Below are 55,392 nucleotides of genomic sequence, written 5' to 3'. Positions count from 1 at the left end.
CCACCCGCGAGCGACGTCGTCGCCGCCTGGGCGGTGCGCACATTGGCGCGGACCGAGACGTTCATGCCGATGAACCCGGCCGCCCCCGACAGGATCGCGCCGATGGCAAAACCGATCGCGACATAGAGCCCCAGGAAATAGGCAAGCAGCACGAAGATGACGATGCCGACCATTCCGATCGTGGTGTATTGACGCCGCAGGTAGGCCTGTGCGCCTTCGCGCACCGCTGCCGCGATTTCCTGCATGCGCGGAGACCCCGCATCCGCGCTCAACACCGAAGACGTCGCCCAGATCGCGTAGACGACGGAAAGCACTCCGCAGAGCACAATCAACCATAATGCTGTCATGTGATTTTTTGCCTCAGATCCTTGATGAACGTACCCCCAGCGCCTTTTGTTTTCCGTCGTGCGGTGCGGCGCCTTGATTTGAAAAAGGCCGCCCCTTGCCCGAAGGCGCGGCCTTAGTCGGTCACGACCTTGCCAAAATCAAATTGAGGGTGCAACGCCAGATAAGTCCGAAAAGCCGATCTCGGCAGGTATTTAGCCGGTCTTGGCAGCCCGGACGCCGGTTTGGAGCATTTCCTAGAAGTGGCTGTAGGACAGTCGCTTCAAGACCAGCTCCTGGCCCTGCCCGTCCAGGAAGCGCGGCCGCTCATGGCCCGCGACGATCGTGCCGATCGCCGTGACGGCAAGGCCTGCCGCCCGCCCCAAGGCAATCAGTGCGTCACCTTGCGCCGGCGGAACGGTGCACAGCACCTCGTAATCGTCACCCCCGGCCAGCAGCGTCTCGACGCCAACGACCTTGCCCGCGATCAGGGCGGCGGCTGCTGCCGAGAGCGGCACGCTGGTCACGTCGATCGTGGCCGAGACGCCTGACGCCGCACAGAGCTTGGTCAGATCTCCGGCCAGCCCGTCGGAGACATCCATCGCAGCCGTCGCATGCTCACGCACGCCTTGCGCGAGAGCATTGCGGGGCTGCGGCACGCGATAGCGCGAGATCAGAGTCTCGCGCGCGTGCGAATCGGAGGCCAGCGCATTCGCCACCGCGCCGCCCTTGAGCACATCGAGGCCAAGCGCGGCGTCGCCGATCGTTCCCGTCACCAGAATACGGTCGCCCGGTTGGGCGCCGGTGCGGCCGACCATCCGCCCCTGCGGCACGCGGCCAAAGGCGGTGATCGAGATCATCTGCGGCCCCGGCGTCGACACCGTGTCGCCGCCGAGCAGCGGACAGGCGAAGGCTTTCGCATCCTCGCCGAGCGCGTCCACGAACGGCCTGAGCCAGGCGTCTTCCTTGCTGCGCAGCGCCAGTGTCAGCACGAAGCCGGCCGGCGCGGCCCCCTTGGCAGCGAGATCGGACAGGTTCACCCGCAGCGCCTTGCGCGCGATGGTATCGGGCGGATCGGTGGCAAGATAATGCACGCCCTCCACCACCGCGTCGGTGGTGACGACGATATCGCTGCCGAGCGCCTGCAGGATGGCGGCATCGTCCACCAGCCCCAACGCGCCGGGATCAGTCGCCAGCGGCTTGAAATAGCGCGCGATGAGGGAGTCTTCGGCGGAGGGATTGTGCGGGCTGGTCATTAGCGTCCGCCACATACATCGCTGTCATCGCCCGGCTTGACCGGGCGATCCAGTACGCCGAGCCGCCTCTGCTCAAGCACCACCGCCGCGGCGTACTGGAGCACCCGCCTTCGCGGGTGATGACAGCGGAATATGGGGCAGCCACATCGCATCAAATCACCGCCCTGCGCCTCAATCTACCCCCGCCCGAACTCGTCACCGCGAAACTGGCGGCCGATCTGGTCGAGCACCGCGTTGACCATGCCGGTCTCCTCGCGGTCGACGAAGGCATTGGCGACGTCGACATATTCGGAGACGACGACGCGGCCCGGCACGTCCTTGCGGTGTTCCAATTCGTAGGCCCCTGCCCGCAGCACCGCGCGCAGGATCGCTTCGATGCGCTTCAACGGCCAGCCCTTCGACAGCGCCTCGTCGATCAGCGGATCGAGCTTCTTCTGGTCGCGCACGACGCCGGAGACGACGTCGCGGAAGAACGCCGCTTCCGCAGGGAGATATGTGTCGCCCTCGACCTCGTTGCCGAGCCAGTGGCTCTCGAACTCCGCAAAAATGTCGTTGATGCCGGCACCGCCGATATCCATCTGGTACAGCGCCTGGACGGCTGCGAGCCGCGCCGCACCGCGCCGATTCGCCTTCTTCTCCGTGCCAACCGGCGGCTTCTTGTTGTTATCGGCCATGATCAAGCCCGCGCCAGCCGGCGCTTTATGCGCAGCATCGTAATCGCGGCCCGCGCGGCGTCGCCGCCCTTGTTCAGCTCGCTGGCGCGCGCCCGCGCCCAGGCCTGCGCCTCGGTGTTGACGGTGAGGATGCCGTTGCCGAGCGGCAGCTTGCGCGCCACCGCCAGGTCCATCAGCGCGCGCGAGGATTCCTGCGAGACGATCTCGAAATGGATGGTGTCGCCACGGATCACGCAGCCGAGCGCGATCGCGGCGTCATACGGCTTGCCATTGGCGGCCGCGGAATCGATCGCGATGGCGATCGCCGCAGGAATCTCCAGTGCGCCGGGAACCGTGATGACGTCGTGGGTCAGACCGGCCGCCTTCAGCTCGGCCACCGCGCCTTCCAGCATCGCGTCCTGGAGATCGTCGTAGAACCGCGCCTCGACAATCAGCGCGCGCGCGCCGGAGATGTCGGTCTGGTCCTTCAGGGGTGCGCGCCGCGCGTCTGCCATTGCTCAATCCGTCTATTTTGGGTCGGCCGTTTTGTAGTCGCCGCAAGCCGGCAAGCCAAGTTTTAAACTGTCATTCCGGCGCGATGCGAAGCATCGAACCCGGAATCTCGAGATTCCGGGTCTGGTCCTGCGGACCATCCCGGAATGACGGCTACGCAGTCATTTCCGTCAGCCGCGCCGCATAGCGGGCCATCAGATCGACCTCGATATTGACCGCATTCCCCGCCTTCCAGCCGCCGATCGTCGTGACCGTCAGGGTGTGCGGGATGATCAGCACCGAAAAGCTCACGTCCTTCACCGTATTTACCGTCAGCGAGACGCCGTCGAGCGTGATCGAGCCCTTGGTCGCGATGAACCGCGCCAGCTCCCGCGTCGTGGAGAGCTCGAACCGCGCCATGTCGGGCAGGTCCTCGCGGCTCACGAGGGTCGCGATGCCATCGGCGTGGCCGGCGACAATATGCCCGCCAAGCTCGTCGCCGATCTTGAGCGCACGCTCGAGATTAAGCCTGGTGCCGACCCTCCAGTGCTTGGCGGTCGTCAGCGCCAGCGTCTCGGCCGCGGCATCGACGTCGAACCAGGTTCTTTGAGCAGAGTCTTTGCCGCCTTCGACGCCGGACGCAACCACCGTCAGGCAGACGCCGTTGCAGGCGATCGAGGCGCCGTCCGCAATGGTGGTCTGGTCGTAGCGACAGGCGATGCGCAGCCGGTGCAACTGGCCCTGCGCCGTCGGCGTAAAGCCGACGATCTCGCCGATATCGGTGACAATGCCGGTGAACATTACGCGCGCTCGTAGATGGTGAGAGTATCCTTGTCGAAGGTCTCGCTAGCATGAACCTTGTAGGCTTGCGACTGCGTGATTTTCGACAGGGGCAATGCAGCGAGCGCATCCACCCCGTCGACGCCCACCGCCTCCGCACCGCGGAACAGCCAGATCTCGTCAACCAGGTCGGCGGCGATAAAGGACGCCGCGACGCGGCTGCCGCCCTCGACCATCAGCCGCGTGATGCCCATCCCGGCCAATGCATGCAGCACCGCCGCAAGATCGAGTCCCGAGGCGTTGCCGGGCGGCACGCGGATCACCTGGGCGCCGGCAGCACCGAGCCGCGTGGCGGCCGCGGCCTCCGCCAGTTCAGAACCCACCACCCACAGCGGAATCTCGCGCGCGGAGCCCACGAGCTTGCTTGCGCCGGGAATGCGCAGGCTCTGATCGAGCACCACGCGCACCGGTGAGCGCGCTGCCATGCCCGGCAGGCGGCAGTCGAGTAGCGGATCGTCCGCCAGCACCGTGCCGATGCCGACCAGGATGGCGTCGCTCGAGGCGCGCAGGAGATGCACCCGGTTGCGCGCCGCCTCGCCGGTGATCGCGACCGGCTTGCCGCCGGCCGCGCCGATCTTGCCGTCGGGCGAGACCGCGAGCTTCAGGATCACATGCGGGCGGTGATCCCTGACGCGACGGAAATGCCCGGCATGATCGAGGGCGGCTTCGCGCGCGCACAGACCCACATCCACCGTGATGCCGGCCGCGCGTAACCGAGCATGGCCCTGACCGGCGACCTCCGGATTGGGATCCTCGATCGCGGCCACCACCCGCTTGATGCCGGCGGCGATCACTGCGTCGGCGCACGGTGGCGACTTGCCGAAATGCGAGCACGGCTCCAGCGTGACGTAGAGCGTGGCGCCGCGCGCGCCCTCGCCCGCGCGCCGCAGCGCTTCAGGCTCGCCATGCGGTCGTCCCCCTGGTTGGGTCCAGCCGCGGCCGACAATCACGCCGTCCTTGACGATGACGGCGCCGACGGCGGGATTGGGCCAGGTACGTCCCTGCCCGCGCCTGCCGAGCGCCAGCGCAAGCTCCATGAAGCGCCGGTCGGCATCCCTGGACTCGCGCGCCTTCTGCGCGAATTGATCCTCCAGGATGCGGAAGATCATTTGCGGATCGCGGCGAGCCGCGCTTCCTCCTCACCGGAGAGCTCACCGAGCACGTCGGCGAAATCCTTGGCTTCGCGGAAATTGCGGTAGACCGAGGCGAAGCGGACATAGGCGACGTCGTCGAGCGTGCGCAGATGCTCCATCACGGTCTCGCCGATCACTTCGGAGGAGATTTCGGCTTCGCCCCCGGTCTCGAGCTCGCGCACGATGGTGGAGACCATCTTCTCCACCCTTTCCGGCTCGACCTGCCGCTTGCGCAAGCTGATCGACACCGAGCGCATCAGCTTGTCGCGGTCGAACGGAACGCGGCGGCCGTTGCGCTTGATCACCGTGAGCTCGCGCAGCTGCACGCGCTCGAAGGTGGTGAAGCGGAAATTGCAGGCGACGCACACGCGCCGCCTGCGGATCACGGAAGAGTCCTCGGTCGGACGCGAGTCCTTCACCTGCGTATCGAGACTGTTGCAGTTCGGGCAGCGCATCCGTTGACCTTGACCGGTTTTCTTGAGCCTTACTGATAGATCGGGAAACGGTCGGTGAGCGCCTTGACCCGTTCCTTGATCGCGGCTTCCACCAGCGGCGCCTTGCCGTCGGAAGATTGCGCGATCGCGTTGAGGACTTCAGCGATCATGCTGGCGACCTGCTGGAATTCAGCGACGCCGAAACCGCGGGTGGTCGCCGCTGGCGTCCCCAGACGAATACCGGAGGTGACAAACGGCGACTCGGGGTCGAAAGGAATGCCGTTCTTGTTGCAGGTGATGGCGGCGCGAACCAGCGCCTTCTCCGAGGCGTTGCCCTTCAGGCCCTTCGGCCTGAGGTCGACGAGCATCAGATGGTTATCGGTGCCGCCTGAGACAATGTCGAACCCGTGGCTCTTCATCGCTTCGGCCAGCGCCTTGGCGTTCTCGACGACGTTCTTGGCATAGACCTTGAAGTCCGGCCGCAGCGCCTCGGCAAAGGCGACTGCCTTCGCCGCGATCACATGCATCAGGGGGCCGCCCTGCAGGCCCGGGAAGATCGCCGAGTTGAATTTCTTGGTCAGCGCCTCGTCATTCCACAGCATCAGGCCGCCGCGCGGACCGCGCAGCGATTTGTGGGTCGTGGTGGTGGTGATGTGCGCGTGAGGCACCGGCGAGGCATGCACGCCGCCGGCGACGAGACCAGCGAAGTGCGCCATGTCGACCAGCAGGTACGCGCCGACGCTGTCCGCGATCTCGCGGAAGCGCTTGAAGTCCCAGGCGCGCGAATAAGCCGAGCCGCCGGCCACGATCAGCTTCGGCTTGACCTCCTCCGCCTGCTTGGCGACCGCGTCCATGTCGATGATCTGGTCCTCGCGGCGCACGGTGTAGTGCGCGGCCTTGAACCACTTGCCACTCATGTTGACGGGGGAGCCGTGGGTGAGATGGCCGCCGGCCGCAAGATCGAGGCCCATGAAGGTGTCGCCGGGCTGGAGCAGCGCCAGAAACACCGCCTGGTTCATCTGGCTGCCGGAGTTCGGCTGCACGTTGGCAAAGTTGGCGCCGAACAGCTTCTTGGCGCGATCGATCGCAAGGTTCTCGGCGACGTCGACCCACTCACAACCGCCGTAGTAACGCGCGCCCGGATAGCCTTCCGCATATTTGTTGGTCATCACCGAACCCTGCGCTTCCAGCACGGCACGGCTGACGATGTTCTCGGAGGCGATCAGCTCGACCTCGTGACGCTGGCGGCCGAGCTCGCCCTTGATGGCGGCTGCGATTTCCGGGTCAGCCTGCTCGAGCGAGGCGGTGAAAAACGAATCGGGCGCGGAGGCGGTTTTGGCGAAGGTCATCTTGCGAATATCTCCACCGCCGCAGCCTTTTGGCGGGCTACGGGCGGGTCTGGTGTGGCGATCGGAAGCGGCGTGCGCGATCTACCACATTGCCCGCAACAGGCCAAGGGTTTGCGGGTCGGGCCTGTGATTTATGCAAGATATGGTGGGATTGGAAATTTGGACGACCGGCCGGCATCCGGTCGTCCAATGCTCCCGAAAGGTCCGGGAAGGCCCGCTTTGGGCTCGAAACGCCGCGCGGTGCGACCGGCTTGACCGTCCGGCCGGCCTCTAAAGCCCGGTATACCCCGCCTTCACGGGGTCCACGCTGCCGTCGAGCTGCCGCAGATAGGTCAGGCCGCAAACCGTCAACCTGTGGGTGTCCTTCTCGCCGGCTTCCATCAACGTGTTGAGGTAGTTCGTCACCTTTTCCCGCGCCTCCGCGCTCGCCGCAGACGTGCGGTTGGCGAGCAGGTCATAGGTATGCATGATCCGGTCGATGGCAGCTTCCATGGCACCCTCTGGTTCTTGCCGCGTTTGGGAGTTGAGATCAGGCAACCGCTTTGGCCTCGGACTGCGCCTCGAACCTCACGATGGCCTTGTTGGCCAACCTGATCTTGTTGAATTCGCCGAGCTGGAGCAGCTTGATGACGATCTCGAGCAGGCGTTGGTCGGTGACGAGGGTGTCCCGGATCGCGCCGGAGCGGCGAAGATAGTTCGCGGCGATCGCGTAGGCCTCGCTCACGAGTTCCACGTTCATCACCCCAACGCCACGCTCGACCAGCATCGTCAGCCTCCGATCCGGAGGAGATAAGCATCGAACCGGGAACTCGTTCCCTGGTGTCGGGGAATTTTTTCGCAACCGCGAAATAAAAACGCACCGGTCCGGACACGGCCGGGCCGGCGCGCTTGGGGAAGCTCAGGCACGTTCGGGAGGCTTGCCGGTCTTGTTGTGGGCCGGCTTGGCCAAATCCCGTCGAAAGAGCTCAGAGACGATACAGGATCTGGTCGGTCCAGAACCGCTCGAGGCGGTGCAGCGACTTGTTCAGGGTCGAGAACTCCTCGCCCGAGATGCCGCCGACCTGCTCGACCGTCTTGACGTGCTTCTGGTAGAGCGAGTCGACGATGCGGCGGACTTCCTGGCCCTGCGGCGTCAGGCGGATGCGCACCGAGCGGCGATCAACGCGCGAGCGCTGATGGTCAAGGAAGCCGAGCTCGACGAGCTTCTTCAGATTGTAGGAGACGTTGGAGCCGAGGTAATAACCGCGCGTGCGCAGTTCGCCCGCGGTCAGCTCCTTGTCGCCGATGTTGTAGAGCAGCAGCGCCTGAACCGAGTTGATGTCCGCACGACCGCGGCGATCGAACTCGTCCTTGATGACGTCGAGCAGCCGGCGATGCAGCCGCTCCACCAGAGTCAAAGCTTCCAGATAGAGCGTCTGCACCGAACCCTGCTGGCCGGAGACGCGCTCTGCGGTATCTGCCGCAGTTGCGACGGCTTTCATCATGACACTTCCCCTGTTGTCGTTTTTATCGACACTCATTCGACGAAACTTGTGTCCCGTCTGATAGGTGCAACTTAAGGGGCTCGTTTGAAGATCGGCTTAAATAAGAGAATAAAGAGATCATGAATTTAAGACAGTGAATTGCGGATTAAGCCTGTGCCACAAGCACTTTTCGCAATAGTCTGTTGACTCTCGCAAGGTCCTGTTCACCCTCCGTCCGCCCCGATTGTCGCATTCCAGAACAGCCCCGCCCCGTTTCGAAACGGCCGCGTAAGAGCTGTGGCGGAACATGCTGGTTAGCGAAAACTTACGTCGAATTTTACGCAACCAACCGTCAACCAAGCGCGACATTCTCGTGTCCCGGACCAGCACAGCGAAGCGGCGCGCAGAGCCGGGGCACGAGAGTTTGCTATGGCGGCCGTTCGCGTGCGGCCATCCAGGCCAGTGCGAGATAGGCAGCCAGCATGAAGGCTTCGACCCCGACCACGACCAGGCTGCCGCCGTAGATGCCCGGGAACATCAGCTCGATCACCGCCATCGACACCACGGTCGTGAGCCACACCACCGCGCCCCAGGGTGTGGCGAGCCAGAGGCCAACCGCTGCAACGAGTTCGATCACAGCGAAGTAGATGGTCGAGGCCTGCCACGCCATCGACTGGTTCTCGAAGGCCTCGTCCTCGCCGCCGACGAAGCCCGTCACCTGCGCCCAATGATAGAGGCCCTTGAGGATCGAGAGCAGCGCCATCACCCGCAGGAACAGCACGAGCCGGCGCGTCCAGACATTATCGTCGGATTCAGCCCGCTCCGACGAGATCGCCGCCACCGACATTGCGCTGTCTCTGGCATTGTCTCGAACGGCGTCCCTGGCACTGTCGCGGGCCGCATCGCGGGTGGAGATCTCGGACATGCCCCCTTCTGGCTGCTTTGCCCCGCAAAATCAATCGGCTGCCATCTTTTGCGGCACGTCAAGCCGCGGTGACGGGAACCATGCGAGCTGGTATAAGAATAATTCCAGCCGGAGGAAGAGTGATGGCGATCAAATACGGACGTCCGATCGAATTGCGCGAGGTCTCGCGCCGGGATGGCACTGGGGCCTCCCCTGCCCTCGATCTGACCGTCCGCCCGCGCCGCAACCGCAAGGCCGAATGGGCCCGGCGCATGGTGCGCGAGAACGTGCTCACGACCGACGATCTGATCTGGCCGCTGTTCCTGATCGACGGCAACAACAAGCGCGAGCAGATCGCCTCGATGCCGGGCGTCGAGCGTCTCAGCGTCGACCAGGCCGTGCGCGACGCCGAGCGCGCGATGAAGCTCACCATCCCCTGCCTCGCGCTGTTTCCCTATACCGAGCCGTCTCTGCGCGACGAGGAGGGCTCGGAAGCCACCAACCCGAACAATCTGGTCTGCCAGGCGGTCCGCGCGATCAAGAAGGAGTTTCCGGAGATCGGCATTCTCTGCGACGTCGCGCTCGATCCCTTCACCAGCCACGGCCATGACGGCCTGATCTCCGACGGCAAGATCCTGAACGACGAGACGGTCGCCGTGCTGGTGCGTCAGGCCCTGGTGCAGGCCGAAGCCGGCTGCGACATCATCGCGCCCTCCGACATGATGGACGGCCGCGTCGCCGCGATCCGCGAGGGCCTGGATCGCACCGGTCTGCTTGACGTGCAGATCATGGCCTATGCCGCAAAGTACGCCTCCGCCTTCTACGGCCCGTTCCGCGATGCCATCGGCTCGGCCAAGACGCTCACCGGCGACAAGCGCACCTACCAGATGGACAGCGCCAACACCGACGAGGCGTTGCGCGAGGTCGAGCTCGACATCGCCGAGGGCGCCGACATGGTGATGGTCAAGCCCGGCATGCCCTATCTCGACGTCGTCCGCCGCGTGAAGGACACGTTCGCGATGCCGACCTTCGCCTACCAAGTGTCCGGCGAATACGCGATGATCGCGGCCGCCGCCAACAACGGCTGGCTCGACGGCGACCGCGCCATGATGGAGAGCCTGCTCGCCTTCAAGCGCGCCGGCGCCGACGGCGTGCTGAGTTATTTCGCACCGAAGGCGGCGGAGAAGCTGCGGGCACAGGGGTAAGCCCCAATGTCGTCCCGGCGAAGGCCGGGCGCCCCTGTCTCTTATCGTCGTCCTGGCGAAAGCCAAGACCCATACCGCGTGATCTATCAAGAGCACGCGGTATCGACACCGGCGAACGTACCAACCTCCAGCCTTCGCCAAACTTCTCCCTGGGGTAATGGGTCCTGGCTTTCGCCAGGACGACACTGAGGGGTGTGGCGCCAGCTCCCGCTCTCCCGGCTACCGCCGCCCCCGAATCGCCGGAATATTTCGGCTTGTTAATGTCGGCACCCTTGGCGCGCGGACGACCTGTTCCCATGTCCTTCCACGGGAGTCCTGCCACGGGAGTTTCCCTCGGGAGAACGGTCATGTCGTATTCGGACTCGGGCAATGCCTGGCGCAATGACGGCGGGGCGCAGCCGCATGCCTATGATCCCTATCTGCACCCAGAACTGTTCCGCGGCGTTGCGACGCGGCGGGTGTTCGCCTTCCTGATCGACATGGTCGTGATCTCGGTGCCGGTGATCCTCGGCTACCTCTGCATCGCGGTGTTCGGCGTGGTTACGCTCGGCATCGGCTGGGCGCTGTTCTGGCTAGCCTGGCCGGCCTCCGTGATCTGGGCCATCGTCTATTACGGCGCCTGCATCGGCGGTCCGTCGTCCGCGACCATCGGCATGCGCGTGATGGATCTGGAGCTCCGCACCTGGTACGGCGCGCCCGGCTATTTCGTGCTCGGCGCCACCCACGCCGTGCTGTTCTGGGTGACCGTTTCGTTCCTGTCGCCCTTCGTGGTGCTGGTCGGGCTGTTCAACGGCCGCAGGCGCTTGCTGCAGGATTTCGTGCTGGGAACGGTCGTGATCAACAATTCCGTTCGTGCGCCGGTGCCTCAGGGCGCCAGAACCTACTGATCAAAGGACCTACTGATCAACCAACCCGGATCAAGAACCTATCAACCTGGACCCGCTATGCTGACCGATCTGACCTGCCGAGTAGACCGATTGACCGGGGGCTTTTGTAGCGCGATGCTGATGCACATTTTGGAGGCCCACGACGTCCCTTGACCCAGCACTCGCGCGACACCCCACAATTTTACCTCACGGCGCCGTCCCCCTGCCCCTATCTGCCGGGCCGACACGAGCGCAAGGTGTTTACGCACCTCGTAGGTGAGCGCGCCGGTGACCTCAACGACCTCCTGACCCATGGCGGCTTCCGTCGTAGCCAATCCATCGCCTACCGTCCGGCCTGCGACCAGTGTCGCGCCTGCGTCTCGGTCCGGGTGATCGCCAACGAGTTCCGCCCCTCCCGCAACTTCCGCAAGGTGATCGCGCGCAACGCCGACATCATCGGTGAGCAGCGCAGCGCGGTGCCGACCTCCGAGCAATATTCGGTGTTCCGCGCCTATCTCGATTCCCGTCACCGCCACGGCGGCATGGCCGACATGACCGTGCTCGACTATGCCATGATGGTCGAGGACAGCCATGTCGAGACCCGCATCATCGAGTACCGCAAGCGTGGTCCCGACAGCGGCATCACCGGCCGCGGCGAGGAGCTGATCGCGGTCGCGCTGACCGACGTGCTCAGCGACGGCCTGTCGATGGTCTATTCGTTCTTCGAGCCGGGCGAAGTCAGCCGCTCGATGGGCACCTTCATGATCCTCGACCACATCGCCCGCGCCCGCCGGCAAGGACTGCCTTACGTCTATCTCGGCTACTGGATCGAAGGCTCGAAGAAGATGGACTACAAGGCCCGCTTCCTGCCGCAGCAGCGCCTCGCGCCGTCAGGCTGGCTGCGCATCGACGCGCAAGGCGACGCGGCATCCGAGCCGCAGGATTAGCTCTCCGTCGTGCCGCGAAATCGGGGCATCCAGTACGCCGCGGCTTCTCGGGTCAATCACAACCGTCTCTGGAATACTGGGTCGTCCGGTCGAGCCGGACGACGACAGCCGCGATGTGTTCACCCGAACAGCGTATCCGCCAGCAGCTTCAAGTTCAAAACCACGATGATGCCGGCAACGATCCACGCGATCGCCGCGACCCACGCCGGGATGACGAACTTGCCCATCTTGCGGCGGTCGGAGACGAAGCGGACCAGCGGGATGACGGCGAACGGCAATTGCATCGACAGCACGACCTGGCTGAACACCAGCAGATCAGCCGTGCCGCGCTCGCCGTAGATCGCGGTGACGACAATCACGGGAACGATCGCGATGCCGCGCGTCAGCAACCGGCGCGCCCAGCTCGGCAGGCGCAGGTCGAGAAAGCCTTCCATCACGATCTGTCCGGCGAGCGTCGCCGTCACCGTTGAATTCAGGCCCGAGGCGAGCAGCGCCACCGCGAACAGCGTCGAGGCGATGCCGAGGCCAAGCAGCGGAGACAGCAGCTCGAAGGCCTGGCCGATCTCGGCGACGTCGGAATGGCCGCTCTTGTGGAAAGTTGCGGCAGCCACGACGAGGATCGCGGCATTGATGAACAGCGCAAGCATCAGGGCGACGGTCGAGTCCGTGGTCGCCCATTTGATCGCCTCGCGCCGGCCGGTATCGTTGCGCTCATAGGCGCGCGTCTGCACGATCGAGGAGTGCAGATAGAGATTATGCGGCATCACGGTGGCGCCGATGATGCCGATCGCGATGTAGAGCATCTCGGGGTTGGTGAAGATCTCGGTCTTCGGCACAAATCCCTTCAGCATCTCGGCCACCGGCGGTGCTGCCGCGGCAAGCTGGACCGTGAAGCAGACTGCGATCACGACAAGCAATGCGATGACGAAGGCTTCGAGGAAGCGGAAGCCACGGTTCATCAGGATGAGCAGCAAAAAAGCATCCAGCGCAGCGATCAGCGCGCCGCCGATCAGGGGAATGCCGAACAGGAGTTTTAGCGCAATTGCCGTGCCGATCACCTCGGCGAGATCGCAGGCGATGATCGCCGCCTCGCAGGCGATCCAGAGCAGGAAATTCACGGCCGGCGAATAGGTCGCACGGCAGGCCTGCGCGAGATCTCGGTCGGTGACGATGCCGAGCCGCGCTGCCAGCGACTGGAGCAGGATCGCCATCAAATTCGAGAGCAGAATGACCGAGAGCAGCGTGTAACCGAACTTGGACCCGCCTGCGAGGTCGGTCGCCCAATTTCCGGGGTCCATGTAGCCGACCGAGACCAGATAGCCCGGGCCGACAAAGGCGAGCAGGCGCCGCCACCACACCCCCGCGATGGGGAGGGCGACCGAGGCATTCACCTCCGCTAGGCTCTTGGTCGCAGGCGCATCATTGCGCCAGCCGGCGGCGTCTCGGGTCAGATCGGGAGAGCGAGCATCCATGGGGCGAGAATACCGAAGTCGAGCCTTATTGCAACTCATTTGCAACTGCATCTAGCCGCATCGGTCCCTCGGCGGCCGCTATGTGCCGCCCCTGTCGGGAAGCGGGTGGGTTTGGCGGCCTTCCGAGGCAGATACTCGGCGCCAACCCGACTTTGCAGGAAATGAGCCATGTCAAATCCGCTTCGCCTCCCCGAGACATTCAACCGCCTCGCCTGGTCGAACCTGGCGGCACAGTCGGCCGAACAGATCGCGCTGGCCGCGGCCCCCATCGTCGCGGTGCTGACGCTCGGCGTCGCCGAAGGCCAGACCGGCCTGCTCCAGACCGCGCTGACCCTGCCCTTCGTCCTCTTCGCCATCCCGGCCGGCCTGCTGGCCGACCGCATCTCCCGCCGTTCGCTGATGGCGGGCGCCGAGGCGCTGCGTGCCGCGGCCCTTGCAGCGATCGTGCTGCTGCTCGCGCTCGGCGCGCTCAACCTGCCGCTGCTTGCGCTACTCGGCTTTGCCGCCGTGTGCGGTACCGTCGTCTACAGCGTGGCCGCGCCGGCGCTGGTGCCCTCGCTGGTGAGTTCGGACCTGTTGCCGGCGGCCAATGCGCGGATCGAGCTCGCACGCACCATCGCCTTCGCCAGCGGGCCTGCGCTTGGTGGCGCGCTGGTGGGGTGGTGGGGCGCGAGCCCGGCCTTCGGCTTCGCGGCCGCGCTCTCGGCTATCGCCGTCGTGCTGCTCTCCGGCATCTACGAGCCCGCCCGCACGCCGGCGCCACGGCGGCATCCGCTCCAGGACATCCGCGAGGGCGCGGCCTTCGTGTTTCATCATCCGCTGCTGCGGCCGGTCTTCATCACCCAGTTCATCTTCAACACCGGATGGTTCCTGCAGATCGCGGTGTTCGTGCCCTACGCCGTACGTCACCTCGGCCTAAACGCGGTCGGCGTCGGCACCGTGCTGACGATGTACGGTGTCGGCATGGTGATCGGCGCGCTGTTCGCCACGCGCGTGATGAAGCGCGTCGCGTTCGGCACGGTGGTCGGCCTTGGCCCCGTCACCGGCTTCGTCGCCGCAATGGTGATGGCGCTGACGGTGCTGGTCCCCTCCCCCTGGCTTGCCGCCTTGAGCTTCTTCCTGCTCGGCGTCGGGCCGATCCTGTGGGTGATCTCGACCACAACGCTGCGCCAGTCGGTGACGCCGCCTCGCCTGCTCGGCCGCGTTTCCGCCATCAACATCATGAGCTACGGCGCCCGCCCGGTCGGCTCGGCGCTGGGTGCGATCGTCGGCGGCCTCTGGAGCGCGGAAGCGTGCCTCTATCTCGCCGCCGCCGTGTTCGGCGTGCAGGCGCTGGTGATCTGGCTCTCGCCCGCGGTGGCCCTGGACCGGCAGCCCGACATGGTGGGCGATGAGGCGGTGGCGCGGTGTTAGGCAGTTCCTCCGCCGTCGTCCTGGCGAAAGCCAGGATCCATTACCCCAGGGAGAAGTTTGGCAAAAATCGCCAACTATGAGTCTTCGCAAAACTGCAGGCGGTGGTTATGGGTCCTGGCTTTCGCCAGGACGACATTGGGGGGCACCGCGGAATTTAATTCGCCAGATACCGCTCGTAGCTCCCCGTCACCGGCTCGCTCGCATCCACCTCGGGATCGAGCGTGTAGAGATCCTGCGCGCGGCCGATGCCGCGCAACGCGTAGCGGCCGGTGGAGACGAGATAGCGGCGGCCGGCGGCATCGAGGCCCTTGTAGAACTCCGCCGAGGCCAGCAGCTCGCGATCGACCGAACGGCTCATCGAGGCGATGCGACTGACCTCGTTCACGGTCGGACCGACCACGGTGAAGTCGAGCCGGTCCTCGCTGCCGATATTGCCGTAGAAGACCTCGCCGACATGCAGGCCGATATAGGCGGACGTGGTGGGACGGCCCTCGGCGCCCCGCCGCAGATTGAGCGCTGCAACGTTCTTGCGGAATAGATGCTCGGCGCGCAGCGCCGCGCGCCGAGCATGCGCCATGTCTTCGCCGGTGAACATCGCGAGCACGCCGTCGCCGATCAGCTTCAGCACGTCGCCGCCGGCGTCGTGGATCGCGTCGATCACGGCCTGCGCATAGTCGTTCAGGAACGGGATGATCTCGTCGGGGCCGATGCTCTCGCTGATTCCGGTCGAGCCGCGCAGATCCGAATACCACAGCACGGCGTTGATGCGCTCCGTGACGCCGCGCGAGATACGTCCGCTCAAGACCTGCTCTGACGCATCGCGTCCGAGATAGACGCGGCCGAGCGTGCGCGCGATGTCGACCTGCTGCGCCGACTTGATCGCGAGCCCCAGCACCGGCACGAGATCGCGCAGCGCGGCGAGCTCGCCTTCGGCGAAGCCGCTGTCGCGTCGCGTTGTCCAGGAGGAGTAGAGGCAATCCATCTGCCCGAGCGCTCCGGTCTCCCCGAAGCGATGCACAAAGGCCAGGAAATGGCGGTGACCCGTTTCAGCGAGCTCGCCGATCTGCGAGAAATCGAGCGAGGGCGCGTCGGCGAGATCGATCACCATCTCGTCGTGACCATGCTCGAGCAAATGATAGAACACCGACCGGCGCCAATTGTTGGCCGCGTCGCCCTCGGCCGTCGAGCCGTATTCGACCACGTCGCTCTCGTTGGTCGGCGTATCGCTCCAGCGGAAGGCGCGTCCCTCGTAGATCGGGTGCAGCGTATCGATGACGACAAGCCCACGCGAGAGTTCCAGCCCCTCGGCGCGGCAGCGCTCGCAGAAGCCCCGCAGCAGTTCGGGTTCGGGCAGGCCGGTGAGCCCCTGGCCGGCCAACCAGTTCATCAGCGCAAGGCGCGAGGTCAATTGCATGCGCCATTATGCCGTGCATTCGTGACGAGCGAAAGGCGGCGCGCGGAGCTTGCGCCGCCAAAGCTCCGCTCACGGGCAAGGCTCCCACCGGCGGCAGGTCGCATATGTCGCGGACGCTGTTGACGTCCCCCCGCCTCGGGCGCAAATGCGAATGATGACACGGCCGATCAGAAATACGGGGATATGAGCCAGCGCCAGCTTCCGATCATCCTGGCGCTCGGTACCACGCAGACCCTGGCCTGGGCCTCGAGCTACTATCTGCCGGCGCTGCTTGCCGATCCCATGGCGCGCGATCTCGGCATCTCCTCCAACTGGGTCTTTGGCGCGTTCTCGGCCTCGCTGGTGATCTCTGCGCTGCTCGGGCCACGCATCGGGCGACAGATCGATCTGGTCGGCGGCCGGCAGGTCCTCTCGGTGTCGAACCTGACGATCGCTGCCGGTCTCGTTCTGCTCGGCCTCTCGCAATCGGTGGCGGTGATGGCGATGGCCTGGCTCGTGCTCGGCATCGGCATGGCGATGGGGCTTTACGACGCCGCCTTCGCCGCGCTCGGCCGCATCTACGGCACCGAGGCGCGCAGGCCGATCACCGGCATCACGCTGATGGCGGGCTTCGCATCGACCGTCGGCTGGCCGCTCACCGCCTGGGGCCTTGCCCATATCGGCTGGCGCGAGACCTGCTTCGCCTGGGCCGCCGCCAACATCCTGATCGGCCTGCCCCTGAATTTCTTTGTGCTGCCGACGATCAAGGGCGCCAAGCAAGCTAAGGCGGCGGCAGAGAAGCCGCATCTGCCGCTCGACCGCACCATGATCCTGCTCGCGTTCGTCTTCGCCGCAGTCTGGACTGTCACCGGCGCGATGGCCGCGCATTTCCCGCGCATCCTGGAGACCACCGGCGCGACGCCGGTCGAGGCGATCGCGGCCGGTGCGCTGATCGGCCCCGCGCAAGTCGCGGCGCGGGTTCTGGAAGCGGGCTTCCTCAGCCGCTTTCATCCGCTGTGGTCGACGCGGCTCGCCTGCCTCACCCACCCGATCGGCGCCGTGGTCGTGGCGATCTTCGGCGGCGCCGCGGCCAGTGCGTTTGCGCTGTTCCACGGCTCCGGCAACGGCATCCTGACCATCGCGCGCGGCACGCTGCCGCTGTCGATCTTCGGCCCCAAGGATTTCGGCTATCGCCTCGGCATCATCGGCGCGCCGGCACGGATGGCGCAGGCCGTGGCGCCGCTGGCCTTCGGCCTGCTCATCGACGTCATGGGGGCGAAGGTGCTGATCGTCTCCTCTGCGCTCAGCCTCTCGGCGTTGGCCGCGCTGTTCATGATCCGCGCACAACCGCGGCCGGATTGACCCGGCGGGAGCTTTCGCGCACAAGCGGAGCATGACCGAAGACACCCGCCCGCCCCGCACATTCAAAGGCCTCTTGCGCTGGGCGACCACGCCGCCACAGGCCTAGGGTGTCTATCTCCTCGCCATCATCCTGGTCTGGCTGGTCTCCTTCTACGCCGGCTCGCTGAAGCCGAAGAAGACGCTGGACGCGAGCCCGCCCGCCGTGACTGCACCGAAAGGTTAGCCGCGTCAGTCGTAAAACTCCGGCGACATCTTCTGGCTGTCGCGCTGGATCTTGTCGTGGTTGATCCAGAGCTGCGCCTTCTCCTTGCCGAGGGTGTCGGCGATCTTCTGCATCGAGGCCGCGCTCTGGTCCTTGTTGGCGTTCATGCTGGGCACACGGCGGTTGTCCCAGTTGTCTTTGAAGTGCACCGCATCGCCCGACAGCACCACGGCGCCGGTCTTCGGCAGCTTCACCAGCAGCGACTGGTGTCCCGGCGTATGGCCGGGCGTCGACAGGATGGTCACGCTGCCGTCGCCGAATACGTCCTTGTCGCCCGCAAGCAGCTCGACCGGATGCGACGGCTTGAATCGCGGCTCGTTGTTGGCACCGGGCCAGTCATACTCGGCCTTCTGCACGTAGAGCGTGGCTTGAGGGAATAGCTCGACATTGCCGGTGTGGTCGGGATGGGTGTGCGAGACGGCCATCATCTTGACGTCACCGGGCTTGAGGCCGAGCTGTTCGAGCTGGGCGGCAAGCGTCTTCGGCCGCCGCCAGGTCACCGCCTTGGGATCCGCGGGCGCAAGACCATTCGGCATCGCGGCGACTGCGTCGGCGATGCCGGTGTCCCACAGGAACCAGCCCTTGGCGTGCTTGACGAGATAGCAGCTGTCGACGAAGTCCATCGTCTTGCCTTCGTTGAGGCCGGGCGTCCACCGCGAGATGTCGCCGGCGGTGCCCTCCCCGCAATTGAGCACGTAGAGCTTTTCGACACCGGTCTTTTCCGATTGCGCCAGCGCCGCATGGCCGGACAGAGCGAGCGCGGCGACGGCGAGAGCGAGCATGATCCTTGGCGTCATTCGTTCCTCCCTTGCAGCCATTGTCGGCTGTGACCGAGGGTCAACCCCGGCCAGTTCGCAGAATTCCCGCAGACCGCTTCAATGCGGGCAGGTCTCGACCTCGACGGTGATATGGCTGAGGCCCTTCAGCCCGGCGAGCCGCTTCTTGTAGACCGCCGGCTGCTTCGGCTTGTCCGAGACCACCGACACCAGCACGGCGCAATGGCCGGGGCCGACCTGCCACAGATGCAAATCGGTGACGCGATCGTCGCCGACCTCCATGCGCGCCCGGATCACACGCTCGAGCTTCTCGTCGGCGCGCACGTCGAGCAGCACCGCGCCTGATGCCTTGATCAGGCCGAACGCCCAGCTTGCGATCACGACACTGCCGATCAGGCCGACCGCCGGATCGGCCCAGGCCCATCCCGAATACATGGCGACCACGAGCGCGGCGATCGCCAGCACCGAGGTCGCTGCGTCCGCCATGACGTGGACATAGGCCGCGCGGAGATTGTTGTCGTGGTGGTGATGATGATCATCATGATCATTGTGATCATCATGCGCATGACCGTGATGGTGGTGATCGTGGCTGCCGCGGAGCAGCCAGGCACTGGCGAGGTTAACGCACAGGCCGAGGGCAGCGACCGCGATGGCCTCGCCATAGACGATCGACACCGGCGTGAACAGCCGCAGCACGCTCTCATAGGCGATCTCGACCGCGATCAGGCCGAGGATGACCGCGCTGGCGAAGGCGGCGAGATCGCCGAATTTGCCGGTGCCAAAGCTGAAATGCGAGCTCCCCAGGTGCCGCCGCGCAAAGCGATACGCGAATGCGGCAATCCCCAGCGCCGCCGCATGCGTGCCCATGTGCCAGCCGTCGGCGAGCAGCGCCATCGAGCCGAACAGCGAGCCGGCGACGATCTCGCCGACCATCATGACCAGCGTCAGCACGACCACGAGCCAGGTGCGCCGCTCGTTCTCGTCGTGCTTGTCGCCCAGAAAGGCGTGGTCATGGGTCCATTGTTCGATGGAATGGGAATGCATCGCAAAGTCTCCGAAAGGTCCGGGCCGTTGACCCCTAATATAGACCTGCGAGTCTTCTGGGCAAAATCGCCGGAATGAGCCGATTGACAGGTCGGTGCCGTTTCGGTGTAATGAAGGCCATGGGGATTTGAGCGATCTCCCCACGAGGCGACATGCCCAAGTATCGCGTCCCGTTTCTTCTTACGAGGGCGCATCATGTCTTCCTACACGACGATATCATCTGAAAAAATGGCACGGCTGATCGGCACGGCGAATGCCCCTGTCCTGATCGACGTGCGCACCGACGAGGATTTTGCCGCCGACCGGCGGCTGATCCCCGGCTCGATCAAGCTCAGCCACGAAAATGTTCCCGACTGGGGCGCCAACTTCGCCGGCCGTTCCGCGATCGTCTCGTGCCTGCGCGGCGAAAAGCTCGCGCAGGGCACGGCGGCCTGGCTCAGGCAGCTCGGCGTGCAAGCCGAGACGCTGGAGGGCGGCTTCGAAGGCTGGAAGGCGGCAAAACTGCCGCTGGTCGACACCCGCAAGCTGCCGCCGCGCGACGCCAAGGGGCGAACCGTCTGGGTCACGCGGGCGCGGCCCAAGGTCGACCGCATTGCCTGCCCCTGGCTGATCCGCCGCTTCGTCGACCCTACGGCCGTGTTCCTGTTCGTGGCGCCTTCGGAAGTGGCGGCCGTCGGGCAACGCTTCAACGCAGCCCCCTTTGACATCGAGAACGTGTTTTGGAGCCACCGTGGCGAGCTCTGCACCTTCGACGTGATGATCGAGGAGTTCGGGATTGCCGCGCCGGCGCTGCTCCGGCTGGCAACGCTGGTGCGCGGCGCCGACACCGGGCGGCCCGACCTTGCGCCGGAGGCACCCGGCCTGCTCGCAGCTTCGCTCGGGCTGTCGCGGATGTATGATGACGACCTCGAACAGCTCGAAGCCGGCATGCTGCTCTACGACGCCTTCTATCGCTGGTGCCGTGACGCTACGTCTGAGACCCACAACTGGCCGACCAACAAGGCGAAGGCTTGATGGATACGCGTACGATCGAAGCAGGAGCTGATGCCGGTCACGGCGTCAGCTTCAGTGAAGCGTTTCGCGTCTGGCTCCGTGTCGCCTGCCTGAGTTTTGGCGGGCCCGCGGGCCAGATCGCGGTCATGCACCGCATCCTGGTCGAGGAGAAGAACTGGATCTCGGAAGCCCGTTTCCTCCACGCGCTCAATTACTGCATGCTGCTGCCGGGCCCGGAGGCGCAGCAGCTCGCGACCTATGTCGGCTGGCTGATGCATCGCACCGCCGGCGGGCTGATGGCTGGCGGTCTGTTCATTCTGCCCGGCATCATCGCCATCATGGGCCTGAGCTACGTCTACGCCGCCTACGGCAATGTCAGCTTCGTGGAGGCGCTGTTCTTCGGCTTGAAAGCCGCCGTGCTCGCCATCGTCGTCGAGGCCGTGGTGCGGGTCGGCAAGCGCGCATTGAAGAACCGCATCATGATCGCGCTCGCCGCGATCGCCTTCGTCGCGATTTTCTTCTTCGCGATCCCCTTCCCGGTCATCATCATCGCCGCCGGCATCATCGGATATATCGGCGCCAAACAGGGCCGCCCGGAATTCGCGCCGGCCGGTCACGGCTCTGCCGGCAGCAGCGCCGTGATCGACAGCATGCTCGGCGACGCTGTGCCCGAACATGTACGCCCCAACACCGCGCGCGCGATTCGCGTCGGCGCGCTCTGGCTTGCGCTCTGGCTGGTGCCGGTGATCGCGCTGTTGCTCGCTGTTGGACAAGACAATGTCTTCAGTCACATCGCGCTGTTCTTCTCGAAGATGGCGCTGGTCACCTTCGGCGGCGCCTACGCAGTGCTGGCCTATGTCGCCCAGCAGGCGGTCGAGCATTATCACTGGCTCAAGCCGCACGAGATGCTCGACGGTCTCGGCATGGCCGAGACCACGCCGGGCCCGCTGATCATGGTGCTTCAGTTCGTGGGCTTCATGGCCGCCTACCGCGACGCCAGCGGCCTGTCGCCGATGCTCGCGGCCACGCTCGGCGGATTGCTCGCGACCTGGGTCACCTTCACGCCCTGCTTCCTCTGGATTTTCGTAGGCGCCCCTTACGTCGAACGGCTGCGCGGCAACAAGGGCCTCGGCGGTGCGCTCAGTGCCATCACCGCTGCCGTCGTCGGCGTGATCCTCAACCTCTCGATCTGGTTCGCGCTGCACACGCTGTTCCGCGACACCGTGCCGGTGCACACCTTCCCGTTTGCCTTCGACATGCCGGTCCTGACCAGCGTCGATATCCCTGCGCTCGTGCTGTCGATCGCGGCCGCAACCGCGATCTTCCGATTCAAGCTGGGGATGTTGACGGTGCTGGCCGGCAGCTGCGCGGCTGGTGTGGCGCTGCGGCTGGCGGGGGTGATTTAGGACGCGGAGTCATTGGTACGTCGCGTCCGGTTTGCCAATGGAAGGCGTCACTAAGCCGTCAGAGTTGCATGGCGGCTGCTATCGACCACAAGCCGGCATCGCTGCCGCTAACTCCGTGGCCCCGGCTGCGGTGGCGACGGTTTCGTTTCCGGCTGCTGCGATGACGTAGCGGGGGGTTGCTGCTGCTGAGCATTGACCGGCTGCTGATCGCCGCCACCATGCGGGACACACGTCCCAACGTTGCTCAGCAGTCGTTTGGCTTCGACATCGCGAGCTTTCTTGTAGTCCCTGCGCCGGTCGATCCTTGCCGCAGCCATGCGATCCCACGCCTCGAAGGCATCAGCGTAGTGCTGTCGCATTTGCTCTTCTGCGGCGAGACAATCACTGAACTTGTCGAACACAAGATCGGTGTTGACGGGCGAGACGCCGCTTACCAAAACCACCAGCATCCATTTCATAGCTTCTGCCTGCGTTCGCCCCGCTCACGGGAACGACGAGGCCTTGGCAAAGTTCCCAGCGGCTTTGCAAGCCCGCCGGCTGATCCATCGAGGTGGGCAGATGGATCTAGCTACAAACTTCAACACTTTCGTTGACCGAGCCGAACGACTTCCGCTCTGCCCTCAAAAGCTAGCGTCTCTCGGCACGCGCCTCGGGCGAAAGCCGTCACCCTCGCCTCCGCATGCCCGTCGGGCAAAACAGCCGACCACTTCCGCCACACTTCCTGTCAAGCCCACCTCGCAAAATATTCCGCTTTACCGAAATTCGGATTTGACGTACAAGCGACACACCCTGGCCCGAGACGAGGGGCGGATCGCGATCGTCACGAACCGCGGGTTGGGTAGCGATGGACGCGACGGCGTCGAGTACGATCGGCATTGCAGGGCGGCTTCGGCTGTGAGCAATGGCTTTCGTGCCTACGACACGACGCCGAAAGCGTTTTCGCATGGCCTCGGGTGTGAGCACACGCCAGCACTCGAAGTTCCAGCGAAGACGTGCGCGGACGAACAAGTCGTGTGGTCCTGACGCCCGGGGTCTGTGCGTCAAGTCCTGCGGTGATGTGGCGGCCCGACCGGGCGCGCGCATCAGTCATCTGCATGGCGACGGGGGCAATAGTGCATCGCTCCCCGGGGAGAGCACGAAGGACACGTTAAAACCATCGCGCAGGGAAGGCCGGGCGATCCGGCGAACCTGTGATCCACCCCGTGTGCATTTCTATCGCCCACGGATCTGCGGGTGCCAGCCGGCGCCCGGTCTTCCCTGCGCCCTTGTCTCAACGAGGGCAATGCGCCGACGCAAAACTCGGGCGGAACGCGCCGCGAGAGGGCGAACGCTCGTCCGTTGTTTGAAACGTGTATCGGCGCGACGACTAGTCTAGCCCACTCTCCGTGTCATCGTCCGCGAAGGCGGGCGATCCAGTATTCAACGGCGGCATTGTGCGAACCCAGCGGCGCCTCGGAGTACTGGATGCCCGCCTTCGCGGAGCATGACACTGTCGTTTTCGCTCTACCGCATCATCATCCGCGCAATCGCTTCCCCGATCACCACCGTCGTGAAGTGGGTGTTGGCCCGGCAATCCGACGGCATGATCGAGGCGTCGGCGACGCGCAGGCCCGTAATACCCTTCACCGTACCATCAGGATTGACCACGCCGTCGGCGTCGTTGACACCAGTCATCCGGCAACTGCCGGCAGCGTGCTGGATATCGCCGGTCTCACGGCGCAGCAGCGTGTCGAGTTCGTGATCGGGCAAGGCCGCAGCCTGGGGCAAGCTCAAATCCGTGTCGGCGAGCCGGATCCAGTCCGCGATGCCTGATAGCGCCGGGTGGGTGGTGATCACGGCCAGCCGCTTCACCGCATCCTTCATGCGCAGCATGTCGCGGGGATCGGCCAGCATGTTTTCCTCGACGACAGGATCGATCGCAGGATCGGTCGAGGCCAGCTTGAGCGTTCCACGCGAATACGCGTTGAACAGCCCGGCGCCGATGGCCCCCGGCACGCCGATGCCGCGATGATTGAAAGCGATCATGATCATGTCGCGCTTGCCGCCGTCGGCGAGGCCCGACGAATAAGTCACGCAGCAATTGGTATGGCGGGTGTCCGGATCGGTCGGCCGCAGGTTTTCGTGGAGCTGGATCGTGGCGCGAAACAGCGGGTGGTCGAAGAAGTGCCGGCCGACCGGCAGGTCGCGCTCGACCGCGATCCCCATCGCCTTCAGCTCATGCGCGGGTCCAATGCCCGAGCGCAGCAGGATCGCCGGACTGTGGATGGCGCCGGCGCACAGCACGATCTGGCGCGCGCTGATCTCGCTGGTGCCCTGCCCCTCGATGTGAACGCGGAGGCCGGTCGCCCTTCCGTCGCTGATCAGGACCCGGTCGACCAGTGCATGCCCGCGAATCTCGAGATTGGCGCGGCCGCGCGCGGGCTCCAGATAACCCTCATTAGTCGTGATGCGGCGGCTGTCGCGGCTATTTATGGGATAGCAGGCGACGCCCTCGCCGTCCGGGCCGTTGACGTCGGCGCACCAGGGATGGCCGCTCGCCAGCGCCGCATCGCGCAAGCCGCGATCGATCGGTCCCCATTTGTCCGGCAGCGCGCGATAGACCGGCAGCGGTCCGCCGCGTCCGTGGCCGGCGGCGTCGCCGAATTCCAGATCATCCTCGATCACCGAGAACAACGGCATCACGTCCTTCGCCGACCAGCCGGTGCAGCCATTGGCGGCCCATTCGTCGAACGCAGCGGCGACGCCGCGGATGGCGATCTGGCCGTTCATCATCGACGAGCCGCCGAGCCCCTTGCCGCGCCAGTAGAAGCGCGGCTCCTGGCCGGCCACACGGCGCGTCAGAAGATCCGGCCATTGCCATTTCTCCTGGTACTCGCGCTTGTGGATGATCGGGATGGGATTTGGCGTCATCACTTCCCAGGGCGCCTCGTCGGCGCGCCAGTCCAGACCCGCCTCGAGCAGCAGGACGCGCCGCGCGGGATCTTCCGAGAGCCGCGCCGCAACGGCGGCGCCGGCGGAGCCGCCGCCGACAACAATGACATCGTACATCGGGCTACTTCTCAACGTTCCAGAACACCGGGATGGCTGACGGTATCAGACCGCGCAAACTGGCGCGAGAGGCGGCAGGCTGGGCGAATTGGCCCCACGGTATTGCGGGTGCCTGATCGTACATGACGGCCTGGATCTCGCCTGCGATCTTCTTGCGATCCTCCTCGGCGGGCGCCTTGGCAAAGGCCTCCATCAGCGGCGTGATGCGCGCGTCACACTGCCAGCCGGTGAAGTCGGCGCAGTTGAAGGCGACCATGACGTTGGTCAAGGGCGAGCCGAGATCGAAACCGCCGGCGTGGACGCCATAGACGCTCCAGCCCTCCTTCTTGGCGCGGCGTGCCAGCACGCTCGCCCAGTCCATCACTTGGAGATCGACGGTGAAACCGGCCTGCTTCAGCCGCTCGGCCAGCACCTGCGCCGAGACGCGCGGGGCTTCGAGATCGTTCGCCTCCATCACGATAACAGGCTCGCCGGCATATTTCGTCGCCTTCAGTGCCGCCCTCGCCGCCTCGATCGACGGGCTCACCGCGGCCTCGGTGCCGGCCTTGCTGTCATAGGTGGTGCCGCAGGTGAAGTATGTCGCGCAAGGGGCCGCGTATTTGGCGTCCAGGCCGAGTGCGTCCAGCACCTCGCGCTGATCGACCAGCTTCCACAGCACGCGCCTGATGGCGGGATCGTCGAACGGCTTCGATGCGGCGTTGAGGCGATAGGCGCCCGCGAACATGTTGCCGCCGGTGAAATTGACGAGTTTCACGCGAGAGTTCTTCTCAAGCGTCGGCAGCAGATCGAACGGCGCATACTGCATGAAATCGACTTCGCCGGCCTGCAGCGCGGAGGCTGCGGTCGCACCATCTGGAATGACGCGGATCTCGAGCGTGTCGATGTTGACGCGCTTGCCGCCGGCGAGGAAGTCGGCAGGCTCGGGACGCGGCACATAGTCGGCGAATTTCTTCAGGACCATGCGGTCGCCGGTGCGGTGATCGGCCTTGCTGTAGACGAACGGGCCAGAGCCGACGATCTCGGTGATGCGCTGGTCGCCGGGCGTTTTGGCAATGCGCTCGGGCATCATGAAGGCGACCGGACTGACGGGATTGCCGAGCGCGTCGATGACGAGACCAGATGGCTCCTTCAGCGTCAGCACGAAGGTTTTTGCGTCGGTGGGCTCGAGCGAGGTCGTGATCGCGAAGATGCGGCGGCCGAGCGCACTGCGGGTGCCCCAGCGGCGTAGCGAAGCGACGCAATCGGCGGCCGTGACCGGCTGGCCGTCATTCCATTTCAGGCCGTCGCGCAGCGTGAAACTGTAGGTCAGGCCATCGGCCGAGACATTCCAGTCCTGCACCATCTGCGGCTTGATCTCGCCTTTGGAATCCTTCGCAAACAGCGTGTCGAACACCATGTAGCCGAAAGTGCGCGTAATGTAGGCCGTGGAGAAATGCGGATCGAGCGTGACGATCTCCGCCTCGAGCACCGCGACGAGATTACCCGCCGCATGCGCCGGCGGCGCGGTCAGCGCCAACGCGAACAGCGCTGGAATGAAAGCCTTCAGTTTGGACATTGGTGCCTTTTGCCTTTTGACCAGCTGTTTGCTGTCGCCAGGAAAAGGCAATGTTCGTGCCCGTTCGAGGAAGGCACTCATGCGCTCACGGCTATCTGCCGCGCGTTTGCGCGCTACACCCTGGCTGTCATCGCCCGGCTTGACCGGGCGATCCAGTATTCCAGAGAAAGCTATGATTGAGCCGAGAGGTCGCGGCGTACTGGATGCCCCGCCTGCGCGGGGCATGACACTGTCGATATGGCGACGGCGAGCCCTACCCGATCACCCTGCCGAACTTGTTCGACTTCGGGAATCCCTTCGGCGCGAGGCGGCCAGCGTCACCGCGGTTGCCTTTCCACTCGGCGAGCTCCTTCATGGTCGCGGAGAATTCGCGGCCTGCGGAGTCTTTCCAGGTCAGGCCCGCCTTGGCGTCGAACACGGCGACGTCGGAAAGACCGCCGTCCTTGTATTTCTGCAGGCGCGCACCGCGGCCACGCGGCATCTCCTGCACCTGGTCGAGCGGGAAAAGCAGCATCTTGCGGTTCTCGCCGATGACGGCGACGGTATCGCCGAGCACCTCGGTAACCGTGCGCGCCTCGTTCGGCATGTCGACGTTGAGGACCTGCTTGCCCTTCTTGGTGGTGCCGACGCAGTCGTCCTCGTTGACGACAAAGCCCTGGCCCTCGTGGCTCGCGACCAGGAATTTGCGTCCGCCCTTGTTGACGAACAGCACGACGGGAGCGGCCTCCGGCTCCAGGTCGATGAACTGGCGGATCGGCTCGCCATGACCGCGACCGCCCGGCAGCTTTGCGACATCGAGCGAGTAGAATTTGCCGTTGGTGGCGAACAGCAGCAGCTTGGACGTGGTCTCGGCGAAGAAGGCAAAGCCGAGCTTGTCGTCCTGCTTGAAGGCAAGCCCCGAGAGATCCTCGACATGGCCCTTCAAGGTGCGGATCCAGCCCTTGTCCGAGACGACGACGGTCACCGGCTCGCGCTCGACCAAGGCCTCCTCGATGGCGGCGAGATCGTGCTCGGGCGCATCGGCAAAAGTGGTGCGGCGCTTGCCGAGCGGCGTCTTCGGCCCGAACATGTCGCGGACCTTGGCGACCTGCTCACTGACCTTCTTCCACTGCTCGGGCTCGGACGCCAGCAGTCCCTCGATCCCCTTCAGCTCCTTGCGCAGATCCTTGTCCTCGGTGCGGATCTCCATCTCCTCGAGCTTGCGCAGGCTGCGCAGCCGCATGTTGAGGATGGCTTCGGCCTGCACCTCGGTGAGCTTGAACGCCTTGATCAGCGCCGGCTTCGGCTCGTCCTCGTTGCGGATGATCCTGATCACCTCGTCGATGTTCAGATAGGCAATCAGCAAGCCGCCGAGAATCTCCAGCCGGCGCTCGATCTCGGCCTTGCGATGGTTGGTCCGGCGGATCAGCACGTCGCGCAGATGGTCGAGCCATTCGCGCAGGCACTCAGCGAGCCCCACCACCTTGGGGACGCGGCCCTTGATCAGCACGTTCAGGTTCAGCGGAATCTTGTTTTCGAGCTCGGTCAGCCGGAACAGCGATTCCATCATCAGCGCGGGATCGACGTTCTTCGACTTCGGCTCGATCACGATGCGAACGTCTTCGGCCGACTCGTCCCTGATGTCGCCGACCAGCGGCAGCTTCTTCTGGTCGAGCAGCTCGGCGATCTTCTCGATCAACCGCGACTTCTGCACCAGAAAGGGTATCTCGGTGACGACAACGACCCAGGTGCCACGCGCGCCCTCTTCCTGCTCCCATCGGGAGCGGACGCGGAACGAGCCGCGGCCGGTGGTGTAGGCTTCAGCGATCGCCTGCTTGGAATCGACGCAGATGCCGCCGGTCGGGAAATCCGGACCCTTGACCCATTTCAGCAGCGCTTTGGATTTCGCGTCCGGTTTCTCGATCAGATGCAGCGCGGCGTCGCAGAGCTCGGCGGCGTTGTGCGGCGGGATCGAGGTCGCCATGCCGACCGCGATACCCTGCGCACCGTTGGCGAGCAGGTTCGGGAAGCCGCCGGGCAGCACGATCGGCTCTTTCGACTGGCCATCGTAATTGGGACGGAATTCGACCCCGTCCTCATCGATGCCGTCGAGCAGAAGCCGCGCGACGTCGGTCATGCGCGCTTCGGTGTAGCGATAGGCGGCGGGATTATCGCCGTCGATATTGCCGAAATTGCCCTGGCCGTCGACGAGCGGGTAGCGCGAGGAGAAATCCTGAGCGAGACGCACCATGGCGTCGTAGATCGCCTGGTCGCCGTGCGGATGGAACGAGCCCATCACGTCGCCGACGATTTTGGCGGACTTCTTGAAAGCCGTGCCCGGATCGAGCCGGAGCAGGCGCATGCCATAGAGGATGCGCCTATGCACCGGCTTCAGGCCGTCGCGGGCATCGGGCAGTGCGCGGTGCATGATGGTGGAGAGCGCGTACGCAAGATAGCGCTCTTCCAGCGCCTCACGCAGCGGCACCTCGTGAATTTCGGCCGGTTCCTCCGGCGGAATCAATCGTTTTCCCATGCCGCCCGGTTAAACCGTGGAAGCGAATCGGGCAAGGATCGATTGGTTCCCTGTGGGCGGCCTACTGGCCGGCCCAGCCTGCGGTGAAGGTCTGGGTGGGTTGGGCGTTTTTGGCCTGCGTGGTGGCCGGGGCATTGGTCAGGCACCGCCGGGCCGTCTCGATCTCGGCCTCCGTCGCGCCCTTGGACCGCGCCCATGCCTCTGCGGCTGCAGCAGAATATTTGGCCACATAGAATCTGACGACGGTACAGGAGGCACGGCGAAAGACGCCCGGCTGCTCACCCGCGAGGGCGTCCGGCGCCAGCGCCATCAGCGCTGCCGATATCACAAGTCCCTTGATCAGCATCAGGATATCCCCGGTTGGAACCCCGGGGGCAAGTCAGGGAAACCCGATTTCGTTCCACGGCGGGCCGACATATTGCGACAATGCAGAGCCGCGTTTGACTCATGGCGCGGGAATCGCGGCCTTTGCCTGCTGCCGCGTCAACGCGCTGATGAAGCCTGCCCGCGCGTCGGAATGGCCTTGCCCGCGCGGCTCCAGCACGTGGCGCAACAGGAAAAGGCCGGTCAGTCGAAAGCCGTCCTGAAGATCCTCGTCGGTGAGGTCGCCCTGCACCTCGCCCTGGCGCAGGAACGGCGGCAGCCGCAATAGCCGGTCGCGCCACGGTTCGCCCGCCCCGCGCGACACCGCGCCGCCGGATTTGGGCGAGACGTAGATCAGGTCGGTGGTCTCTCCGGTTACGGCGCAGTTTTCCAGCGCCAGCCCGAAGCCGAGCTCGGTGAGCATTGCCAGTTCGAAATGGATCACGTGTACGGCGGCGCTGCCGATGTCGTCGAAATCGTCCAGCGAATGTTCGAGCAGCGCCAGGAGGTTTTCGTGCGGATCGCGCTCCGGCAGCAACCGTGCGATCGAAGCGAGGTGGGTGATGCCGTAGACTCCGTGGGATGATCCCAGCAGCGTCGCCGCCCGCAGCTTGAGGCCCTCGATGGCATAGGTGCCGAGATGCTCGTCGAGCCGCGCCCGCCACACCACGCTGAGGCTGTTGCCGGGCTGCAGCAGCGGCCGCATCCGCGAGCCGGCGCCGCCGCGGACGAGACCGAGATGGCGGCCGTGCGCACGGGTCAGCAGCTCGACGATGGCGCTGCTCTCGCCATGCCGCCGCACCCCCAGCACGATGCCTTCGTCGGTCCATTCCATCGGTGAAGTCTAGCGGATTCCGGTCTTCAATCGTAGGGCGGATTGGCGGGAGGCCGGAAAGTGAAGCGCCGCCAATCCACCCGACGCGGCCTCACGCGTTGAACCAGCCCTGCGCGTCGCCGCGGAACGAGAAATACAATCCCATCGCCGTCAGCACGCAGGAGACGATCTCGATGGCGCTGTCGAGTTCCATGCCCTTCTCGCCGATGATCTGGCCGAGCGAGATCACCGACAGTACGAGTGCTGCCGCCAGCACCCAGCGCGGCCAGTTCTTGCGCCCGCGCGCGGCCAGCCGGACGAAATAAACCAGCAGCAGGATCATGCCGCCGGCAAGCAGCGACGACGTCATGATCATCTGTTCGGTCATCTCGGCAGTCGGCGTGCGGTCCTGCACCGCCACCGACAAGGCATCCAGCATCAACGATGCATAGAGCAACGCTTCGAAGCGCCGTACGTTGCTGGGTACGCTCATCGCCGACCGATCTTTTCTTGGTTATTCTTTGGGAAATTCCAGGCCCATCTCGCGGTAGCGATCGGGATCGTCGCTCCAGTTCTCGCGCACCTTGACGAACAGGAACAGGTGCACCGGCACGCCCAGGATCTCGCCGATCTCCTTGCGCGAGTCCGCGCCGATCGACTTGATGGTGGCGCCGCCCGCGCCGAGCACGATCTTGCGCTGGCTTTCGCGCTCGACGAAGATCGTCTGCTCGATGCGCACCGACTTGTCCTTGCGCTCATCCCACTTGTCGGTCTCGACGGTGGACTGGTAGGGCAATTCCTGGTGCAGCTTGCGAAAGATCTTCTCGCGGGTGATCTCGGCCGCAAGCTGCCGCATCGGCGCGTCCGACATCTGGTCTTCGGGATAGAGGAACGGCCCCGGCGGCACGATCTCGGCCAGTGTATGCCTGAGGTCGTCGACACCGTCGCCGGAGATCGCCGCGATCATAAACGTCTGTGCGAAGGCCATGCGCTCGTTGGCGGCCTGCGCCAGCGCCAGCAGCTTCTCGCGCTGGACCAGGTCGACCTTGTTGATGACCAAAATCTTCTCGTGCTTGACGCTGGCGACCTTGGTGAGGATCGCCTCGGCTTCCTCGTCGATGCCGGCCTTGGCATCCAGCAGCACGCACACGAGGTCGGCGTCATGCGCGCCGCTCCAGGCGGTCGAGACCATGGCGCGGTCGAGCCGGCGCTTGGGCAGGAAGATGCCGGGCGTATCGACCAGGATGATCTGCGAATTGTTCTCGATCACGATGCCGCGGATCAGCGCGCGCGTGGTCTGCACCTTGCGCGAGACGATCGTGACCTTGGCCCCGACCAGCGCATTGACCAGCGTGGATTTGCCGACGTTCGGCGCGCCGATCAGCGCGACGAAGCCGCAGCGCGTCGCGGTGGGTGCCTCGCCGCTTGCTTCAACCGTCATTGCCGCCGCCAACGCCTTCACGTTCGATCATCACTGAAGCTGCCACTTTCTCTGCCGCACGCTTGCTGCCGCCGATGCCTTCCGCCGGAGCGAGTCCCGGAAGATCGACCGCGACGCGGAATTGCGGATCATGATGCGGGCCGGTGCGCTCGACCTCGCGATAAACAGGCGTCGGCAATCCCTTGCCCTGCGCCCATTCCTGGAGAACGGTCTTGGGATCGCGCAACGGACGCCGCGGCTTGTGCATGCGCTCGGTCCAGTTGCGCTTGACGAAATCGGCCGCCGCCGCGTAGCCGCCGTCGAGGAAGACGGCGCCGATCACGGCCTCGCAGATGTCGCCGAGCACGCTCTTGCGCAGGCGCGCGTCGGCGCTGGAGCCGACCGAGCCGAGCTTGATGTCGTCCAGCAGACCGAGCGACTTGGCGACATCGGCGCAGCTCTCCTTGCGCACAAGTTCGGCAAGTCGCTTGGACATCTCGCCTTCGTCAGCGTTCGGGAAGGCGTGATAGAGCATGTCGGAGACGACGAGCCCGAGCACGTGGTCGCCGAGGAATTCCAGGCGCTGATAGCTGTCGCCGCGCTTGCGCCCGGACTTCAACGCGGAGACATGCGTGATGCCTTGCATCAAAAGGTTCGGATCGGCAAAGCTGTAGCCGATGCGTGCCTCGAGCCCCGCGTTCGCATCCGAGCCCCTGGCCTTGCTGCTCCGCACCCGCTTCTTCTTTGCGGGCGTCTTGTTTTCAGGCGTCTTGCCCTCAAGGCTCTTGGTCGCAGCTTCGCCGTCGGGGCCCGCTTGCGCCTCGGTCGGCAGGGTCGCGATGTCCTTGGCTTCGTCTTTCATCGGACGATTTTGAAGAAGCGATTCCAGCGCACCGCCCACGGCCAGCGCCAGAACATCCATGCATGCTCGCCTTCGGCGATCGAGAAGAAGATCATCTGGGCGCGCCCGATCAAATTCTCCTGCGGCACGTAGCCGACCTGGCCGAGAAAGCGGCTGTCGGTGGAGTTGTCGCGGTTGTCGCCCATCATGAAGAAGTGGCCGGTCGGCACGGTGTAGACGTTGGTGTTGTCGACGTAGCCGTTGTCGGCGCAGTCCAGCGTCTCGTAGGACACGCCGTTCGGCAGCGTTTCCTTCCAGCGCTTCACCCGGGAGACGCCGCTGCCTTCGGCGCCGCAGGGATCCTCGCCGACAAATTCGCTCATGCGCTGCCGCTCGACCGGCGTGTCGTTGATGTAGAGCAGCCCGTCCCGCATCTGGATGCGGTCGCCGGGCAGGCCGATCACGCGCTTGATGTAGTCGGTGGAATCGTCCTTCGGCAGGCGGAATACGACGATGTCGCCGCGGTTCGGGTCCGAGCCCCAGATCCGCCCCGAGAACAACGGCGGTGAGAACGGGATCGAATAGTGGCTGTAGCCGTAGGAATATTTCGAGACGAACAGATAGTCGCCGACCAGCAACGTGGCCTTCATCGAGCCGGATGGGATGTTGAACGGCTGAAACAGGAAGGTGCGGATCACCAGCGCGATCAGGAGAGCGTGGATCACGACCCGGATCGTTTCGCCGACGCCGCTCTCAGTTTTCGTTCCTGAAGTCACGCTCATTGCTCTCTCAATTCCGGCGGGCGGTCACAGCGCGCCCTCCTCCCGCGAACAGCCCATCGCTCGCGGCCCAAGGAGATTGTCCTGATTCTGATAATGAGGGCCAATTCCGGCGTAAAGCCGAATTCGCCCAGCCTGATTTGCGTCCGCGGACTTTTAGACGGTTGTCGGAGGCCACGCAATCAAGGATCGCATCAAAACTGCATAAGCATTTGATTTTGAATGCGAATTATAAAATGATCGGTGCCCAATCAGGGTTTGTCCAGCGGCACGGCGGAAATGATGACGAAGGCCTGTGCCAACGGCCAGTCATCGGTGATCGACAGGTCGATCTGCGCCGCGAACCCCTCCGGCGTCAGGGCCTGGAGCCGGGCCAGCGCCCCGCCCGTCAATTGCATGGTTGGCCGCCCTCCCGGCAGGTTGACCACCCCCATGTCACGCCACCAGACGCCGCGCCTGATGCCGGTGCCGAGCGCCTTGGAACAGGCCTCCTTGGCGGCGAAGCGTTTGGCGTAGGTTGCCACCACCATCTTCTCGTTCTTGGCGCGCCGTTCCGCCTTGGCCCGCTCGGCCGCGGTGAAGATGCGGTCGAGGAAGCGCTCGCCATGGCGGTCGATCACCTTGCCGACACGGGTGATGTCGATCAGGTCGGAGCCGATGCCGATGATCATGCCCGGCTCCGGCCGCGGTCCATCGCCGCGCGCATGCTGCGCACCGTCTCGGCGAGACCGACGAACAGGGCTTCGCCGATCATGTAGTAGCCGATGTTGAGCTCCATGATCTCAGGCAAGCCGGCGATCGTCTCCGCCGTCGCGTAGTCCAGCCCGTGTCCGGCGTGAACCTCCAGCCCCGCTTCGTTCGCCAGCTTCGCCCCTGCCACGATTCGCCGCCATTCGGCCTCGGCCTTGTCGGCGTGACCGTCGACGACGGCGTCGCACCAGGCGCCGGTGTGGATCTCGATCACGGGCGCGCGCAGCCGCGCCGCCATCTCGATCTGGGCGGGATCGGCCGCGATGAACAGCGACACCCGGATGCCGGCATCGTTCAGCCGCGCGATACAAGGCGCCAGCGCATTGTGCTGTCCGACGACGTCGAGCCCGCCTTCGGTCGTCACCTCCTGGCGCCGCTCCGGCACGAGGCACACCGCGTGCGGCCTGGTGGCGAGCGAAATGCGCATCATGTCGTCGGTGGCCGCCATCTCGAAATTGAGCGGCTTGGAGATCTCGGCTTTCAGCCGCGCCATGTCCTCGTCGCGGATGTGCCGGCGATCCTCGCGCAAATGAGCGGTGATGCCGTCGGCGCCGGCCTCGATCGCCAGCAGCGCCGCGCGCACCGGATCGGGATTGCGGCCGCCGCGCGCGTTACGCAGGGTCGCGACATGATCGACATTGACGCCGAGGCGGAGCGGAGGTGCAGGCATTTCAGGACTCACGGAATCATAGGGACAGACCAGGACGGAAGGCGTCTATCCATTAACACGTTCGGCGCGGGCGACGACCGCCTTCGCGCGCAGCTGGGCCAGGATCGCGCTCAAATGCTTGAGATCGTAGACTTCGAGATCGATCGTCGTCTCCGTGAAGTCCGGTGAGCGGCGCTGCATGCTGATGTTGTCGATGTTGCCGTCGTGCTCGGCGATCACGGTCGCGATCTGCGCCAGCGCGCCGGGCTCGTTGACGTTCTCGACCTTGATACGGGCCGGAAAGCGCTGCGGCGCGGAGTCCTCGATGTCCCAGCGCACGTCGAGCCAACGCTCCGGCTCTTCCTCGAAATCCTTCAGGGCCGGCGCCTGGATCGGGTAGATGGTGATGCCCTCGCCCGGCGTGACGATGCCGACGATGCGATCACCGGGCACCGCGCCGCCGTTCGGCGCGAACTTCACCGGCAGGTCGGAATTGATGCCGCGGATCGGGATCGCGACCGGGCTGCGCGGCGGTTCGGACGACTTCTCCTTGAGCTTGCCGGGAAGCCCCTTCTTGACGCCGTAGCGCGCGATGCGCTCCTCCTTGTAGTCGGGATACATCGCACGCGCGACGTGGGAGGCCTTGATCTCGCCGCGTCCCACAGCCGCCATGACGTCCTCGATCGAGGTTCGTGCCAGTCGCGGCAGCGCGCCCTTGAGCTTGTCGTCGGCGTATTCGATCTTGGCGCGCTCGAACAGGCGCTCGACGATGCGCCGGCCGAGACCGACATATTGATCGCGCACCGCAGTCCTGGTGGCGCGGCGGATCGCAGCGCGTGCCTTGCCGGTGACCGCGAGCGTTTCCCAGGCCGACGGCGGCGCCGCTTGCGCTTCCGAGGTCAGCACCTCGACCTCGTCGCCGTTCTGGAGCTCCGAGGACAGCGGCGCAAACTGGCCGTTGATCTTGCAGCCCACTGCGCTGTTGCCGACGTCGGTGTGTACGGCATAAGCGAAGTCGATCACGTTGGCATGGCGCGGCAGCGCGATCAGCTTGCCCTTCGGGGTGAAGCAGAACACCTGGTCGTGGAACAGCTCGAGCTTGGTGTGCTCGAGGAATTCCTCGGGGTTGGCGCTCTCCGAGAGAATGCCGATGGTGTGGCGCAACCAGGCGAACGCATTGGACTCGCGCTTGAGGAATTCGGTCGGCGAGCCCACGCCTTCCTTGTAGAACACGTGCGCGGCGATGCCGCGCTCGGCGATTTGGTCCATCGCCTCGGTGCGGATCTGCAACTCGACGCGCTGGTTGCCGGGGCCGATCACGGTGGTGTGGATCGAGCGGTAGTCGTTCTGCTTCGGCGTCGAGATGTAGTCCTTGAACCGGCCGGGCACGACCGGCCAGTTGGTGTGGACGATGCCGAGCGCGCGGTAGCAGGCCTCGATGTCGTTGACGACGACGCGGAAACCGAAGATGTCGGACAATTGCTCGAAGCCGACCGACTTGCGCTCCATCTTGGTCCAGATCGAGAATGGCTTCTTCCGGCGGCCATAGACCCGCGCCCCCAGGCCCCGGTGGCGCAGATTGTTCGAGAGCTGGTCCTCGATTTCGCCGATCAGATTGCGGTTGCGCTCGGCCAGCGCATCGAGCCGCTGCATCACCACCGAATAGGCTTCCGGGTCGAGGGTCCGGAACGACAGGTCCTCCAGCTCCTCGCGCATCTCCTGCATGCCCATGCGTCCGGCCAGCGGCGCATAGATGTCGAGCGTCTCCTCGGCAATGCGCCGTCGCGATTCCGTCGGCACGAAGTCCAGCGTGCGCATGTTGTGCAGGCGATCGGCGAGCTTCACCAGGAGCACGCGGACATCGTCGGCAATGGCCAGCAACAATTTGCGCAGATTCTCGGCCTGCTTGGCCTCCCGCGATACCAGTTCCAGCCGCTTCAGCTTGGTCAGGCCCTCGACCAGCGCGCCGATCTCGGGCCCGAAGATCTGGTCGATCTCGGCCCGCGTCGCTTCGGTGTCCTCGATCGTGTCGTGGAGCAGCGCAGCCACGATGGTGGCGTCGTCGAGCTTCAGGTCGGTGAGAATCGCCGCCACTTCGAGCGGATGGGAGAAGTACGGGTCGCCCGAGGCGCGGGTCTGCGAGCCATGCGCCTTCATGGCGTAAACATAGGCGCGGTTCAGCAGATCTTCGTCGGTGTTGGGATTGTAGGACCTGACGCGCTCGACGAGGTCATATTGACGCATCATGCGTGCGCGAGGCTTCGCCGGGCGCGCCACCGGCGCAGTCGGGGCCACAGCAACCGATTCGGTTGCGGCCTGCATCTGCGTTGGTGTGCGGCGTCGATATACCATGCCGTCCTGCCTTCAAACGGACCACGACAGAGCCCGTTGTATACATCTTAGCTCCGATCGCGCGCGTGTCCGATCAATTCAGTGACAGGGGCAGGCGCTAACCGACGACGCTATGGTAACCACGAAAACGCAAACAAAAGCAAAGGCCCGAACAACGGTTCGGGCCTTTGATCAGATCACAAAGAAGTCGATGAGCGCGACGGGACGATTTACTCGTCCTCCTCGGGCTGCTCCTCGGGAGGCGCGAGGCCTTCGAGACCCTTCAGGAGCTCTTCTTCGGTCATGCGCTCAACCGCGACTTCGGTATCGTCTGCATCCACGCTTGCACCGGCGGAACCGATCAGCGGCACAGTGTCCGGCTCGGGCTCGTCGACCTCGACGAACTTCTGCAGCGAGTGCACCAGTTCCTCGCGGAGGTCCTCCGGCGAAATGGTGGTCTCTGCAATTTCGCGCAAAGACACAACAGGGTTCTTGTCGTTATCGCGGTCAACCGTTAGTTGTGAACCAGACGAAATCATGCGGGCACGGTGGGCGGCCAGCAGGACCAGGTCAAACCGGTTGTCGACCTTGTCGATACAATCTTCTACGGTGACGCGAGCCATCGACTGTCGCTCCGTTGTGGGTGGGACGAAATATGTGGATGAATGCCGGTAGTTATAGGTGCCGGGAGGGTTTCGCAAGGCCAATTTGTGATTTGGCCTCGCCAAACGGCTCTGCTACCCCCACATTGGGGCTGGGATGGGTGGTTTCCCGGGCTGCCGGCGACGGCGGCGCCGGGAGTGTGCGAGTTGGCCATAACTATACCTTGATTGCACCGACTTCTCCGGATTTGCGGTTTCGACGGGTTTCGGCGGGACTTTAGAAGTGCGCGGCTTGCTGTCGCCGCGCCAACAAAAAACGATCAATCACGAACTCTACGCGAGCAAACTGAATGTCACCTTCCTCTACCGACAAGATCGCGCTCTTCATCGATGGAGCCAATCTCTACGCGACGGCGAAAACTCTGGGCTTCGACATCGATTACAAGCGCCTGCTGAAGGAGTTTCAGAGCCGCGGGACGCTGCTTAGGGCGTTCTACTACACCGCGATCATCGAGGATCAGGAGTACTCCTCGATCCGGCCGCTGATCGACTGGCTCGACTACAACGGCTACACGGTCGTCACCAAGGCGACCAAGGAGTTCATCGACGCCTCCGGCCGCCGCAAGGTCAAGGGCAACATGGACATCGAGCTCGCCGTGAACGCCATGGAGCTCGCCGAGCACATCGACCAGATGGTGCTGTTCTCGGGCGACGGCGACTTCCGCTCCCTGGTCGAGGCCGTTCAGCGCCGCGGCGTGCGGGTCACCGTGATTTCCACGATCGCCAGCCAGCCGCCGATGATCGCCGACGAGCTGCGCCGCCAGGCGGACGTCTTCACCGACCTCGTCGAGCTGCAGTCCAAGCTCGGCCGCGACCCGTCCGAACGCCCCGCACCGCGTGACCGCGGCGACCGCGAGGCGCGCCACCACGCTCCGCAGTTCCTCCAGCGCGCAACCACGATGGCGCCGGCGAGGGGCGATGACGACTTCGAGGAGTGAGGCGGCCCGGTCAAGCCGCCAGCCTCTCAGCCTCGTCCCCGACCGTGACTGTCCGCTCTGTCCGCGCCTGGTCGCCTTTCGCGAGGCGAACCGCGCGCGCGAGCCATTGTGGCACAATGCACCGGTTGCGCCTTTCGGCGACATCAAGGCGCGCCTGCTGATCGTCGGCCTCGCGCCGGGGATGCAGGGCGCCAACCGCACCGGCCGTCCCTTCACCGGCGATTATGCCGGCGATCTGCTCTACGCCACGCTGCTCGAATACGGCTTCGCCAAGGGCCAATATCAGGCGCGTCCCGACGACGGCCTGAAGCTGGTCGACTGTCGGATCGCCAATGCGGTGCATTGCGTGCCGCCGCAGAACAAGCCGCTGCCGGTCGAGATCAACACCTGCCGGCAGTTCCTCGCGGCTAATCTCGCAACGATGCCGAACCTGCGCGCGATCGTCGCCCTCGGGCGTATTGCGCACGACACCGTGCTCAAGCCGCTGAACCTGAAGGGATCGCAAGCCCCCTTCGGCCACGGCGCCGTGCATCAGGCTGGCGCTTTCAGGCTCTACGACAGCTATCACTGCTCCCGCTACAATACGAACACCCGCGTGCTGACGCCGGACATGTTCCGCTCCGTGTTCGCGAAGGTGAAGAGCGACCTCGATTAATCCTTAGACGAGCCCTTGGCCGGGTTGGCCTTCAGCCAGTCCAGGACATCGCCGGCGTTCCGGTCGGGCGGAAACACCGGATAGAACACATGCGTGATCCTGGCGTCGTCGACGATCAGCGCAAGGCGCTTGATCAGCGTCAGGCCCGCGACCTCCATGGTCGGCAAATTCAGGGCGCGCGTAAGCGCCAGCTTGTCGTCCGAGAGCACCGGGAACGGCAGATGCAGCCGCGAGGCCATCTCGGTCTGGTACGCGTTGCTTTGCGTCGAGAGACCGTACACCTGCGCGGCACCGGCGGCCTTCAGCTCGGCGAACAGATCGCGAAACGCGCAGGTCTGCGGCGTGCAGCCGCGCGCGCCCGGGATCATGTCCCAATCGTCGACCAGCGCGATCTTGCCGGGCTCGCCGGTGCGCGGATAGGCGAACACCACGGTCCGGCCACGCAGCGCCGACAGCGCGACTGACGTGTCGTCAGTGGCGAGCAGACTGACCGGCGGCAGCGTCATGCCTTGGAGGTGCGCGGCGCCGCCGTCATCCGCCGGGGCGGGAATCCGGGTCCAATCGACCTCGAGCAGGTTTCTCTGAGTCATCCCGCTATCCCCTCGCCCGCATCAGGCGGCCCTTCTCCCGGCTCCAGTCGCGCTTCTTCTCGGACTCGCGCTTGTCGTGCAGCTTCTTGCCCTTTGCAACCGCGAGCTGTAATTTGGCGCGACCCCGCTCGTTGAAGTAAAGCTTGAGCGGGATCAGCGTCATGCCTTCGCGGTCGACCGCGCCCATCAACTTGTTGATCTGCTTGCGATGCAGCAGCAGTTTTCGCGGCCGCTTGGGCTCGTGATTGAAGCGGTTGCCCTGGAGATATTCCGGAATGGTGGCGTTGATCAGCCAGATCTCGCCGTCCTTGGAATCGGCGTAGGATTCCGCGATCGTGCTCTTGCCGTTGCGGATCGACTTGACCTCGGTGCCGGTCAACGCAATGCCGACCTCGATCGTATCCTCGATCGCATAGTTGAAGCGGGCCTTGCGGTTTTCCGCCATGACCTTGATCGGACGTTCGTTCTTGTCGGCCATGGAAGACAAACCTGATCGAGATGCGCGAGGACGCTAACAGTTTGGATGAAGCGAGCGCGTCAAGACTTCTTGAGGAGATCGCGGATCTCGGTCAGCAGCTCGACCTCGGCCGACGGCTTTGGTGGAGCGGCAGGCTGCGCCTCGTCCTTGCGCTTCAACTTGTTCATGGCACGGATCACCAGGAACAGCACGAAGGCAATGATGATGAAGTTGATCGTCAGCGTGAGGAAGTTGCCCCAAGCCAAGACGGCGCCCTGCTTTTTCGCGTCCGCGAGATTTGCGGCGGTGACCTTGCTCGAAAGCGGCGTGAAGTAGTTCGAGAAGTCTAGACCGCCGGTGGCCGCACCGATGATCGGCATGATCACGTCGGCGACCAGCGATGTCACGATGGCGCCGAAGGCCGCGCCGATGATGACGCCGACCGCGAGATCGACGACGTTGCCCTTCATGGCGAACTCGCGGAACTCTCTGAGCATCCGCGTGCCTCTTTCGTCGATCGCCATGAAAGCTCCCCGATCGGCTAGCGCGTCAGTTGATGAGGCCGGCATGAACCATCGCGCTGCGCACCGCAACGCGGGTCGGCTCGGTGACCGGCACCATCGGCAGCCGCAGCGTCTCGTCCAGCTTGCCGAGCAGCGACAGCGCGTACTTGATCGGCGCCGGATTGCTCTCGATGAAGAGGTTGTTGTGCAGCGGCATCAGCTTGTCGTGCAGCTTCAGTGCGGTGGCATGGTCGCCTTTCGCCCAGGCGGCCTGGAACTCCGAGCACAGCCGCGGCGCGACGTTCGAGGTCACCGAGATGCAGCCATGGCCGCCATGGGCCATGTAACCGAGGATGGTCGCATCCTCGCCCGAGAGCTGGTTGAAGTCCTCGCCCATCGCCGCGCGCTGCTGTGAGACGCGGACCATGCTGGCGGTGGCGTCCTTGACGCCGGCGATGTTCTTCAGCTCCCACAGCCGCGCCATGGTGTCGACCGACATGTCGATCACCGAGCGCGGCGGGATGTTGTAGATAATGATCGGAATCCCGATCGCGTCGTTGATCGCCTTGAAGTGCTGGTACATTCCTTCCTGGGTCGGCTTGTTATAGTAGGGCGTCACGACCAGAACCGCGTTCGCCCCCGCCTTCTCGGCGTGCTGGGCGAGCTCGATCGCCTCTTTTGTCGAGTTGGACCCGGCGCCGGCGACCACGGGCACGCGGCCTTTTGCTTCCTCGATGCACCATTCAACGACCTTCTTGTGCTCGTCATGGCTCAGCGTCGGGCTCTCGCCGGTGGTGCCGACCGGGACCAGGCCGTTGGTGCCCTCTGAGATCTGCCAGTTGACCAGGGAGCGAAACGCCGCCTCGTCCAGCGAGCCGTTCTTGAACGGCGTGACCAAGGCGGTGAACGATCCCCGGAATTTCGTCTTGGCTGCCATGGACTTCCTCCGTACGCGGCGATCTCGAGCAAGCCGCATTCATATCGGGTCTATCCCGCCGGTAAAAGACCCGCTTCGGTGTGACGCACGGGTTTAGGCCGCGATTTTGCCGCGGTGGTGGTGCAAACCCGGCAAAGGTAAGCGGCTGTTGGTATTTTGTCCGCATATTCAATCAAATACAGCCAGATCTTGTACAGCTAGGTCTTGAGCCAATTGACTGATTCGGGGCGACGAAACGCCGTGATCTCCTTTCCGCGCGCCGCATGGCGATCCACCGGTCTGATCGTGTGCCTGATGGCAGGGCTGTCCGCGGGCTGCGCCGCCTGGGCCAAATCCAATGAGACAACCGCGGAGACCGCCAAGGAAACCGCGAAACCCGCAGCCAAGCCAGCCGCCAAGGACACTGCGAAGGGCGCGTCCAAGGGAACCGGCAAGGAACCTTCGAAGGACGCCGCCAAGGGGGCAAGCAAGGGCGCGACCAGTCCCCCCGCCAAGGATGCCGCGAAGAAGCCTGGCAGGGATGCTGGCAAGAACGCAGGCAAGGAACCTGCGAAGGACAAGCTGAAGCCTGCGGCTGCCGCGCCAAAGTCAACGCCGACCGCTGGCGGCTCTGTCCCGAAAACCGCACCCGCGCCGGCTGCGACGGCCACCGTCAGACCCACCGCTCCGGCCCCCGCCAAGCCCGTCGCGGCTCCTGTCCTGGCTCCGGCGACCCGCCAGCATGCCGCCCCGCGCAAGCCGGTCACACCGGCTGCGGTTGCCGCGACCTCCTCGACGTCGCAAGCCGACAAGGACACGCTGGAGGCCGTGATCGAGCTTGTGCGCAAGCGCAAGGCGGGCGACGCGACCAATGCCGCGGCCACGATCTCGGATCCCGTGGCGCGAAAGCTCGCGGAATGGATCATCCTTCGCAGCGAGGACAATGGCGCAACTGTGGAGCGCTACCGCGCCTTCCTCTCCGCCAATCCGAGCTGGCCGTCGCAGACCTTCCTGCGCCGGCGCCTGGAGGCCGCGATGTGGGACGACAGGCGTGACGACCAGGTCGCGTGGTCGTGGTTCGAGAACGAATCCCCCGTGTCCGCCAAGGGCCGCTTCACGCTTGCCAAGGCAATGCTGGCGCGCGGCGACCGCGCCAACGCCGAACGTCTGGTGCGCGACGCCTGGCGCAGCGACCCGATGTCGGAAGAGACCGAGAACAACGCACTCGACCAGTTCGGCGCGCTGCTGACGCCCGGCGATCAAAAGGCGCGGATGGACACGCTGCTCTATGGCAGCGAGAACGAGGCTGCATTGCGTGCCGCGAAGCGCCTCGGGGCCGGCTATGTCGCACTCGCCAAGGCCCGAATCGCCTCCCTCAAGAAAGCCCCGAACGCACGTGCGTTGCTCGAAGCCGTGCCGCACGAGCTGCACGGCGATCCCGGCTTCATCTTCAGCAAGATCCAGCTGCTGCGCCGCGAGGAGAAATTTGCGGAAGCCGCCCAGCTCATGCTGTCGGCACCGAAGGATCCGGGCCGTCTCTACAATCTCGACGAATGGTGGATCGAGCGGCGCCTCCTGGCGCGCAAGATGATCGACACCGAGGAATTCCGCAGCGCCTATCTGATCGCGCGCGATGCCGCCCTGCCCTCGCGCGACATCTACAAGACCGAGCAGGAGTTCACCGCCGGCTGGATCGCGCTGCGCTTCCTCAACGATCCCGCGGCCGCGACTCAGCATTTTGCCCGCATCGGGATCGGCAGCGTCAATCCGACCACGCTGGCGCGCGCCGGCTATTGGCAGGGCCGCGCCGCCGAAGCTGCAGGCCGCCAGCAGGAGGCGCGCAACGCCTACGCGCGGGCCGCCGAGCAATCCACCAGCTATTACGGCCAGCTCGCACGTGCCAAGCTCGGCCTGCCGCAGATCGAGCTCAACGCTCAGCCGCGCAGCCGCGGTGCCGAACGGCTGGAGATCGTGCGCGCCGCGCAGCTGCTCTACGAGCTCGACGAGCGCGAGATGGCGATACCGATGCTCGCCGACATGGGCGAGAACGGCGATCCCGAAGCGCTAGCCGGCCTCGGCGAGCTCACCCAGCGCCACAACGACGCGCGCGGCATGCTACTGCTCGGCAAGGCCGCGCTCAATCGCGGGCTGCCGTTCGATTTCTATGCCTATCCCGTCAACGGCATTCCGCAGTTCACGCCGATTGGCCCCGAGGTCGAGCGCAGCATCATCTACGCCATCGCGCGGCAGGAGAGCGCCTTCAATCCCTCGGTCGTCTCGCCGGCGCAGGCCTATGGGCTGATGCAGGTGACGCCGGACGCCGCGCGCTATGTCTGCAAGCGCCACGGCGGGACCTACGATCTGGGGCGTCTGAAGAACGATTCGGCCTACAACGCCACACTCGGCTCGGCCGAGCTCGGTGGGCTGCTCGAGGACTATCGCGGCTCCTACATCATGACCTTTGCCGCCTACAATGCCGGCCGCGGCAGTGTGAAGAAATGGATCGATCGCTACGGCGATCCGCGCGACCCCAAGGTCGATGCCGTCGACTGGGTCGAACTGATCCCGTTCTCCGAGACACGCAATTACGTGCAGCGGATCATGGAGAACCTTCAGGTCTACCGCGCCCGCTTCGGCGGCGGCACGCGGTTGCAAATCGAGGCCGATTTGCGCCGCGGCACCGGTAGCGTGGAATAACTGCGTGTCCCTAACGACTCCGGTGACAAAGCATCCACGCATGCAGCGCAGATAGGGCGCGCAATAATAAGAGACGAAAATGGATCAGACAATGTTGAGCGTCGTCCGTGCGGTACAGGCAGGCGCGACGACGATGAAGGGCGTGATCGACGCCACCGGACTATCTCGTCTCAAAATCGAACGTGCGTTGAATGCCCTAGAGAAGCAGCAGCTCCTGGTTCGAGACGGCCAGGGGTTTAGGTCGACCAGTCTGCCGAAGGCAGCCCGGCAGTGCGGATCGTGCAATGCCTGCTGCGATATCCTCGAGGTGGCCGCCGTCGACAAGCCCGTGAACCAGCTGTGCAGGCATTGGCAGACGGGCACGGGATGCACCATCTACGACCGCCGTCCGCAGATGTGCCGGTCCTTTGTCTGCGCCTGGTTGCAAGGTCACCTCGACGACGACTGGTTTCCAGCGAAATCGGGCATCATCGTGCATTTCAGCCAGGATGCGGTCAACGTCACCGTCGATGACCATTGCCCCGATCGCTGGCGCGAGGAGCCTTATTTCAGCAAGCTCGCCGAATGGTCGCTGAACGGCATCAAGAGAATCGGAAACCGCGGTTACGCGACCCTCGTTGTGTCCGGTGCCGATAAGTTCCTGCTGCTGGGACGGACCATCGTTCCCGAACCGACGCTGTTCGGAACAGCGTTCCTGCCGCTTACGGCCGACACTTTCCGGTTCTGGCGGGCGAAATCGCAGGAGCATTTGCAGCGGCTGCACGAGCGCATCGCCGAGATCGAGCGGATCAGACAGGAATTCGGCTCCTGCGCGATTCCCGACGAACTGGATGACGACCCCTACCCGCCCTATCGGTCGGCTCTTCTGCGCTGGTCGAATCACGCCTGAACTCCCACGCGGTCCACGCGGAGTAATTCGCCGTATGCCGCTCGATGCGCGCCGGTCGCGATCGAAACGTGGCGGCGGGCACGCGCGAAAGACGCCGCCCCGGGAGTTCGGGACGACGTCTTGAGGCTGGAAGCTACGCTACTTGGCGATTGCAGCTTGCGCGGCTGCGATCTTCGCCTTCACGGCATCGAGATTGAAGCTCGCGCCCTTCTGCATGGGCGGAAATTCGATCGCCGTCATCGCCAGCTTCTCAACCTGCTGCTGGACAAAGACAAAGCGCCAGAATTCGTATTTGAACCAGTCGAAGTATTGCTGGGCCCCGTATTTGGTCCCGCTATCGGGCCAGCCCGTGCGCTCGAAAGGATCGAGGCGAAGGTTGGTCAAATAGGGCACGTCAACCTTGCTTTTATCACCCAGCCAGCCTCCGGGCTGGTCGATGAAACGATACTTGTAGTCGTCGATGCGCACGGCCCCCAGCTCGCTTTCGCCGAAATAAAAGATTTCGTGCCGATTTGACGGCCCCTTGCCAGTGATCATGTCCAGCTGGTTGTAACCATCCAGATGGCACTTGTAGGTGCGGTCACCGATGTGTTTACCCTTTTTGAGCTCGTCGACGATGTTGGGATTGCCTGCAGCGGCCAGGAAGGTCGGGAACCAGTCCAGTCCGGACATGATGCCGTTCTCGACCTTGCCGGCCGGCACCTTGCCCGGCCAGCGGATCATCGCCGGCGCGCGGAAGCCGCCCTCCATGATCGTGCCTTTGCTCTGCGCGAATGGCGTCTGTCCGCCATCGGGCCAGGTGAAGACCTCGGTGCCGTTGTCGGTCGTGAATACCACGATGGTGTTGTCATCGACGCCCATATCCTTCAGCTTCTGCATCACGATGCCAACATCGTCGTCGAGCTGCGCCATGCCGGCTTCATGGATGGACCAACCATTCTTGGAGTTGCGCATCGCCTGGTACTTCGGCGACAGGTGCGTAACGATGTGCATGCGGGTCGGATTGAGCCACAGGAAGAATGGCTTGTTGTCGGCCTTGGCCCTGTCGATGAAATTGAGCGCGAGGTCGCGGATTTCATCGTCCACGGTTTCCATCCGCTTGGGATAGAGCGTTCCGGCGTCCTCGATCCTCTGCTTGCCGACCTTGCCCCAGCGCGGATCCACGGCGGCGTCGTCCACATTGGTCGCCCACGAGTGGACCATGTTGCGCGGACCGACTGTGTTCAACAGCTCCTGCGGATAAGCGGGGTGGGCCGGATCTTCCATCGCGTCGAGGTGATACAGGTAGCCAAAGAACTCGTCGAAGCCATGCACCGTCGGTAGAAACTCGTTTTTGTCGCCAAGGTGGTTCTTGCCGAACTGGCCGGTGGCGTAGCCCATACCTTTCAGCGCCGCAGCAATGGTCACGGCCTCCGCCGGCAAGCCGGTGGGAGCGCCGGCCTGGCCGACTGTGGTCATGCCGGTGCGGATCGGCAGCTCGCCGGTGATGAAGTTGGCGCGGCCCGCCGTGCAACTCGCCTCGGCATAGTAATCGGTGAACAGCATGCCTTCGGCGGCGATCTTGTCGAGGTTTGGCGTCCGCCCGGCCATCATCCCGCGGTGGTAGGCGCCGATATTCCAGATGCCGATGTCGTCACCCATGATGACGACGATGTTCGGCCGTTGCCCGGGCGCAGCGGGCGCCGGCGCCGCGGCTGGTTGCTGCGCTTGTGCAGGGCTCGTCAATCCGATGGCCGAAAGCGCCGACGCGGCGGCGAGAGAACTACCACTCAACAAGAGATCGCGGCGTTTCATTCCGCCGTTTGGTCCCGCGCTCATCTCAGGCTTTTTCGGAATCCTATCGTTACTCATGACGCGATCCTCTTCCTGGTGATGCACCTGAAGCCGACATGGCTTGCTGAGGTGTCGATCGGCTCGGCATGACGCGCGGCCGGACGGTAGCGGCGGCAATAGTTAGGCGCGCAAAGATGCGAGCCGCCCTTAAGCACCTTGCGCGGAATTCTGATCTTCGGATTTCGGGGATCGTAGCTCGCATTTTCAAGTCCACCCCGCGGGTTTTGCGGAATGCAGCACGCCTTCGGCGCATCGGCCTCGTGCATCGGCGAGTACCAATCAGAGGTCCATTCCCAGACATTGCCGATCATGTCATACAACTCGTAACCGTTGGTCGAGAAAGCTGTGACCGGCGAGGTGCGCTCGAACCCGTCGGTCGCGAGATTCTCGTGGGGGAAATTACCCTGCCAAATGTTCGCCATATGTTGGCCGCCGGGTTCGAGTTCGTGCCCCCAGGCGAATTCGGCACCGTCCAGTCCTCCACGCGAAGCGAACTCCCATTCAGCCTCGGTCGGTAATTCCTTGCCGGCCCATTTCGCATAGGCTTCGACATCTCGGTAGGCGACGTGCACGACGGGATGGTTCTCGAGCCCGCGCAAGTTACTGTGTGGCCCATAGGGACGACGCCAGTTGGCGCCAAACTTGAACGTCCACCATTCGCCCCAATTGCGCAGGTCCACAGCCTGCTGCGGCGGTGTAAAGACGAGGGATCCGGCCTTGAGCATGCGCGGTAGCGCGCCGGGATAGTCCTTCGCGTCGGGTATCAGTTCCGCGAATGTGACGTAACCAGTGGCGTTGACGAAGTCGCGGAATTGGCGATTGGTGATTGGCGTTCGGTCTATCCAAAATCCGTCCACTGTGACGCGGTGGACCGGCGCCTCCTCTGGATAGTGTTGCTCGGATCCCATCCGAAAGGTCCCGCCGGGGATATAGACCATCTCCCGGTCCGCCGTCCCCTCAGCCGTTTGCCCGGAGAAGGATTTCGCTCCTGTGAAATTCATTGCATCACGCCCCGGCTTCACGGATCTCCAATGGATCTCATCCTTAGTCAAAGGCGAAGATCCGCTTCCAGTCATTCTTCATGTCGACCACCGTCCATCGATTCACCGCTGCGGCGTCGAGGGCCGTGTCCAATTTCCCGAAGTGGGATTGGCGGTCGTACGCATATTCGCGCTCGGAATCGGTATGGTGGACGAGCAACCCGAACCGCGCGCCGGGGGCGAGCGTCGCCCATTGGAGCATTTCAAGATCGCCATCCGAGTTGCCAAATGCGGCGATGGGGCGGCGGCCGATATGTTCATTGATTCCGATCGGCTTGCCGGCCTTGTCGTCAATGAAATTGACCTCAGGCAGCCGGAACAGGACCGGGATACTGTCGCGCATCTCAAACCGGGTCTTGATCGAAGATCCGACCACCTGCTCTGGAGGGATGCCGTAGATGGCATCCGTCCATGGCCGCATGAACTCAACACCGCCGCCTGAAACGATGACAGTCTTGAAACCGTTCGCCCTAAGGTAGGCGAGCAATTCCAACATCGGCTGATACACCAACTCGGTGTAAGGTCGTTTGAAGCGTCTGTCGCGCGCCGTGACAAGCCAGTCCGTAACGATCGTCTCAAACTCTGCCGTGGACATACCGGCGTGGGTGACCGCGACAAGTTCGGCAACGCCCTTTTCGCCGGAAGCAGCGAGTGCATTCAGGTCGCCATCCAGCACCGCCGCGAAGGGCTGTTTGCCCTTCCATTCCGGGTGCATCGGAGCCATGCCTTTCACGCGATCGAGCACAAAGGCAAGCTGCACATACATCGGTTGTTCGATCCACAGCGTGCCGTCATTGTCGAAGGTTGCGATCCGCTGTTGGGGCGGCACGAAAAATGGGCCGCCCTGGTCCGTGACGCGCCTAACGAAGTCGACGATAGATGTCTTCGCCGAACCGTCATTCCAGGAAGGCAACGGATCGCGCTGAGATTGCGCCAGCGCCGACCTGGAGTGTAGCGAGGCTGAAAGCAGCGGAAGCACCGTCAGGGAAGAAAGAAGGGCGCGCCGATCCAGGTGAAAAGATCCAATGGTTGGCTTCACACGCGACTCCATTTGCTCTGCAAACGGCGTAAAAATGCACGACCATTCGCAGCGAGAAGAATCTCGTACTGTCGAAACTAGTTTGAAGCCGCGACCAGCTTCATACGAGCATGGTGCGACGTATTCAGTTTCGGTAGTGGGTTCTTTGAAGGACGTCGGGCTTACAGAAAAGGAAGCGGCACTTCCGCGTTTGATCTAAATCAAAGATGGCCGAGGTAGGTAAAAGATGTCGGATCACGATTCCAATCGCGCCCGGCGAGACATAGACGGCCAGCAGTCGTGCTCACGCCACTGATTTGAGACACGATTGCTGTTCGAGAGCCGGTAAGCCGGCGGGTTTGCTGGTCTTAGTATTTTCTGACGATGGGCTTAGTTGTCGGAGGCGCTCCAGGCGCGGGCGGAGAGATCGAGAAGGTAACCCAGGTATTCCAGCCCGATGGCCGGTTTTCGGCAGCGAACTCTCCATAGGCCTTGAAATTCAGATAGCCCTGCATGTCGCCAACCGGAAATAAGAAACCGATTTGCGGGCCGATGCCGACTACCTGGGACTGGAAGCAGCCGACACGGTCACCTGAACCGCTGTCACAGCCGAGCCCCTTGTATACATAGCCCACCAGACCAACCATGACCTGCTTCGACAGAAATTGGGATGCACCCCAGTCGAAGTGCATGTCGACGCCGTTTTGATACTGCGTGGCAGTATTTTTGAAATTGTAAGTGAAGCCAAGCACACCGGACAATTCGTGTCCGGTCTGCGGATTGAAATAAGTGTAGCCACCGCCGGCATCGATCGCGCCGTGTCCAATGCCCAAGTTCGACAAGCGATCGGATTGGTAAGCGCCAACCGGGATATCGCCGGTGATATAGGTCATGTAGTTGTGGACGCCGGCGTTCCAGCGCAATGCGAATTGCGGCGCCAGATCCCCAAAGCCCCACGTCGTGTCGCTAATGGTGTCGGACCGCGCGAAGGGAACATTGCCGAACGGCGTCGTGATCACACCGGACAAGGTCCCCGCCAAGCTGGTGCCGACGACGCCATAGGCTGCCAGAAGGGATACTGACGCCTGGCCGCCGAGCACCGGCGTTGCAAATACATAGCTCGGAAGCACAAGGCCAAGATCGCCGGTGGCGTTCACATTCAGATTCAGATTTGCGTTCACGGCAAGATTGGCCGGAATCCTGCCGAGCGTGAATTCACGCGCCCGCGCGACGTCGGCACCAGCGGATACGGAGGTGTGGTAGTAGATATTCGCCATGGACCAACCCGGCTGCTGCGGCGTGGCCGCGAGGCTACCGAAAAGGCCGGGGATCCAGAAACTGATGCCGTTTTCGTCGGCCAAGGCAGACTGCGCAGAAAGCAATAGAGTGGACGTCAGGATGGCTGCAGAAATAACTCTGCGTCGCTGTGCTGGGACTGAGCGCTCGCTTTTCGCAGCAGCAAGCGCGGCTCTCACCGTCACATTGTGGCTCCAAAACTGGTCGCCTGAGAGTAGAACTGTACGCCATTGTGCGGCTTAGGCAAGTAGCAAGTTCAGCCATGACCCGATGGCCGAAAATAGATGAATGGATTGAGGGAAGCCACAGCGCAAATTGGATATGGCAGAGTCCGCGTGCGGCCCTGTGACAGACGGCTAGCTCCCGCGCACCACCCAGCCAAGGATCATCTCAAACAAAAGCCCCGGCGGTTTCCCGCCGGGGCTTTCCGTTAGGTCGTTAGACCGTACTTACCAGTTGCGCTGAGCGCGGAGGAGCAGAACGACCGAGTCCTGATCCTTGAGCTCGTAGGTCGCGACCGGCTTGGCGGGGATCGCCACGACAGCGGCCGGGGTCACGATGCCAGCGTACTTCTGGTCGAGGTGGGTCCAGGCAACGTCAGCCGAGAACGTCAGGTTCTTGACCGGGGTCCAGCGGGTGATGAGACCCACCTGGCCGATCGCGAAGTCCGGGTTACACGAGGTCACGCCGGCAAACCCACCACCGATGATGCCACCACCAGCACCACCAGCGCCGCAGAGCGTGGTCTTAGCCAAGCTGCCGAACTGGGCCTGAGCGTAGGCACCGTAGATCGCGGTGTTCCAGTATGGATCCCAGTTATGGGTGTAGGCACCGCGGAAGCCCCAGGTCTTGATCGTTTCCTGCTGGCTGCCCGTGACGTACACGGTGTCGGGAGCCGAGGCGATGCCGAGGCTGCCGTAGGCAACGTTCGAGCCGCCCCACATCGTGTAGGAGCTACCCGCGAGGTTCTGGAAGTTGTAGCGGGTCGCACCGTCGGTGTAGACGCCCGAAATGTTGATCACGTCACCCGCACCAGTCGGGATGTTCTTGATCGACAGAGCCAGCTGAACTGCCCAGCCCCACTTGTCGTCGGGATGACCAGTCGGTTCGGACGCGCCGTAGTAACCGACGTGGTTGTCATGCGCAGCCACCGACGCCTGGAAGAGACCCCAAGCCTGGTCGACACGCACCATACCAACGAGGTTCGGCGAACGGGTGCCGCCGATGGCGTTGGAGCCGTAAGCAGCACCGAGTGTGCCGGCCGCAGTGGCGCCGGACATGTTCAGGTTGCCGGCCTGGTAGTACGCCGAGACGTCTTCAGCCGAGAACGACGCCGTCACGCCCTGACCGAAGTCAGCGGTGTAGGTGAACTGGTTGACACCAGTGACCGTGCCGGAACCGCCGACGAGGCTGTCGAAGTTGTTGCCCGGGTAGTTGGTCCAGGGCGCGTCGAACTGCGACACGGCCTTACCCATGGTGAAGCCGGCGAACTGGATGAAGGCGTAGTACACGCCGAGCGAACCGCCCGAGGTGGCGCCGTCGGTGCCGTTGACCGAGCCGCCGCCCGATCCAAAGAGCGACGTGGTGGTCGCACCAGGAGTGGTGGCGGTAGCCAGCGTGCTGCTGTATGCGGTGGTGCCGGTGGCCGAACCGGTGCCGACGTAGTTGCCGGAGGTCCAGGAGAACACGCCGTCGAAGAAGGTACGGACAACGCCGTACTCGGTCGCGGTGCGCGTGTCGATGTTGAGATCTTCACGAGCGCGCATGGTGTAGTAGTTCGTCAGACGGTTGCGGGAACCGTTGGCGCCCTGGGTCGTCGTGTTCAGATTGCCGCCGAAATCCGAGTTGGTGCCCAGCGCGACTTCAGCGCGCAAGTAACCACCCAGCTTGATGCAAGTGTCGGTGCCGGGGATGTAATAGAAACCCGCACCGTACAGGGAGCAGATCTTCACGTATTCGACCGCTTTGGCCTTCACGGGGAGATCGGCTGCCTGCGCTCCGCCAACAGCGATCAGACCCGCTGCGGAACCGAGCAAAAGGCTCTTAACCAACTTCATGTTAAACCTCCAAGTTTGCCATAGGGAAGGTTCCGGATCCGCTGGGTGAAGACACCCTAAGGTTGGTTCCCTTGTCCCTTAAATTCACCGCTTAGTCGCTTCGCGCCTTCGGACACACCCGCTGAACGCGAGGGACTTAAGCGATCCGAAGTTTCGGTGAGCGAGAGCTGTAAAAATCAGTAACTTACTGATTGCCAACGATATTCGGATGCCTGTAACTACAAGGCACCGTACAAATGACGCTGCTGTTAATGCCGGAACTGAGCAAGACTTCGACTGGGGCCTACTCCGCTCGCAAGGTCATTCCCAAGGACATCCGAGCTGCCTACGCGGCCAAGTATGGCAATGCTTGGGAAGAGAAATTCCGTTTGGACGGAGGAGCTTCAGCCCATGAAGCCCGCGCCCGATATGGAGAATGGCTGGCCGACATCGAGACTCGCATCGGAAGCCTGAGAGCTGCGAAGAAAAACGGGCCACAACCCCTTACCCGGCAGAACGCTTACGCCTTGGCCGGGCGCTGGTATGCTTGGTTCATCGCCAAAAATGAAAAAGACCTTCGCACCCCCGCTCATTGGAGAGCATTGGCGGATACCTTGGTCTGGGACGTGATACGCCCGCACGCACCGGATGAATACGAAGAGCATCCGCAGGCTGATCCGCACTGGGATTGGCAAGCCGATCCGCGGGTCAGAGAGGAGGTCCGTCCTGCCATAGCGGCTGAAGCCCAGACTGCTGCCTTCCTCTTGGAGCAGGGTCTCAGCTTAACCCCAGATGCCACCAACCTCTTCTTGGATGCCGTTAGCGACAACCTATTGCCCGCATTCCAACGGTTGGAAGCAGTTGCGCGTGGCGACTACTCGCCGGATGTCCATCGGCAGGTGTTCCCTCAATTCCAAGAGGTCAGCGGAAGTCCCCCTGTGAAAGCAATGGCGCTGTTCGAGGCCTGGACGAAAGCTGTGCAGCCGGCTGAAGGCACGGTCTACCGATGGACCACTGTGTTCAAGGAAGCTGACCGACATTTTCCCGATGTCAGGAACATCAGCTTCGACAAGGCCAAGACATGGATGAATGGGCTAATCAATGAAGAGCGATCAGCCGCAACCGTTGCTGCCGCATGGCGCACAGCTCTAAAGACGGTCTTTGGTTGGGGTGTCGCAGAAAAGATGATCGACAACAATCCGTTTCCCGAGGTGCGTATCAGCGTGCCTCGGAAGAACACCGAGCGCGAAACGAAAGCCTTTGATGACACCGAAATCAAGATTATCTTGGCCGCCGCGCTACGCTGCGACGACACCAAGTCATACCGAGAGCGCGCATTTCGGTGGGTGCCCTGGATTTGCGCGTATACGGGTGCCCGCGCTGGCGAGATTACTCAATTGCGAGCAACCGACATTCAGCAGCGCAATGGAATGCACTTCGCTAAGCTGACACCATCCGCCGGTAAGATAAAAACACGGAAGGCTCGAACGGTGCCTCTCCACGAGCACCTCATCGAACAAGGATTTCTCGATTTTGTTGAGCGAGCCCAAGGCCAGCCACTGTTTTACCCTGCAAAGCAGCGCCCGGTCGCAAAGGTTGAAGATAAGCCTCGGCAGAGCCCCGCTGAGCGAATGAGGTCTCAGGTTGGCACTTGGGTCCGCTCACTTGGCATAACCGATCCAGAGATAAGCCCCAATCACGCATGGCGCCACACGTTCAAGGCCATGGCAGCTCGTGTAAGCATTGATGAACGTTACAGCGACGCGATCACCGGGCATTCGCCGGCGACAATAGGACGAGCATACACGAAACCGCTTCCTGAGGACCTCGCCGAAGCCCTCAAGAAGTTCCCGAGATACAGGCTAGATTGATCTCGCCCTACTCCGAAGTAGCGGCAGCGCCGCAAAGCTGAGACCGAAACTATGACGGACAACACCGACGATTGGACGCTGATCGAACGCCCCGCATGGGAGCCGAAGACTCCAAAGGAGGAACGCGAGGCACTCGACAAGGCACCCTTGGCAACCCTGCGGGCAACGCCGGATAGTCTCTCAGCTCTCCGACTTATGAGCGACTTGGCGAAGCGTTACCCGAGGCCTCAGGCAGCAAAGGGCAAGGCATACGCCCGAGACAAGACCTTGGCCGACTATGCCCACGCAGTGGGGGCGTTCATCGCTGATCTGCTGGCCGCAAGTGAAACGGATCAAAGTGAAGGCTGGTTGAGATGCTCGCTCAACAAAGAGGCGTACACCGGCCAATACGTCAAGTGGCGGATGTTCGACGCGGTGCGCCAAGCATTCACTGAGGCCGGGCTAGTGGAGCACAAGCCAGGTTATCCGGGGTCGTATCAGTTCGAAAATCCGGGACCTATGGTGGGGAAGCTCACGAGGTACAGGGCCACGTCGTCGCTCCTCGCTGCGTGCGAAGCTCATGGGGTTACACCAGCGAACGTGCGGCAATGTTTCCAATTCGACGAGGTGATGCCTTCAGAGCTGGTGCAGCTAACCAAACCATCGCGCAAGACGCCAAACACCGAGAAAGTGCAGCTGAGCTGCTGCCGGTTTGATGGACACCAAGATTGGGTGTTTTATCGAGCCAGAGGTGGGTCATGCAGAGACGGAAGTTCAGTCGAGAGTTCAAGATCGAGGCGGTCAAGCTCGTCAGGGAGCGCGGGGTATCTGTGGCGCAAGCTGGCCGAGACCTGGGCGTTCATGAGAACGTGCTGCGCAAATGGGTGAAGGAGTTCGGCTTCGACGCTGCGCAGTCCTTCCCCGGCCACGGGCAAATGAAGCCTGAGCAATTGGAGATCGAGC

At 63.8% G+C, this 55,392-nt stretch carries 52 protein-coding genes (1 of these 52 running past the window's edge); 13 read left to right on the top strand and 39 right to left on the bottom strand.

The annotated features are described in order from the left end of the window. The 12 genes from BRA1253DRAFT_RS39195 to BRA1253DRAFT_RS39140 form a co-directional block, all read right to left on the bottom strand. A protein-coding gene (locus BRA1253DRAFT_RS39195) for a sodium-translocating pyrophosphatase (RefSeq protein WP_007603432.1) crosses the window boundary here: on the bottom strand, positions 1–347 show its start. The gene continues 1,774 nt to the left of window position 1, outside the view; 347 of the gene's 2,121 nt are visible here — the first part of the coding sequence; its start codon is at positions 345–347; its stop codon lies off the left edge, out of view. Positions 348–581: 234 nt separating this feature from the next. Further along, positions 582–1,580 (bottom strand): thiamine-phosphate kinase, encoded by a 999-nt coding sequence (thiL, locus tag BRA1253DRAFT_RS39190; protein WP_007603431.1) that lies wholly within the window; start codon positions 1,578–1,580, stop codon positions 582–584. A gap of 176 nt (positions 1,581–1,756) precedes the next feature. Further along, complete coding sequence (gene nusB / locus BRA1253DRAFT_RS39185; protein ID WP_007603430.1) at positions 1,757–2,254, bottom strand: transcription antitermination factor NusB; 498 nt, start codon at positions 2,252–2,254, stop codon at positions 1,757–1,759. A gap of 2 nt (positions 2,255–2,256) precedes the next feature. After that, positions 2,257–2,748, bottom strand: coding sequence for a 6,7-dimethyl-8-ribityllumazine synthase (ribH, locus tag BRA1253DRAFT_RS39180; RefSeq protein ID WP_007603429.1), 492 nt, complete (start codon positions 2,746–2,748; stop codon positions 2,257–2,259). A gap of 151 nt (positions 2,749–2,899) precedes the next feature. Further along, a complete protein-coding gene (locus BRA1253DRAFT_RS39175) occupies positions 2,900–3,526 on the bottom strand; it encodes a riboflavin synthase (RefSeq protein WP_007603428.1) in 627 nt (208 codons plus the stop codon). Next, on the bottom strand, positions 3,526–4,674 hold the full coding sequence (gene ribD, locus BRA1253DRAFT_RS39170) for a bifunctional diaminohydroxyphosphoribosylaminopyrimidine deaminase/5-amino-6-(5-phosphoribosylamino)uracil reductase RibD (protein WP_007603427.1): 1,149 nt from the start codon (positions 4,672–4,674) through the stop codon (positions 3,526–3,528). Before ribD ends, BRA1253DRAFT_RS39175 begins: the two co-directional genes overlap by 1 nt. Then, positions 4,671–5,153 (bottom strand): transcriptional regulator NrdR, encoded by a 483-nt coding sequence (gene nrdR, locus BRA1253DRAFT_RS39165; RefSeq protein ID WP_007603426.1) that lies wholly within the window; start codon positions 5,151–5,153, stop codon positions 4,671–4,673. The genes ribD and nrdR overlap by 4 nt, the downstream gene beginning before the upstream one ends. Before the next feature lie 29 nt (positions 5,154–5,182). After that, a complete protein-coding gene (gene glyA / locus BRA1253DRAFT_RS39160; RefSeq protein WP_007603425.1) occupies positions 5,183–6,481 on the bottom strand; it encodes a serine hydroxymethyltransferase in 1,299 nt (432 codons plus the stop codon). 270 nt (positions 6,482–6,751) lie between these two features. Beyond that, the gene (locus tag BRA1253DRAFT_RS39155; RefSeq protein WP_007603423.1) at positions 6,752–6,973 is read right to left on the bottom strand and encodes a hypothetical protein; all 222 of its coding nucleotides are present in this window, start codon (positions 6,971–6,973) and stop codon (positions 6,752–6,754) included. Positions 6,974–7,010: 37 nt separating this feature from the next. Beyond that, positions 7,011–7,247 (bottom strand): hypothetical protein, encoded by a 237-nt coding sequence (locus BRA1253DRAFT_RS39150; RefSeq protein ID WP_007603422.1) that lies wholly within the window; start codon positions 7,245–7,247, stop codon positions 7,011–7,013. A 199-nt stretch (positions 7,248–7,446) separates the two neighbouring features. Beyond that, entirely contained in the window at positions 7,447–7,965 is a 519-nt protein-coding gene (gene ldtR / locus BRA1253DRAFT_RS39145) for a transcriptional regulator LdtR (RefSeq protein WP_007603420.1), read from the bottom strand. A gap of 406 nt (positions 7,966–8,371) precedes the next feature. Further along, complete coding sequence (locus tag BRA1253DRAFT_RS39140; RefSeq protein ID WP_007603419.1) at positions 8,372–8,869, bottom strand: DUF6163 family protein; 498 nt, start codon at positions 8,867–8,869, stop codon at positions 8,372–8,374. A gap of 122 nt (positions 8,870–8,991) precedes the next feature. On the opposite strand from BRA1253DRAFT_RS39140, the gene hemB reads away from it, so the two are divergent. From hemB to BRA1253DRAFT_RS39125, 3 genes are all read left to right on the top strand, one after another. Beyond that, a complete protein-coding gene (gene hemB / locus BRA1253DRAFT_RS39135) occupies positions 8,992–10,053 on the top strand; it encodes a porphobilinogen synthase (protein WP_007603418.1) in 1,062 nt (353 codons plus the stop codon). A gap of 347 nt (positions 10,054–10,400) precedes the next feature. After that, positions 10,401–10,940, top strand: a complete 540-nt coding sequence (locus tag BRA1253DRAFT_RS39130; protein WP_007603417.1) for an RDD family protein — start codon at positions 10,401–10,403, stop codon at positions 10,938–10,940. Between the two features lie 149 nt (positions 10,941–11,089). After that, a complete protein-coding gene (locus BRA1253DRAFT_RS39125) occupies positions 11,090–11,866 on the top strand; it encodes an arginyltransferase (RefSeq protein WP_007603416.1) in 777 nt (258 codons plus the stop codon). A gap of 119 nt (positions 11,867–11,985) precedes the next feature. On the opposite strand, the gene BRA1253DRAFT_RS39120 is transcribed toward BRA1253DRAFT_RS39125, so the two are convergent. Beyond that, positions 11,986–13,338, bottom strand: coding sequence for an Nramp family divalent metal transporter (locus BRA1253DRAFT_RS39120; protein WP_007603415.1), 1,353 nt, complete (start codon positions 13,336–13,338; stop codon positions 11,986–11,988). A gap of 168 nt (positions 13,339–13,506) precedes the next feature. Between BRA1253DRAFT_RS39120 and BRA1253DRAFT_RS39115 the strand changes: the two genes are divergently transcribed. Beyond that, a complete protein-coding gene (locus BRA1253DRAFT_RS39115; RefSeq protein ID WP_007603414.1) occupies positions 13,507–14,751 on the top strand; it encodes an MFS transporter in 1,245 nt (414 codons plus the stop codon). Positions 14,752–14,905: 154 nt separating this feature from the next. Here the strand turns inward: BRA1253DRAFT_RS39115 and BRA1253DRAFT_RS39110 are convergent, their stop codons facing one another. Beyond that, positions 14,906–16,165 (bottom strand): adenylate/guanylate cyclase domain-containing protein, encoded by a 1,260-nt coding sequence (locus BRA1253DRAFT_RS39110; RefSeq protein WP_007603413.1) that lies wholly within the window; start codon positions 16,163–16,165, stop codon positions 14,906–14,908. A 183-nt stretch (positions 16,166–16,348) separates the two neighbouring features. Between BRA1253DRAFT_RS39110 and BRA1253DRAFT_RS39105 the strand changes: the two genes are divergently transcribed. Next, the gene (locus BRA1253DRAFT_RS39105) at positions 16,349–17,506 is read left to right on the top strand and encodes an MFS transporter (protein WP_007603412.1); all 1,158 of its coding nucleotides are present in this window, start codon (positions 16,349–16,351) and stop codon (positions 17,504–17,506) included. A 228-nt stretch (positions 17,507–17,734) separates the two neighbouring features. Here the strand turns inward: BRA1253DRAFT_RS39105 and BRA1253DRAFT_RS39100 are convergent, their stop codons facing one another. Further along, complete coding sequence (locus tag BRA1253DRAFT_RS39100; RefSeq protein ID WP_007603411.1) at positions 17,735–18,565, bottom strand: N-acyl homoserine lactonase family protein; 831 nt, start codon at positions 18,563–18,565, stop codon at positions 17,735–17,737. Between the two features lie 78 nt (positions 18,566–18,643). Continuing rightward, positions 18,644–19,588, bottom strand: a complete 945-nt coding sequence (gene dmeF, locus BRA1253DRAFT_RS39095; protein WP_007603410.1) for a CDF family Co(II)/Ni(II) efflux transporter DmeF — start codon at positions 19,586–19,588, stop codon at positions 18,644–18,646. A 195-nt stretch (positions 19,589–19,783) separates the two neighbouring features. Here dmeF and BRA1253DRAFT_RS39090 point away from each other — a divergent pair, with 195 nt between their 5' ends. Together BRA1253DRAFT_RS39090 and chrA are read left to right on the top strand one after the other, a co-directional pair. Further along, positions 19,784–20,602, top strand: a complete 819-nt coding sequence (locus tag BRA1253DRAFT_RS39090) for a chromate resistance protein ChrB domain-containing protein (RefSeq protein ID WP_007603409.1) — start codon at positions 19,784–19,786, stop codon at positions 20,600–20,602. After that, on the top strand, positions 20,602–21,987 hold the full coding sequence (gene chrA, locus BRA1253DRAFT_RS39085; protein WP_007603408.1) for a chromate efflux transporter: 1,386 nt from the start codon (positions 20,602–20,604) through the stop codon (positions 21,985–21,987). Before BRA1253DRAFT_RS39090 ends, chrA begins: the two co-directional genes overlap by 1 nt. Before the next feature lie 107 nt (positions 21,988–22,094). Here chrA and BRA1253DRAFT_RS39080 read toward each other — a convergent pair whose 3' ends face one another. The 14 genes from BRA1253DRAFT_RS39080 to rpoZ all read right to left on the bottom strand — a co-directional run bounded on the left by BRA1253DRAFT_RS39080 (position 22,095) and on the right by rpoZ (position 37,672). Then, complete coding sequence (locus tag BRA1253DRAFT_RS39080; protein ID WP_007603407.1) at positions 22,095–22,445, bottom strand: hypothetical protein; 351 nt, start codon at positions 22,443–22,445, stop codon at positions 22,095–22,097. Positions 22,446–23,490: 1,045 nt separating this feature from the next. Continuing rightward, the gene (locus tag BRA1253DRAFT_RS39075; RefSeq protein ID WP_007603405.1) at positions 23,491–25,035 is read right to left on the bottom strand and encodes a GMC family oxidoreductase; all 1,545 of its coding nucleotides are present in this window, start codon (positions 25,033–25,035) and stop codon (positions 23,491–23,493) included. A gap of 4 nt (positions 25,036–25,039) precedes the next feature. Beyond that, entirely contained in the window at positions 25,040–26,590 is a 1,551-nt protein-coding gene (locus BRA1253DRAFT_RS39070) for an ABC transporter substrate-binding protein (protein WP_007603403.1), read from the bottom strand. A gap of 253 nt (positions 26,591–26,843) precedes the next feature. Beyond that, positions 26,844–29,102 (bottom strand): DNA topoisomerase IV subunit A, encoded by a 2,259-nt coding sequence (gene parC, locus BRA1253DRAFT_RS39065; RefSeq protein WP_007603402.1) that lies wholly within the window; start codon positions 29,100–29,102, stop codon positions 26,844–26,846. Positions 29,103–29,163: 61 nt separating this feature from the next. Then, positions 29,164–29,448, bottom strand: coding sequence for a hypothetical protein (locus tag BRA1253DRAFT_RS39060; protein WP_007603401.1), 285 nt, complete (start codon positions 29,446–29,448; stop codon positions 29,164–29,166). Between the two features lie 99 nt (positions 29,449–29,547). Further along, positions 29,548–30,300, bottom strand: a complete 753-nt coding sequence (gene recO, locus BRA1253DRAFT_RS39055) for a DNA repair protein RecO (RefSeq protein ID WP_007603400.1) — start codon at positions 30,298–30,300, stop codon at positions 29,548–29,550. Positions 30,301–30,391: 91 nt separating this feature from the next. After that, positions 30,392–30,772: a hypothetical protein gene (locus tag BRA1253DRAFT_RS39050; RefSeq protein WP_007603399.1), complete on the bottom strand. Its 381-nt coding sequence runs from the start codon at positions 30,770–30,772 to the stop codon at positions 30,392–30,394. A 21-nt stretch (positions 30,773–30,793) separates the two neighbouring features. After that, positions 30,794–31,720, bottom strand: a complete 927-nt coding sequence (gene era / locus BRA1253DRAFT_RS39045; protein WP_007603398.1) for a GTPase Era — start codon at positions 31,718–31,720, stop codon at positions 30,794–30,796. Then, the gene (gene rnc, locus BRA1253DRAFT_RS39040) at positions 31,710–32,561 is read right to left on the bottom strand and encodes a ribonuclease III (protein WP_007603396.1); all 852 of its coding nucleotides are present in this window, start codon (positions 32,559–32,561) and stop codon (positions 31,710–31,712) included. Before rnc ends, era begins: the two co-directional genes overlap by 11 nt. Further along, positions 32,558–33,322: a signal peptidase I gene (gene lepB / locus BRA1253DRAFT_RS39035; protein ID WP_007603395.1), complete on the bottom strand. Its 765-nt coding sequence runs from the start codon at positions 33,320–33,322 to the stop codon at positions 32,558–32,560. Before lepB ends, rnc begins: the two co-directional genes overlap by 4 nt. Positions 33,323–33,570: 248 nt before the next feature. After that, entirely contained in the window at positions 33,571–33,990 is a 420-nt protein-coding gene (gene acpS, locus BRA1253DRAFT_RS39030) for a holo-ACP synthase (protein WP_007603394.1), read from the bottom strand. Beyond that, complete coding sequence (locus tag BRA1253DRAFT_RS39025; protein WP_007603393.1) at positions 33,987–34,739, bottom strand: pyridoxine 5'-phosphate synthase; 753 nt, start codon at positions 34,737–34,739, stop codon at positions 33,987–33,989. Before BRA1253DRAFT_RS39025 ends, acpS begins: the two co-directional genes overlap by 4 nt. 45 nt (positions 34,740–34,784) lie before the next feature. Next, positions 34,785–37,070, bottom strand: coding sequence for a bifunctional (p)ppGpp synthetase/guanosine-3',5'-bis(diphosphate) 3'-pyrophosphohydrolase (locus BRA1253DRAFT_RS39020; RefSeq protein ID WP_007603392.1), 2,286 nt, complete (start codon positions 37,068–37,070; stop codon positions 34,785–34,787). 209 nt (positions 37,071–37,279) lie between these two features. Further along, positions 37,280–37,672: a DNA-directed RNA polymerase subunit omega gene (rpoZ, locus tag BRA1253DRAFT_RS39015; RefSeq protein WP_007603391.1), complete on the bottom strand. Its 393-nt coding sequence runs from the start codon at positions 37,670–37,672 to the stop codon at positions 37,280–37,282. A 329-nt stretch (positions 37,673–38,001) separates the two neighbouring features. Here rpoZ and BRA1253DRAFT_RS39010 point away from each other — a divergent pair, with 329 nt between their 5' ends. Continuing rightward, entirely contained in the window at positions 38,002–38,649 is a 648-nt protein-coding gene (locus tag BRA1253DRAFT_RS39010; RefSeq protein WP_007603390.1) for an NYN domain-containing protein, read from the top strand. Beyond that, positions 38,630–39,304 (top strand): uracil-DNA glycosylase, encoded by a 675-nt coding sequence (locus tag BRA1253DRAFT_RS39005; protein WP_007603389.1) that lies wholly within the window; start codon positions 38,630–38,632, stop codon positions 39,302–39,304. Before BRA1253DRAFT_RS39010 ends, BRA1253DRAFT_RS39005 begins: the two co-directional genes overlap by 20 nt. Here BRA1253DRAFT_RS39005 and BRA1253DRAFT_RS39000 read toward each other — a convergent pair. From BRA1253DRAFT_RS39000 to dapA, 4 genes are read right to left on the bottom strand one after another with little or no spacing between them, the layout of a single operon-like run. Further along, a complete protein-coding gene (locus BRA1253DRAFT_RS39000; protein WP_007603388.1) occupies positions 39,301–39,894 on the bottom strand; it encodes a peroxiredoxin in 594 nt (197 codons plus the stop codon). The two genes, BRA1253DRAFT_RS39005 and BRA1253DRAFT_RS39000, sit on opposite strands and share 4 nt — an antisense overlap. Before the next feature lie 4 nt (positions 39,895–39,898). Continuing rightward, on the bottom strand, positions 39,899–40,372 hold the full coding sequence (smpB, locus tag BRA1253DRAFT_RS38995; protein WP_007603387.1) for an SsrA-binding protein SmpB: 474 nt from the start codon (positions 40,370–40,372) through the stop codon (positions 39,899–39,901). Between the two features lie 59 nt (positions 40,373–40,431). After that, entirely contained in the window at positions 40,432–40,875 is a 444-nt protein-coding gene (gene mscL / locus BRA1253DRAFT_RS38990; protein WP_007603386.1) for a large conductance mechanosensitive channel protein MscL, read from the bottom strand. Positions 40,876–40,900: 25 nt separating this feature from the next. Continuing rightward, complete coding sequence (dapA, locus tag BRA1253DRAFT_RS38985; protein ID WP_007603384.1) at positions 40,901–41,791, bottom strand: 4-hydroxy-tetrahydrodipicolinate synthase; 891 nt, start codon at positions 41,789–41,791, stop codon at positions 40,901–40,903. Between the two features lie 294 nt (positions 41,792–42,085). Between dapA and BRA1253DRAFT_RS38980 the strand changes: the two genes are divergently transcribed. Then, positions 42,086–44,467 (top strand): lytic transglycosylase domain-containing protein, encoded by a 2,382-nt coding sequence (locus BRA1253DRAFT_RS38980; protein WP_035995778.1) that lies wholly within the window; start codon positions 42,086–42,088, stop codon positions 44,465–44,467. 79 nt (positions 44,468–44,546) lie between these two features. After that, positions 44,547–45,356: a YkgJ family cysteine cluster protein gene (locus BRA1253DRAFT_RS38975; RefSeq protein WP_035994781.1), complete on the top strand. Its 810-nt coding sequence runs from the start codon at positions 44,547–44,549 to the stop codon at positions 45,354–45,356. A gap of 138 nt (positions 45,357–45,494) precedes the next feature. Here BRA1253DRAFT_RS38975 and BRA1253DRAFT_RS38970 read toward each other — a convergent pair whose 3' ends face one another. The 5 genes from BRA1253DRAFT_RS38970 to BRA1253DRAFT_RS38950 all read right to left on the bottom strand — a co-directional run bounded on the left by BRA1253DRAFT_RS38970 (position 45,495) and on the right by BRA1253DRAFT_RS38950 (position 52,600). Next, complete coding sequence (locus tag BRA1253DRAFT_RS38970) at positions 45,495–47,174, bottom strand: arylsulfatase (RefSeq protein ID WP_371261381.1); 1,680 nt, start codon at positions 47,172–47,174, stop codon at positions 45,495–45,497. A 29-nt stretch (positions 47,175–47,203) separates the two neighbouring features. After that, on the bottom strand, positions 47,204–48,190 hold the full coding sequence (locus BRA1253DRAFT_RS38965; protein WP_007603374.1) for a formylglycine-generating enzyme family protein: 987 nt from the start codon (positions 48,188–48,190) through the stop codon (positions 47,204–47,206). A gap of 43 nt (positions 48,191–48,233) precedes the next feature. Continuing rightward, on the bottom strand, positions 48,234–49,280 hold the full coding sequence (locus BRA1253DRAFT_RS38960) for an HAD family hydrolase (protein WP_083870026.1): 1,047 nt from the start codon (positions 49,278–49,280) through the stop codon (positions 48,234–48,236). Positions 49,281–49,615: 335 nt separating this feature from the next. Further along, the gene (locus BRA1253DRAFT_RS38955; RefSeq protein ID WP_157158689.1) at positions 49,616–50,608 is read right to left on the bottom strand and encodes a transporter; all 993 of its coding nucleotides are present in this window, start codon (positions 50,606–50,608) and stop codon (positions 49,616–49,618) included. A gap of 384 nt (positions 50,609–50,992) precedes the next feature. Then, a complete protein-coding gene (locus tag BRA1253DRAFT_RS38950; protein WP_007603368.1) occupies positions 50,993–52,600 on the bottom strand; it encodes a porin in 1,608 nt (535 codons plus the stop codon). 236 nt (positions 52,601–52,836) lie between these two features. On the opposite strand from BRA1253DRAFT_RS38950, the gene BRA1253DRAFT_RS40665 reads away from it, so the two are divergent. Both BRA1253DRAFT_RS40665 and BRA1253DRAFT_RS38940 read left to right on the top strand, forming a co-directional pair. Further along, positions 52,837–54,450 carry a tyrosine-type recombinase/integrase gene (locus BRA1253DRAFT_RS40665; protein WP_007603367.1) on the top strand — a complete coding sequence of 538 codons (1,614 nt, stop codon included), beginning with the start codon at positions 52,837–52,839 and terminating at the stop codon, positions 54,448–54,450. A 737-nt stretch (positions 54,451–55,187) separates the two neighbouring features. Beyond that, a partial coding sequence (locus BRA1253DRAFT_RS38940) for an IS3 family transposase (protein ID WP_007603366.1) occupies positions 55,188–55,392 on the top strand: 205 nt, incomplete at its 3' end.

This window comes from Bradyrhizobium sp. WSM1253 (assembly GCF_000244935.1).
GTDB classification, from domain to species: Bacteria; Pseudomonadota; Alphaproteobacteria; order Rhizobiales; family Xanthobacteraceae; genus Bradyrhizobium; species Bradyrhizobium canariense.
This window is presented reverse-complemented; position numbering and strand designations above follow the sequence as displayed.

What these genes read in the sequence shown, in the direction of transcription:
- thiL (WP_007603431.1), bottom strand. Translation starts at nt 1,580, where the DNA reads ATGACCAGCCCGCACAATCCCTCCGCCGAAGACTCCCTCATCGCGCGC.
- nusB (WP_007603430.1), bottom strand. Translation starts at nt 2,254, where the DNA reads ATGGCCGATAACAACAAGAAGCCGCCGGTTGGCACGGAGAAGAAGGCG.
- ribH (WP_007603429.1), bottom strand. Translation starts at nt 2,748, where the DNA reads ATGGCAGACGCGCGGCGCGCACCCCTGAAGGACCAGACCGACATCTCC.
- BRA1253DRAFT_RS39175 (WP_007603428.1), bottom strand. Translation starts at nt 3,526, where the DNA reads ATGTTCACCGGCATTGTCACCGATATCGGCGAGATCGTCGGCTTTACG.
- ribD (WP_007603427.1), bottom strand. Translation starts at nt 4,674, where the DNA reads ATGATCTTCCGCATCCTGGAGGATCAATTCGCGCAGAAGGCGCGCGAG.
- nrdR (WP_007603426.1), bottom strand. Translation starts at nt 5,153, where the DNA reads ATGCGCTGCCCGAACTGCAACAGTCTCGATACGCAGGTGAAGGACTCG.
- glyA (WP_007603425.1), bottom strand. Translation starts at nt 6,481, where the DNA reads ATGACCTTCGCCAAAACCGCCTCCGCGCCCGATTCGTTTTTCACCGCC.
- BRA1253DRAFT_RS39155 (WP_007603423.1), bottom strand. Translation starts at nt 6,973, where the DNA reads ATGGAAGCTGCCATCGACCGGATCATGCATACCTATGACCTGCTCGCC.
- BRA1253DRAFT_RS39150 (WP_007603422.1), bottom strand. Translation starts at nt 7,247, where the DNA reads ATGCTGGTCGAGCGTGGCGTTGGGGTGATGAACGTGGAACTCGTGAGC.
- ldtR (WP_007603420.1), bottom strand. Translation starts at nt 7,965, where the DNA reads ATGATGAAAGCCGTCGCAACTGCGGCAGATACCGCAGAGCGCGTCTCC.
- BRA1253DRAFT_RS39140 (WP_007603419.1), bottom strand. Translation starts at nt 8,869, where the DNA reads ATGTCCGAGATCTCCACCCGCGATGCGGCCCGCGACAGTGCCAGGGAC.
- hemB (WP_007603418.1), top strand. Translation starts at nt 8,992, where the DNA reads ATGGCGATCAAATACGGACGTCCGATCGAATTGCGCGAGGTCTCGCGC.
- BRA1253DRAFT_RS39130 (WP_007603417.1), top strand. Translation starts at nt 10,401, where the DNA reads ATGTCGTATTCGGACTCGGGCAATGCCTGGCGCAATGACGGCGGGGCG.
- BRA1253DRAFT_RS39120 (WP_007603415.1), bottom strand. Translation starts at nt 13,338, where the DNA reads ATGGATGCTCGCTCTCCCGATCTGACCCGAGACGCCGCCGGCTGGCGC.
- BRA1253DRAFT_RS39115 (WP_007603414.1), top strand. Translation starts at nt 13,507, where the DNA reads ATGTCAAATCCGCTTCGCCTCCCCGAGACATTCAACCGCCTCGCCTGG.
- BRA1253DRAFT_RS39110 (WP_007603413.1), bottom strand. Translation starts at nt 16,165, where the DNA reads ATGCAATTGACCTCGCGCCTTGCGCTGATGAACTGGTTGGCCGGCCAG.
- BRA1253DRAFT_RS39105 (WP_007603412.1), top strand. Translation starts at nt 16,349, where the DNA reads ATGAGCCAGCGCCAGCTTCCGATCATCCTGGCGCTCGGTACCACGCAG.
- BRA1253DRAFT_RS39100 (WP_007603411.1), bottom strand. Translation starts at nt 18,565, where the DNA reads ATGACGCCAAGGATCATGCTCGCTCTCGCCGTCGCCGCGCTCGCTCTG.
- dmeF (WP_007603410.1), bottom strand. Translation starts at nt 19,588, where the DNA reads ATGCATTCCCATTCCATCGAACAATGGACCCATGACCACGCCTTTCTG.
- BRA1253DRAFT_RS39090 (WP_007603409.1), top strand. Translation starts at nt 19,784, where the DNA reads ATGTCTTCCTACACGACGATATCATCTGAAAAAATGGCACGGCTGATC.
- chrA (WP_007603408.1), top strand. Translation starts at nt 20,602, where the DNA reads ATGGATACGCGTACGATCGAAGCAGGAGCTGATGCCGGTCACGGCGTC.
- BRA1253DRAFT_RS39080 (WP_007603407.1), bottom strand. Translation starts at nt 22,445, where the DNA reads ATGAAATGGATGCTGGTGGTTTTGGTAAGCGGCGTCTCGCCCGTCAAC.
- BRA1253DRAFT_RS39075 (WP_007603405.1), bottom strand. Translation starts at nt 25,035, where the DNA reads ATGTACGATGTCATTGTTGTCGGCGGCGGCTCCGCCGGCGCCGCCGTT.
- BRA1253DRAFT_RS39070 (WP_007603403.1), bottom strand. Translation starts at nt 26,590, where the DNA reads ATGTCCAAACTGAAGGCTTTCATTCCAGCGCTGTTCGCGTTGGCGCTG.
- parC (WP_007603402.1), bottom strand. Translation starts at nt 29,102, where the DNA reads ATGGGAAAACGATTGATTCCGCCGGAGGAACCGGCCGAAATTCACGAG.
- BRA1253DRAFT_RS39060 (WP_007603401.1), bottom strand. Translation starts at nt 29,448, where the DNA reads ATGCTGATCAAGGGACTTGTGATATCGGCAGCGCTGATGGCGCTGGCG.
- recO (WP_007603400.1), bottom strand. Translation starts at nt 30,300, where the DNA reads ATGGAATGGACCGACGAAGGCATCGTGCTGGGGGTGCGGCGGCATGGC.
- BRA1253DRAFT_RS39050 (WP_007603399.1), bottom strand. Translation starts at nt 30,772, where the DNA reads ATGAGCGTACCCAGCAACGTACGGCGCTTCGAAGCGTTGCTCTATGCA.
- era (WP_007603398.1), bottom strand. Translation starts at nt 31,720, where the DNA reads ATGACGGTTGAAGCAAGCGGCGAGGCACCCACCGCGACGCGCTGCGGC.
- rnc (WP_007603396.1), bottom strand. Translation starts at nt 32,561, where the DNA reads ATGAAAGACGAAGCCAAGGACATCGCGACCCTGCCGACCGAGGCGCAA.
- lepB (WP_007603395.1), bottom strand. Translation starts at nt 33,322, where the DNA reads ATGAGCGTGACTTCAGGAACGAAAACTGAGAGCGGCGTCGGCGAAACG.
- acpS (WP_007603394.1), bottom strand. Translation starts at nt 33,990, where the DNA reads ATGATCATCGGCATCGGCTCCGACCTGATCGACATCACCCGTGTCGGC.
- BRA1253DRAFT_RS39025 (WP_007603393.1), bottom strand. Translation starts at nt 34,739, where the DNA reads ATGCCTGCACCTCCGCTCCGCCTCGGCGTCAATGTCGATCATGTCGCG.
- BRA1253DRAFT_RS39020 (WP_007603392.1), bottom strand. Translation starts at nt 37,070, where the DNA reads ATGGTATATCGACGCCGCACACCAACGCAGATGCAGGCCGCAACCGAA.
- rpoZ (WP_007603391.1), bottom strand. Translation starts at nt 37,672, where the DNA reads ATGGCTCGCGTCACCGTAGAAGATTGTATCGACAAGGTCGACAACCGG.
- BRA1253DRAFT_RS39010 (WP_007603390.1), top strand. Translation starts at nt 38,002, where the DNA reads ATGTCACCTTCCTCTACCGACAAGATCGCGCTCTTCATCGATGGAGCC.
- BRA1253DRAFT_RS39005 (WP_007603389.1), top strand. Translation starts at nt 38,630, where the DNA reads ATGACGACTTCGAGGAGTGAGGCGGCCCGGTCAAGCCGCCAGCCTCTC.
- BRA1253DRAFT_RS39000 (WP_007603388.1), bottom strand. Translation starts at nt 39,894, where the DNA reads ATGACTCAGAGAAACCTGCTCGAGGTCGATTGGACCCGGATTCCCGCC.
- smpB (WP_007603387.1), bottom strand. Translation starts at nt 40,372, where the DNA reads ATGGCCGACAAGAACGAACGTCCGATCAAGGTCATGGCGGAAAACCGC.
- mscL (WP_007603386.1), bottom strand. Translation starts at nt 40,875, where the DNA reads ATGGCGATCGACGAAAGAGGCACGCGGATGCTCAGAGAGTTCCGCGAG.
- dapA (WP_007603384.1), bottom strand. Translation starts at nt 41,791, where the DNA reads ATGGCAGCCAAGACGAAATTCCGGGGATCGTTCACCGCCTTGGTCACG.
- BRA1253DRAFT_RS38980 (WP_035995778.1), top strand. Translation starts at nt 42,086, where the DNA reads ATGGCAGGGCTGTCCGCGGGCTGCGCCGCCTGGGCCAAATCCAATGAG.
- BRA1253DRAFT_RS38975 (WP_035994781.1), top strand. Translation starts at nt 44,547, where the DNA reads ATGGATCAGACAATGTTGAGCGTCGTCCGTGCGGTACAGGCAGGCGCG.
- BRA1253DRAFT_RS38970 (WP_371261381.1), bottom strand. Translation starts at nt 47,174, where the DNA reads ATGAGCGCGGGACCAAACGGCGGAATGAAACGCCGCGATCTCTTGTTG.
- BRA1253DRAFT_RS38965 (WP_007603374.1), bottom strand. Translation starts at nt 48,190, where the DNA reads ATGAATTTCACAGGAGCGAAATCCTTCTCCGGGCAAACGGCTGAGGGG.
- BRA1253DRAFT_RS38960 (WP_083870026.1), bottom strand. Translation starts at nt 49,280, where the DNA reads ATGGAGTCGCGTGTGAAGCCAACCATTGGATCTTTTCACCTGGATCGG.
- BRA1253DRAFT_RS38950 (WP_007603368.1), bottom strand. Translation starts at nt 52,600, where the DNA reads ATGAAGTTGGTTAAGAGCCTTTTGCTCGGTTCCGCAGCGGGTCTGATC.
- BRA1253DRAFT_RS40665 (WP_007603367.1), top strand. Translation starts at nt 52,837, where the DNA reads ATGACGCTGCTGTTAATGCCGGAACTGAGCAAGACTTCGACTGGGGCC.